Origin of the sequence: Microbispora sp. H10949, assembly GCF_014161435.1 — a bacterium.
GTDB classification, from domain to species: domain Bacteria; phylum Actinomycetota; class Actinomycetes; order Streptosporangiales; family Streptosporangiaceae; genus Microbispora; species Microbispora triticiradicis.
The window spans coordinates 454,103-511,226 of record NZ_JABBWZ010000001.1; the positions used below are offsets into that span (position 1 = coordinate 454,103).

The 57,124-nt window shown below is 72.7% G+C and carries 50 protein-coding genes and 1 pseudogene (1 of these 51 only partly in view); 18 read left to right on the forward strand and 33 right to left on the reverse strand.

Annotated elements, in window-relative coordinates; translation table 11 throughout:
• A protein-coding gene (locus HHX40_RS02045; RefSeq protein ID WP_182879189.1) for a helix-turn-helix domain-containing protein crosses the window boundary here: on the reverse strand, positions 1 to 218 show its 5' portion. It extends 1,075 nt beyond the left edge of the window; 218 of the gene's 1,293 nt are visible here — the first part of the coding sequence; it begins with the start codon at positions 216 to 218; the stop codon falls past the left edge of the window.
• 1,051 nt (positions 219 to 1,269) lie between these two features.
• Between HHX40_RS02045 and HHX40_RS02050 the strand changes: the two genes are divergently transcribed.
• A complete protein-coding gene (locus HHX40_RS02050) occupies positions 1,270 to 4,122 on the forward strand; it encodes an AfsR/SARP family transcriptional regulator (RefSeq protein WP_182879190.1) in 2,853 nt (950 codons plus the stop codon).
• 12 nt (positions 4,123 to 4,134) lie between these two features.
• Here HHX40_RS02050 and HHX40_RS02055 read toward each other — a convergent pair whose 3' ends face one another.
• A complete protein-coding gene (locus tag HHX40_RS02055) occupies positions 4,135 to 5,658 on the reverse strand; it encodes a PucR family transcriptional regulator (RefSeq protein ID WP_182879191.1) in 1,524 nt (507 codons plus the stop codon).
• Between the two features lie 109 nt (positions 5,659 to 5,767).
• Here HHX40_RS02055 and HHX40_RS02060 point away from each other — a divergent pair, with 109 nt between their 5' ends.
• Positions 5,768 to 8,056 (forward strand): xanthine dehydrogenase family protein molybdopterin-binding subunit, encoded by a 2,289-nt coding sequence (locus HHX40_RS02060; RefSeq protein WP_259403201.1) that lies wholly within the window; start codon positions 5,768 to 5,770, stop codon positions 8,054 to 8,056.
• Positions 8,057 to 8,093: 37 nt separating this feature from the next.
• On the opposite strand, the gene HHX40_RS02065 is transcribed toward HHX40_RS02060, so the two are convergent.
• Positions 8,094 to 8,807, reverse strand: a complete 714-nt coding sequence (locus HHX40_RS02065) for a hypothetical protein (RefSeq protein ID WP_182879192.1) — start codon at positions 8,805 to 8,807, stop codon at positions 8,094 to 8,096.
• A gap of 111 nt (positions 8,808 to 8,918) precedes the next feature.
• Positions 8,919 to 10,487 (reverse strand): SecDF P1 head subdomain-containing protein, encoded by a 1,569-nt coding sequence (locus HHX40_RS37515; protein ID WP_182879193.1) that lies wholly within the window; start codon positions 10,485 to 10,487, stop codon positions 8,919 to 8,921.
• A 267-nt stretch (positions 10,488 to 10,754) separates the two neighbouring features.
• Here HHX40_RS37515 and ald point away from each other — a divergent pair, with 267 nt between their 5' ends.
• Positions 10,755 to 11,873, forward strand: a complete 1,119-nt coding sequence (gene ald / locus HHX40_RS02075) for an alanine dehydrogenase (RefSeq protein WP_182879194.1) — start codon at positions 10,755 to 10,757, stop codon at positions 11,871 to 11,873.
• 28 nt (positions 11,874 to 11,901) lie between these two features.
• On the opposite strand, the gene HHX40_RS02080 is transcribed toward ald, so the two are convergent.
• On the reverse strand, positions 11,902 to 12,573 hold the full coding sequence (locus HHX40_RS02080; RefSeq protein WP_182879195.1) for a DUF3105 domain-containing protein: 672 nt from the start codon (positions 12,571 to 12,573) through the stop codon (positions 11,902 to 11,904).
• 105 nt (positions 12,574 to 12,678) lie between these two features.
• On the opposite strand from HHX40_RS02080, the gene HHX40_RS02085 reads away from it, so the two are divergent.
• Positions 12,679 to 13,347, forward strand: a complete 669-nt coding sequence (locus HHX40_RS02085) for a DUF305 domain-containing protein (RefSeq protein WP_182879196.1) — start codon at positions 12,679 to 12,681, stop codon at positions 13,345 to 13,347.
• 66 nt (positions 13,348 to 13,413) lie between these two features.
• Here the strand turns inward: HHX40_RS02085 and HHX40_RS02090 are convergent, their stop codons facing one another.
• The gene (locus HHX40_RS02090; RefSeq protein WP_182879197.1) at positions 13,414 to 14,262 is read right to left on the reverse strand and encodes an alpha/beta fold hydrolase; all 849 of its coding nucleotides are present in this window, start codon (positions 14,260 to 14,262) and stop codon (positions 13,414 to 13,416) included.
• Positions 14,263 to 14,365: 103 nt separating this feature from the next.
• Here HHX40_RS02090 and HHX40_RS02095 point away from each other — a divergent pair, with 103 nt between their 5' ends.
• Positions 14,366 to 15,244, forward strand: coding sequence for a helix-turn-helix domain-containing protein (locus tag HHX40_RS02095; RefSeq protein WP_310737902.1), 879 nt, complete (start codon positions 14,366 to 14,368; stop codon positions 15,242 to 15,244).
• Between the two features lie 19 nt (positions 15,245 to 15,263).
• Here the strand turns inward: HHX40_RS02095 and HHX40_RS02100 are convergent, their stop codons facing one another.
• The 3 genes from HHX40_RS02100 to HHX40_RS02110 are packed head-to-tail and all read right to left on the reverse strand — an operon-like array spanning position 15,264 to position 19,162.
• Positions 15,264 to 16,337: a threonine aldolase family protein gene (locus HHX40_RS02100; RefSeq protein ID WP_182879199.1), complete on the reverse strand. Its 1,074-nt coding sequence runs from the start codon at positions 16,335 to 16,337 to the stop codon at positions 15,264 to 15,266.
• Positions 16,338 to 16,376: 39 nt separating this feature from the next.
• On the reverse strand, positions 16,377 to 17,042 hold the full coding sequence (locus HHX40_RS02105; protein WP_182879200.1) for an SDR family oxidoreductase: 666 nt from the start codon (positions 17,040 to 17,042) through the stop codon (positions 16,377 to 16,379).
• A gap of 23 nt (positions 17,043 to 17,065) precedes the next feature.
• Positions 17,066 to 19,162: a DUF6421 family protein gene (locus HHX40_RS02110; RefSeq protein WP_182879201.1), complete on the reverse strand. Its 2,097-nt coding sequence runs from the start codon at positions 19,160 to 19,162 to the stop codon at positions 17,066 to 17,068.
• Between the two features lie 174 nt (positions 19,163 to 19,336).
• Here HHX40_RS02110 and HHX40_RS02115 point away from each other — a divergent pair, with 174 nt between their 5' ends.
• The gene (locus HHX40_RS02115) at positions 19,337 to 20,047 is read left to right on the forward strand and encodes a hypothetical protein (RefSeq protein ID WP_182879202.1); all 711 of its coding nucleotides are present in this window, start codon (positions 19,337 to 19,339) and stop codon (positions 20,045 to 20,047) included.
• On the opposite strand, the gene HHX40_RS02120 is transcribed toward HHX40_RS02115, so the two are convergent.
• Together HHX40_RS02120 and HHX40_RS02125 are read right to left on the reverse strand one after the other, a co-directional pair.
• Positions 19,987 to 20,649, reverse strand: a complete 663-nt coding sequence (locus HHX40_RS02120) for a response regulator (protein WP_138461286.1) — start codon at positions 20,647 to 20,649, stop codon at positions 19,987 to 19,989. The genes HHX40_RS02115 and HHX40_RS02120 overlap by 61 nt on opposite strands.
• Positions 20,646 to 21,830, reverse strand: coding sequence for a sensor histidine kinase (locus HHX40_RS02125; protein ID WP_182877203.1), 1,185 nt, complete (start codon positions 21,828 to 21,830; stop codon positions 20,646 to 20,648). The genes HHX40_RS02120 and HHX40_RS02125 overlap by 4 nt, the downstream gene beginning before the upstream one ends.
• Positions 21,831 to 22,025: 195 nt before the next feature.
• Between HHX40_RS02125 and HHX40_RS02130 the strand changes: the two genes are divergently transcribed.
• On the forward strand, positions 22,026 to 23,642 hold the full coding sequence (locus HHX40_RS02130) for a zinc ribbon domain-containing protein (RefSeq protein WP_182879203.1): 1,617 nt from the start codon (positions 22,026 to 22,028) through the stop codon (positions 23,640 to 23,642).
• A 28-nt stretch (positions 23,643 to 23,670) separates the two neighbouring features.
• Positions 23,671 to 25,647, forward strand: coding sequence for a serine/threonine-protein kinase (locus HHX40_RS35560; RefSeq protein WP_259403202.1), 1,977 nt, complete (start codon positions 23,671 to 23,673; stop codon positions 25,645 to 25,647).
• Positions 25,648 to 25,695: 48 nt separating this feature from the next.
• Here HHX40_RS35560 and HHX40_RS02140 read toward each other — a convergent pair whose 3' ends face one another.
• From HHX40_RS02140 to HHX40_RS02155, 4 genes are all read right to left on the reverse strand, one after another.
• The gene (locus HHX40_RS02140) at positions 25,696 to 26,451 is read right to left on the reverse strand and encodes an adenosylcobinamide amidohydrolase (RefSeq protein WP_396787654.1); all 756 of its coding nucleotides are present in this window, start codon (positions 26,449 to 26,451) and stop codon (positions 25,696 to 25,698) included.
• A complete protein-coding gene (locus HHX40_RS02145) occupies positions 26,448 to 27,284 on the reverse strand; it encodes an ABC transporter ATP-binding protein (RefSeq protein WP_310737903.1) in 837 nt (278 codons plus the stop codon). The genes HHX40_RS02140 and HHX40_RS02145 overlap by 4 nt, the downstream gene beginning before the upstream one ends.
• A complete protein-coding gene (locus tag HHX40_RS02150) occupies positions 27,281 to 28,309 on the reverse strand; it encodes a FecCD family ABC transporter permease (protein ID WP_182877200.1) in 1,029 nt (342 codons plus the stop codon). The genes HHX40_RS02145 and HHX40_RS02150 overlap by 4 nt, the downstream gene beginning before the upstream one ends.
• Before the next feature lie 86 nt (positions 28,310 to 28,395).
• Positions 28,396 to 29,358, reverse strand: a complete 963-nt coding sequence (locus tag HHX40_RS02155; protein ID WP_182879204.1) for an ABC transporter substrate-binding protein — start codon at positions 29,356 to 29,358, stop codon at positions 28,396 to 28,398.
• 540 nt (positions 29,359 to 29,898) lie between these two features.
• Between HHX40_RS02155 and HHX40_RS02160 the strand changes: the two genes are divergently transcribed.
• Entirely contained in the window at positions 29,899 to 31,257 is a 1,359-nt protein-coding gene (locus HHX40_RS02160) for an acyltransferase (protein ID WP_310737904.1), read from the forward strand.
• 24 nt (positions 31,258 to 31,281) lie between these two features.
• Here HHX40_RS02160 and HHX40_RS02165 read toward each other — a convergent pair whose 3' ends face one another.
• Entirely contained in the window at positions 31,282 to 32,688 is a 1,407-nt protein-coding gene (locus tag HHX40_RS02165; protein WP_182879205.1) for a PepSY-associated TM helix domain-containing protein, read from the reverse strand.
• A 355-nt stretch (positions 32,689 to 33,043) separates the two neighbouring features.
• Positions 33,044 to 33,613, reverse strand: coding sequence for a hypothetical protein (locus tag HHX40_RS02170; protein WP_182879206.1), 570 nt, complete (start codon positions 33,611 to 33,613; stop codon positions 33,044 to 33,046).
• Positions 33,614 to 33,897: 284 nt separating this feature from the next.
• Here HHX40_RS02170 and HHX40_RS02175 point away from each other — a divergent pair, with 284 nt between their 5' ends.
• Entirely contained in the window at positions 33,898 to 34,479 is a 582-nt protein-coding gene (locus tag HHX40_RS02175; RefSeq protein ID WP_111700035.1) for a histidine phosphatase family protein, read from the forward strand.
• A gap of 44 nt (positions 34,480 to 34,523) precedes the next feature.
• On the opposite strand, the gene HHX40_RS02180 is transcribed toward HHX40_RS02175, so the two are convergent.
• The 3 genes from HHX40_RS02180 to HHX40_RS02190 all read right to left on the reverse strand — a co-directional run bounded on the left by HHX40_RS02180 (position 34,524) and on the right by HHX40_RS02190 (position 35,955).
• Entirely contained in the window at positions 34,524 to 34,799 is a 276-nt protein-coding gene (locus HHX40_RS02180) for a hypothetical protein (protein WP_111700034.1), read from the reverse strand.
• 100 nt (positions 34,800 to 34,899) lie between these two features.
• Positions 34,900 to 35,133 (reverse strand): DUF397 domain-containing protein, encoded by a 234-nt coding sequence (locus HHX40_RS02185; protein ID WP_111700033.1) that lies wholly within the window; start codon positions 35,131 to 35,133, stop codon positions 34,900 to 34,902.
• Positions 35,134 to 35,955: a helix-turn-helix domain-containing protein gene (locus HHX40_RS02190; RefSeq protein WP_208759029.1), complete on the reverse strand. Its 822-nt coding sequence runs from the start codon at positions 35,953 to 35,955 to the stop codon at positions 35,134 to 35,136.
• Between the two features lie 199 nt (positions 35,956 to 36,154).
• On the opposite strand from HHX40_RS02190, the gene HHX40_RS02195 reads away from it, so the two are divergent.
• Together HHX40_RS02195 and HHX40_RS02200 are read left to right on the forward strand one after the other, a co-directional pair.
• Positions 36,155 to 36,664: an ATP-binding protein gene (locus HHX40_RS02195; RefSeq protein WP_310737905.1), complete on the forward strand. Its 510-nt coding sequence runs from the start codon at positions 36,155 to 36,157 to the stop codon at positions 36,662 to 36,664.
• Positions 36,665 to 37,037: 373 nt separating this feature from the next.
• A complete protein-coding gene (locus HHX40_RS02200; protein ID WP_182879207.1) occupies positions 37,038 to 39,422 on the forward strand; it encodes a helicase-associated domain-containing protein in 2,385 nt (794 codons plus the stop codon).
• Between the two features lie 19 nt (positions 39,423 to 39,441).
• Here HHX40_RS02200 and HHX40_RS02205 read toward each other — a convergent pair whose 3' ends face one another.
• Positions 39,442 to 40,692: an ArgE/DapE family deacylase gene (locus HHX40_RS02205; RefSeq protein WP_182879208.1), complete on the reverse strand. Its 1,251-nt coding sequence runs from the start codon at positions 40,690 to 40,692 to the stop codon at positions 39,442 to 39,444.
• A gap of 106 nt (positions 40,693 to 40,798) precedes the next feature.
• On the opposite strand from HHX40_RS02205, the gene HHX40_RS02210 reads away from it, so the two are divergent.
• Positions 40,799 to 41,884 carry an endonuclease/exonuclease/phosphatase family protein gene (locus HHX40_RS02210; RefSeq protein WP_182879209.1) on the forward strand — a complete coding sequence of 362 codons (1,086 nt, stop codon included), beginning with the start codon at positions 40,799 to 40,801 and terminating at the stop codon, positions 41,882 to 41,884.
• 40 nt (positions 41,885 to 41,924) lie between these two features.
• On the opposite strand, the gene HHX40_RS02215 is transcribed toward HHX40_RS02210, so the two are convergent.
• Positions 41,925 to 42,572: an NADPH-dependent F420 reductase gene (locus tag HHX40_RS02215; protein ID WP_220498536.1), complete on the reverse strand. Its 648-nt coding sequence runs from the start codon at positions 42,570 to 42,572 to the stop codon at positions 41,925 to 41,927.
• 112 nt (positions 42,573 to 42,684) lie between these two features.
• Between HHX40_RS02215 and HHX40_RS02220 the strand changes: the two genes are divergently transcribed.
• Positions 42,685 to 43,080 (forward strand): winged helix-turn-helix transcriptional regulator, encoded by a 396-nt coding sequence (locus HHX40_RS02220; protein ID WP_182879211.1) that lies wholly within the window; start codon positions 42,685 to 42,687, stop codon positions 43,078 to 43,080.
• Between the two features lie 3 nt (positions 43,081 to 43,083).
• On the opposite strand, the gene HHX40_RS02225 is transcribed toward HHX40_RS02220, so the two are convergent.
• Positions 43,084 to 43,632, reverse strand: a complete 549-nt coding sequence (locus HHX40_RS02225) for a DUF1349 domain-containing protein (protein ID WP_182879212.1) — start codon at positions 43,630 to 43,632, stop codon at positions 43,084 to 43,086.
• Positions 43,633 to 43,982: 350 nt separating this feature from the next.
• On the opposite strand from HHX40_RS02225, the gene HHX40_RS02230 reads away from it, so the two are divergent.
• Together HHX40_RS02230 and HHX40_RS02235 are read left to right on the forward strand one after the other, a co-directional pair.
• A complete protein-coding gene (locus HHX40_RS02230) occupies positions 43,983 to 44,564 on the forward strand; it encodes a hypothetical protein (RefSeq protein ID WP_182877189.1) in 582 nt (193 codons plus the stop codon).
• Positions 44,565 to 44,626: 62 nt separating this feature from the next.
• A complete protein-coding gene (locus tag HHX40_RS02235; RefSeq protein WP_111700027.1) occupies positions 44,627 to 44,947 on the forward strand; it encodes a GroES family chaperonin in 321 nt (106 codons plus the stop codon).
• Between the two features lie 44 nt (positions 44,948 to 44,991).
• On the opposite strand, the gene HHX40_RS02240 is transcribed toward HHX40_RS02235, so the two are convergent.
• From HHX40_RS02240 to HHX40_RS02255, 4 genes are read right to left on the reverse strand one after another with little or no spacing between them, the layout of a single operon-like run.
• A complete protein-coding gene (locus HHX40_RS02240; RefSeq protein WP_310737906.1) occupies positions 44,992 to 46,698 on the reverse strand; it encodes a SulP family inorganic anion transporter in 1,707 nt (568 codons plus the stop codon).
• An 11-nt stretch (positions 46,699 to 46,709) separates the two neighbouring features.
• Complete coding sequence (locus tag HHX40_RS02245; RefSeq protein WP_182879214.1) at positions 46,710 to 47,039, reverse strand: ArsR/SmtB family transcription factor; 330 nt, start codon at positions 47,037 to 47,039, stop codon at positions 46,710 to 46,712.
• On the reverse strand, positions 47,039 to 47,242 hold the full coding sequence (locus HHX40_RS02250; RefSeq protein ID WP_182877187.1) for a hypothetical protein: 204 nt from the start codon (positions 47,240 to 47,242) through the stop codon (positions 47,039 to 47,041). Before HHX40_RS02250 ends, HHX40_RS02245 begins: the two co-directional genes overlap by 1 nt.
• The gene (locus HHX40_RS02255) at positions 47,239 to 47,457 is read right to left on the reverse strand and encodes a DUF3073 family protein (RefSeq protein ID WP_396699289.1); all 219 of its coding nucleotides are present in this window, start codon (positions 47,455 to 47,457) and stop codon (positions 47,239 to 47,241) included. The genes HHX40_RS02250 and HHX40_RS02255 overlap by 4 nt, the downstream gene beginning before the upstream one ends.
• Positions 47,458 to 47,648: 191 nt before the next feature.
• On the opposite strand from HHX40_RS02255, the gene HHX40_RS02260 reads away from it, so the two are divergent.
• Positions 47,649 to 48,827: a M20 metallopeptidase family protein gene (locus tag HHX40_RS02260; protein WP_182879215.1), complete on the forward strand. Its 1,179-nt coding sequence runs from the start codon at positions 47,649 to 47,651 to the stop codon at positions 48,825 to 48,827.
• A 68-nt stretch (positions 48,828 to 48,895) separates the two neighbouring features.
• Here HHX40_RS02260 and HHX40_RS02265 read toward each other — a convergent pair whose 3' ends face one another.
• The 6 genes and pseudogenes from HHX40_RS02265 to HHX40_RS38085 form a co-directional block, all read right to left on the reverse strand.
• Positions 48,896 to 49,312, reverse strand: coding sequence for a TIGR02611 family protein (locus HHX40_RS02265; protein ID WP_310737907.1), 417 nt, complete (start codon positions 49,310 to 49,312; stop codon positions 48,896 to 48,898).
• A 58-nt stretch (positions 49,313 to 49,370) separates the two neighbouring features.
• Positions 49,371 to 50,576 (reverse strand): acetate kinase, encoded by a 1,206-nt coding sequence (locus tag HHX40_RS02270; protein WP_310737908.1) that lies wholly within the window; start codon positions 50,574 to 50,576, stop codon positions 49,371 to 49,373.
• A gap of 25 nt (positions 50,577 to 50,601) precedes the next feature.
• Positions 50,602 to 52,659, reverse strand: a complete 2,058-nt coding sequence (gene pta / locus HHX40_RS02275; protein ID WP_182879216.1) for a phosphate acetyltransferase — start codon at positions 52,657 to 52,659, stop codon at positions 50,602 to 50,604.
• A 509-nt stretch (positions 52,660 to 53,168) separates the two neighbouring features.
• Positions 53,169 to 53,453 carry a hypothetical protein gene (locus HHX40_RS02280; protein ID WP_182879217.1) on the reverse strand — a complete coding sequence of 95 codons (285 nt, stop codon included), beginning with the start codon at positions 53,451 to 53,453 and terminating at the stop codon, positions 53,169 to 53,171.
• 101 nt (positions 53,454 to 53,554) lie between these two features.
• Positions 53,555 to 54,334: a phosphotransferase gene (locus HHX40_RS02285; protein WP_220498537.1), complete on the reverse strand. Its 780-nt coding sequence runs from the start codon at positions 54,332 to 54,334 to the stop codon at positions 53,555 to 53,557.
• Between the two features lie 130 nt (positions 54,335 to 54,464).
• Positions 54,465 to 54,752: pseudogene (locus tag HHX40_RS38085) on the reverse strand (cellulose binding domain-containing protein); the annotation flags it as partial.
• Between HHX40_RS38085 and HHX40_RS38090 the strand changes: the two are divergent.
• Complete coding sequence (locus HHX40_RS38090; protein WP_396787657.1) at positions 54,706 to 54,957, forward strand: hypothetical protein; 252 nt, start codon at positions 54,706 to 54,708, stop codon at positions 54,955 to 54,957. The pseudogene HHX40_RS38085 and the gene HHX40_RS38090 sit on opposite strands and share 47 nt — an antisense overlap.
• Positions 54,958 to 57,124: the final 2,167 nt, after the last annotated feature.

The window sequence follows — 57,124 nt, forward strand, 5'->3', positions numbered from 1 at the left end:
ATCTGCTCGGCCGTGACGCCGTTGACGAGGTAGGTCAGCGAGCAGTCCAGCTTCTGCGCGAGTAGTTCCAGGACCGCGGGGGTGGGGGTACGCTTGCCGCTTTCGATCAGTGATACATAACTATCGGAAAGCTCGGGATGCGCCAACTGCGCTTGCGAGAGCCCGCGCTGACGGCGAATCGCCTTGATGCGCTGTCCGACCAGATCTTGCGCCGCCATTGGCAACTCCTGCAATATTGTAGGCCCGGCAGTCTGAGCTGATGGGAGATCCACCGTGCGCCGCCTTGCCCTACCCGTTCTTACCATCATCATTTCCGCCATACTGGCCGTTGGTGGCGATGTTACGCCAGCGAGTGCCTCCCCGTCTCCTATGCTGACGAAAAATACACTCATGTTGGACTGCTGCTGATCGAAGCCGCCTGGTAGCCGTGCTAGGACGCCGGAGATGAAGATCAATAACCGCCCGGCGTCCATGCAGCCACCCTGACGCCCCGGTGCCCGCAATGGAAATCGCGACCACAGCCACTCCATCGCATCCGGGGAATTATTCGCGCCGCACTCGGCTTGAGAAGTCAACCCGGAGCACCCCTTATCGATCCCCTCTGTGCGAGAATCAATTCACAGGGGAGGAGAGAAATCTCGGCAACCATTTCAGCGAGTGCCGGTATCGAATCAGCGGAATATTCACGAGCCCAGCTTCCATTTCTCTGGTCGATGCGAATAGAAGCGATTTCTCTCTCGGTCGTGGCGACGGCAAGCGCGACATGCGCCTCCCAGGCCGCCTCCGCAGCCCTGGACCCATCGCGTCGTGGCCCGAGCGAAGCGCCCTACAGCGGCCTTAGCCCCCGTAGCGACACAAAAGCTATCAAACCGTCGCTTGCGCGGGCTCATCATACGCTTCCGCCAAGCGCCGCCTCGCGGACACGGAGCGCATGTCGTCCCGCCCGGGACCAGGACCACGCCATCTTCATATCTAGACGGAATCTAGATATGTGCTGGCATATTTGTAGTTCTGCCAAACTGGGGGAGCAAGGTCCGTCACGAGGGCGAACACGGGGATGACTTCGTAATTCGTAGTAGCGGAGGAACGTCGGGGGTGCGATGAGGTGCGGTCATGGACTTCCCATGCCCGGGGCCTTCAACTACTCCTGACAGGCTTCCACAGAACGCGTCTGGTCCGTCACGGCTTGGAGTCCGACGACGTATGGATAACGCGAAAGAGCACGGAACGTCGCAAGGCTCACCGTATCGCCTGCAACTGCTTGGGCCTGTGGCGGCCTGGTGTGAGGGCCGGACCGTCGACCTCGGGCCGCCGCTGCAGCGTGCGGCCCTGTGTGTCCTCGCCGCCCGTGCGGGGCGGATCGTCACGAAGGACACGCTCATCGGCGGACTCTGGGGGGATCGACCGCCGAACACCGCCGAACAGAGCGTCTACACCTACATCGCCGGTCTGCGGCGGGTACTGGAGAGGGCGCCGGGCCGGCGTGGCCCCTACACCACGCTGATCTCCCGCTCGCGGGGCTATGTGCTGGAGCGTGGGGCGGTGGAGGCGGACGTCGGCGACTTCGAACGCCACCTGGCCGAGGCCCGGCGGCTCCAGGCCACGGAGGATCCGCGTGGCGTCCTGCGGACGTTGGACGCCGCCTCGGACTGCTGGTCGGGGCCCGCCCTCTGCGGCGTCCCCGGCCCCTTCGCCGAGGGCGAGCGAATCCGGCTGGAGGAGTTGCGCCTGACGGCTTTGGAGGACCGGGCCGGCGCGCTGCTCGATCTGGAACTTCACCAGGAGGCCGTGGGGGCCCTCACCGAACTGGTCACGGAGGCTCCCCTGCGGGAGCGGTCCCGTGACCTGCTCATGCTGGCGCTCTATCGATCGGGCAGGCAGGCCGACGCGCTCGACACCTACCTGGACATCAAGCAGTTACTCGCCGAGCGGCTCGGGCTGGACCCCGGCGAGGCCCTGCGCGAGCGGTACGAGCTGATCCTGCGGGCCGACCCCTCCCTGGACCCGGCGCAGAGCGAGACGACCACTGTCGGCGTGCAGCCTCGTCCTCCGCGTCAGCTTCCGCGCGCGGCCACCGGCTTCGTGGGCCGGGTCGAGGAGCTGGTTCGCCTGCGATCTCTGCTCACCCCCTGGGATGGCGGGTTCCCACAGGCCGTGGTCGCGATCACCGGCGCCCCCGGAACGGGCAAGTCCGCCTTGGCCGTGCATGCCGCGCACACCGCGGCCCACGCGTTCCCCGACGGCCAGCTCTACGTGAACCTCCTGGGAGCGACGCCAGGCGTGGAGTGTCTGGAGCCGATCGGCGTGCTGGGCAGGCTCCTGCGTGCCCTCGGGCTGGAGGGCAAGGCCGTGCCGTCCGAGGAGGACGAGGCCGCGGCGGTGCTGCGCGACCGGCTGGACGGCCGCAGGACCCTCATCGTGCTCGACGACGCGGCCGGGCCGGAGCAGGTCCGCTCCCTGCTGGGCCTGCCGTCGGGCAACACCGTGCTCATCACGAGCCGGGAGTCCTTCGCCGTGGCCGACGACTGCGTGCGGATCGTCCTCCGTAGGATGCGGCGATCCGAGGGAGTCACCGTACTGTCGAAGCTCGTCGGGGCGGAGCGGATCTCGGGGGATCCGGCCGCCGCATCCCATCTGGTCGAACTGTGCGGCGGGCTGCCGCTCGCCCTGCGCCTGGCCGCCGCCCGGTTGGGCGAGCGACCGGACTGGAGCGTGCGGGACCTCGGGGGGAGGCTGGAGGACCGGCGGCGCACGCTGCACGAGCTGGAGTCGGGCCAGATCGCCGTGCGGTCCAGTCTGGAGCTGAGCTACGAAGGGCTCGCCCGCGGCGGCGCGCTCGATCGGCTGGCCGCGCGGACGCTGTGTCATCTCGGCGTCCTGCACGTGGCGAGCGTGACCGCCGACGTGGTGGCCGCCCTCGTCGGCGAGCCCGCCGACGCCGCCGAACGCGCCCTCGACCGTCTCGTGCGGGCACATCTGCTGGAGAGCAGCGAAGCCGGTCGCTACCAGCCGCACGACCTCGTGAGGCTGTTCACGATCGAACTCGCGGACACCCGCCTCACGCCACAGGCGCGCAAGGACGCGCTCTTGCGGGCGCTCGGCTTCTACGGCGCGACCTCACGTCACGCCAGCACCCTGCTCGATCCCCACCGCGTGCACCTTCCCTGGCCCGATGTGCCGCAGCGCCCACTGGCGCTGGATACCTCCGCCAAGGCCAGAGCCTGGCTGGGCAAGGAGCTGGCACATGTCATCTCCACCGCCTCTCAGGCGATGGCGAGCGAGGACGACGAGATCACCCGCCTCGGAGCCTACGTAGGGTTGGCTCTCTCCTGGCAGCTCATCCGTGAGGCGCGTTACAGAGAGCAACTCGAACTGAGCCGTCAGACGCTCCTCGTCGGGAGACGTGCGGATGATCTGGACATTCAGGCTCTCGCACACGGCCAGATCGCCGGAGCGCTCGGGAACCTCGGACAGCTGGATGAGGCTGTACCGCATCAGGAGACCGAGCTCGAACTGCGACGCACACTGCGCGACCGGTTCGGCGAGATGCGTGCCCTGGGTAACCTGAGCGTGGCGCAGATCGAGATCGGGCGGTACGCGGAAGCTTTAGAGAGCGCCGAAGTGCAGAACGCCATCGCCCAGGAGATCGGTTCCGCGGTGGGAGAGCGGCACTCCCTGCTCATGGCGGGGAGCGCACGCCGAGGTCTGGGCGACACTGCCGCGGCGATGAGCCTGCTCGAACAGGCACTCGGACTCGCTCGAGTCGCCGGGGACCGGCATCACGAGTCCATAAGCCTTCTTTTCCTCGCCGAGCTGTGTCTGGACCAGGGCGATCCGTCGACCGCCAGGGACTACCTGGAACGCGGCCTCCGCCTCTCCCACGAGAGCGGCCAGCGAGGACGTGAAGGCCATCTGCTCGGCAGGCTGGCGAAGGCGCATCGCCTGCTCGGTGAGCCCGAACCGGCACTGCGCTGTGCCCTGAGGTCGCTGGCCATCGGGCAGCGATCCGGGGACGAGCAGCTACGCCGTCAGGCGGAGGACGAGCTTCGCGAGATCGGGGAGGCGTTCCCCGGGGTGGAGGTCCCGCCGCCGCGCTCCGCGGAGGAGGCGCTGAGCCGCTGACCGCGGCGGGGGCTACCCGGCGCGCAGGGCGAGGAAGAGGTCGACGCGGTCGGCCATCGACGACAGGTCCCTGCCGGTCAGCTCCTCGACCCGCCTGATCCGGTAACGCACCGTGTTGACGTGAACGTGCAGGCGCTCGGCGCAGGCGTTCCACGAACCGGTGCAGTCGAGGAACGCGCCGAGCGTGCGCACCAGCTCGGCGCCGTGCCGCCGGTCGTAGTCGAACAGCGGCCCGAGCAGCCGCTCGGCGAAGGACGACCGCACCTCGCCCGGCGTGGTCGCCAGCAGCAGCGCGTGCGTGTAGATCTCGTCGCCGGTGACGACTCCCCCGCCGCGCGCCGCGGCCAGCCGCCGGGCGTGGCCCGCCTCCTCCACCCCGCCTCGGATGGCCTGCGGGCCGGTCAGCGCCCCGCTCACCCCCACCGACACGGTGAGCGCCGGCAGCCCGGCCGCGATCACCGCCGCCCGGTCGCGCAGCCGCTCCGCGAGGGCGTCGCGGTCGTCGCCGTACGCGTCGCCGCGCAGCGGGACCAGCGTCACCGACGCGTCCGCCCCGGCCACCGCCACCACCCGCCGGTCCAGCAGCTCCTCTACTACCTGGCCGCCCAGCAGGGCGGGGTCGGGGCCGTCGGTCGCCCCGCGCCGGCTCGCCGCCGCGGCGACCAGCGCGTACGGCTCCGCCGGGTCGACGCCGCAGGTCCGCAGCCGCGCCGACAGCTCCGTCGGCTCCCCTCCCGAGCAGGCCAGGGCGATCAGCTGTTCGGCCAGCCGCCGTTCCACCCGCCGGCCCGCCTCGGCCCGGGTGCGCTCCAGCGCGACGCAGGCCGCCAGTTCGAAGCCGATCTCCGCGTCGACCTCGCCCCGGCACACGAGGGCCCAGCCGGCGGCCCGGTGCGCGCGGTCCACGGCGAACAGCGTGAACCGCCCGCCGCGGTCCACCACCACGGGCAGGCGGACGGCGGCGAGGTAGTCGCGGGCCAGCCGTACGGCCTGGTCCTCGGGCAGGGCGCCCGCGACGACGGAACCGCAGGCGGACACCACGGCGGCCGTGACGCCGAGCTCGGTCTCCACGAGCGCGAACAGCTCCCCCAGCCCCGCTCCCTCGGCCACCGCCGCCACGATCCTGCGGTGCCGCCCGAGAGCGCCGCGCAGGTCACCGGCCTGCACGGCGGCGACGCGCCGGCCCACGAAGTCGGTGACGGCGCCGAACGACACCTCGACGGGCACCTCCAGCAGCGGCAGGCCGTGCTCGCGGCAGGCCGCCACCAGGTCGTCGGGCACCATGCCGAGCCGCGCGTCGCCCGCGCCGATAGCGGCCACCCCCGCCTCCGCGAGGGCGGCCACGAACCGCGCGGAGTCGCCGGGAGACCGCCGCCACATGAGCCCGGTCAGCACCAGCTCGCCTCCCGACAGGTAGCGCCGGGGGTCGGGCAGGTCGGTGATGAGCACCCCGCCGATCTCACGGTCCGGCGTCTCGTCGCCCGTCAGCAGGACGAGCCGCAGCTCCGGGGCGGAGAGCAGATCACGAAGCAGCACGACCGACAGCCTATTTGGAGGTATGTACAAGCATCGACCCCGTCCGCCGTCCCGTTTCCCATGACCACGCCGATAGGCCGGGGCCCGGTCCGGTTGCTGTACTACGAGCATGACGCGGCCGATGACGACGGACACCCAGCGCCCCTCGGGGCCGGGTTCGGGGCTCGGCGAGAGCGTGCCGCGCCCGGACGGCAGGCTGAAGGTGAGCGGGGAGTTCGCCTACTCCTCGGATCTGTGGCTGGAGGGCATGCTCTGGGGCGCCACCCTGCGCAGCCCGCACCCGTCGGCGTGGATCCGCTCGGTCGACGTCGGCCCCGCCCTCGCGATGCCCGGCGTGTTCGCCGTGCTGACCCACGAGGACGTCCCCGGTGAGAGGTTCTACGGGCTGGAGCACCGGGACCAGCCGGTGCTGGCGATCGACCAGGTCCGCTACCAGGGCGAGCCTGTGGCGATCGTGGCCGCCGACCATCCGGAGACCGCACGCCGGGCCGCCGCCGCGATCGTCGTGGACTACGAGGTGCGGCCGTCCGTCGTCGACCCCCGCCGCGCCGCCTTCGACCCGTCCTGCCCGGCCGTCCACCCCGGGGGCAACGTCGTACGGCACCAGCCGGTCAGGGTGGGGAGCACCTTCGAGGCCGAGGTGGTCGTCACCGGCGAGTACGAGGTCGGCATGCAGGACCAGGCCTTCCTCGGTCCGGAGTCGGGACTGGCCGTGCCCGCCGAGGACGGCGGTGTGGACCTGTTCGTCGCCACACAGTGGCTGCACGTCGACCAGGGTCAGGTGGCTCCGTGCCTGGGCCTGCCGGCGGATAGGGTGCGCCTGACGCTCGCCGGGGTCGGCGGCGCGTTCGGCGCGAGAGAGGACCTGTCGATGCAGGTCCACGCCTCGATGCTGGCGCTGCGGACCGGCCGCCCCGTCAAGATGGTGTACGGCCGCGAGGAGTCGTTCTTCGGCCACGTCCACCGGCATCCCGCCCGGATGAGGTACGAGCACGGCGCGACCGCCGACGGGCGGCTCGTCTACGTGCGGGCCGAGATCCTGCTCGACGGCGGGGCCTACTGCTCGTCCACGCCCGCCGTGGTCGGCAACGCCGCCTCCCTCGGCGTCGGGCCGTACGAGGTGGACAACGTCTGGATCGACGCGTACGGCGTCTACACGAACAACCCGCCCTGCGGCGCGATGCGCGGGTTCGGGGCGGTGCAGGCCTGTTACGCGTACGAGTCGCAGATGGACCGGCTCGCGGCGGCCTGCGGGCTGTCCCCGGTGGAGATCCGGGTCCGCAACTCGGTGTCGCAGGGATCGCGGCTGGCCACCGGGCAGCTGATCGACAGCCCCGCGCCGCTCGCGGAGATGCTCGCCGAACTGGCCGCGATGCCGCTGCCCGCCGAGCCGCCGCCCGCCGGCCCGGACGGCGCGGGGGCGGACGGCGCCGGGCCCGACCTGCGCCTGCTGCCGGGCGGTGTGGCCCAGGCGACGCGCGGCGAAGGCGTGCGGCGGGGCGTGGGCTACGGCGTCGGCATCAAGAACATCTGCTTCTCCGAGGGCTTCGACGACTACTCGACGGCGCGGGTGCGGGTCGAGCTCGCCGGTGACGAGCCGCACGTGCTCGTGCACACCGCCGCCGCCGAGGTGGGGCAGGGCCTCGTCACCGTGCAGGCCCAGATCGCCCGTACGGAGCTGGGCATCGAGCGGGTCACCGTCGCCCCGGCGGACACCGCGGTCGGCTCGGCCGGGTCGTCCTCGGCGTCCCGCCAGTCGTACGTCACGGGCGGGGCCGTCCGGGCCGCCTGCGTGGCGGTGCGGGAACGCCTCGGCGCGCTGCGCGCGGCGCATCCCGGGCTGTCGCTCTCTGAGGTGCTGGAGCGGTCCGGGCCGGTGGAGGAGACCCGGGAGTTCCGCCACCGGCCGACCTTCCCGATGGACCCGGTCACCGGCCAGGGGAACTCCCACACCCAGCTCGCGCTGTGCGTGCATCGCGCGGTGGTCGACGTCGACGTGGATCTCGGCCTGGTCAGGGTCGTCGAACTGGCCGCCGTGCAGGACGTGGGGAAGATCCTCAACCCGCTCGCCCTCGAAGGGCAGATCCACGGCGGCTCGGCGCAGGGGCTGGGGCTCGCGCTGATGGAGGAGATCCAGGTCAGCGAGGGCAGGGTGCTCAACCCCTCGTTCACCGACTACCTGATCCCCACCATCCTCGACATGCCGCCGATGCGGCTGTCGATCCTGGAGAACCCCGACCCGCACGCGCCGTACGGGCTGCGCGGGGCGGGCGAGCCGCCCACGCTGTCGTCGACCCCGGCCGTGGCCGCCGCCGTCAGGGCCGCGACGGGCCTGGATCTCTCCCGGGTGCCGATCCGGCCCGAGGACATCGCCCTCGTGCCGGCCTCCCGGCCCTGAGGACCGGCCGGCTCGCCGGCTCGGTCCGCTCGCGGGCTCAGTCGGCGATGTAGCCGATGGAGGTCACCTCGTAGCCGCGGGCCTTCGAGCCGCCCAGCCGCATGAACATCGCGCCGCCCTCGTAGGAGTAGGCGCAGCTGTAGCCCTTCGAGTCGCGGTTGCAGCCCTGGAAGATGTAGGCCACGCCCTTGGGGTCGAACCTGTTCCGGAAGAGCGTGGTGACGGCCCTGTTCGTGGCGGCCTCCAGACCCCGGTAGCGGTCGCCCGTGCGCCACGCCTTGAAGAGGTGGGTGGCCGCGGCGGACGGCTTGACGAGGTGCCGGGACTCGTACACCTTCACGACCTTCGAGCCCGAGACGACCATCAGGATGCCGTCGAGCCCGCCCGGGACGTTCACGCTGGTGTGGACGAACCGGCAGTCGCGCCCTCCGGTGCAGCCCGCGAACCTGTCCGGGGCCCGGAAGGGGTAGGCGAAGATCGTGGAGACCGCGCCGGCGGTGGCGACCCGGGAGGCCGCGTGGCGGTCCCGGCGCAGCCACGCGCCGAAGAGTTTCTTGGCGACCGTCGCGGGCGCGGGCCTGAGCCCCATGGACGCCGCCTGTGCGGCGGACGGGGCCGGGGCCTGCGCAGTGGAGTGCGCGGCGGAGTGCGCAGTGGAGTGCGCGGAGTGCGCGAGCGCCGGAGCGGCGGGGAGAAGCAACGCGGCGGCGACGGCCGGACCGGCCACGCCTCGCAACCATGGTGCTGACACGCTCCGCACGCTACCGGGCTCTGCTTGCACCCCGATTGCCCGCGGCTTGCACGCCCGCCGGACAGCCCCGGCGGGCGTTCCCGTCGCGCCGTATGCCTGACGGGGCGAGGGTCAGACCATGTCGTCGGGGTCGCAGGCGACGCCGTCGTGGTCGACGTCGACGTACCAGTCGTACTCGGGGTGACGGCCCTTCGTGTACGGCCCGGCGCCGTGGGCCTTCGCCTCCTTGCACGAGGCGTACCGGCCGCCGTTCCCTCCGCCCGCGCCCGCCGAGGTGAGAGCGGCCTGCGTGGCACCGGGCTGCGCGGCGCCGGTGCGGGAGCCGGAGCTGATCGTGCCCTGCCCGCCGTTCTGCTGGGAGACGCCGGGCGGGGTCGAGCCGGGCTGAGGGGCGTTCTGGTTGGTGCCGGACTGGTCGAGGCCCGGCTGGGTCCCACCCGGCTGGGTCCCACCCGGCTGGGTTCCGCCCGGTTGCGTGCCACCCGGCTGGGTTCCACCGGGTTGGGTTCCACCCGGCTGAGTCCCGCCTGGCTGAGTTCCGCCCTGCTGGGTTCCGTCCGGCTGGCCGGCGCCGGGCGTGGGGTTCTGCTGCTGGCCCGCGGGGGCCGATCCTCCGGTCAGCAACCCGATGATCGCGTCGGCCTGCGCCTTGTCGAAGCCCGCGATGCCGAGGCTGTCCTGCGTGATCTCCTGGGCGACGCGGGGCGCCGCGACGACCTTCTCGCCCACCACGACCGCGAGTTGCTGCTTGACGGTGTCCCGGGTGAGCTGGGCGATCTCCTCCCGGCTCGACGGCGACAGCACGAGCCGGACCGAATAGGTGCCGTCGTTGTCGGGCACCTCCTCGATCTTCTGCACGGTCTTGACCGTGACGCCCGGGTCGAGCAGGTAGCAGGTGGTTCCCTTGTCGTCCGGGATCGCGTCGGTCCCCTCGCAGGGCGCTGGCCGCACCCCGGTGACCGGGGCGAAGTGCACGGGGGTGGTCAACGTGTGGACAGGCGTCTGCTTGAGCGGGGGCGCGTCCGGATTGCGGGTCATCAGGACCGCGACCGCCCCGAGGACGCCGGACATCACGACCACCGTCACGAGCGCCGCCACGAGGGCGATCGTCGTCCCCCTCGCCGCGCGCGGCTCCGACGGCCCCTCCGGAGCCGCGGGGCCGGCGGGTGCGTCGAGGGGCACATCGGCCGGAGCCTCCTCGACCACCTCGACCACGACGTCGGACGGAACGGGAGGAAGGTCGGCGAGCACTTCGACGGGAACGCCGGGAGGAACGTCGAGGGGGACGCCCGGAGGAACGTCGGCGAACACGCCGGGGGGCAGGTCGTCCGGCCCAGCGGCGCCGGGATGCCCGGGCGCGCCGAGCCCCGCGGGTACCTCCGCGTCGCGGAAGCCGTCGTCGGGGAGGCCCGCGACCCCGTACGGGTCATCGGTCACGCGGGGACCGTACGGGTCGCCGCCCACGCCGGGAACGGCGCCGATCACCTCGGTCTGCCCGAACCCGTCCGGCGGGATCTCCTGCGGGCCGTACGGGTCGCCGGCCGCACCCGGTCCGTCTCCGGGCACGCCGTACTCCGCGGCGTGGCTGCCGCCGGGCGGGCCGTACGGTGCGGCGTGCCTGCCGCCGGGCCGGCCGTACGTCCCGGCGGGCACACCGCCGGCGTCGTCCGGGCCTGCCACGCTCTGCAACGGTGCCGTCTCAGTCCCCGGGGTCGGTCCGCCGGGCCGCGGACCGGGTTCCTCGTCTCCCGGCACGGGCGCGTTCTGCATCCCCACCTCGATCCCTGACATCGCTCGCAGAGCCTACCGACCTATGCCAACGGTAGGTAACCGGGCGACCATATGCGGTTCAGTGGCTTCCAATCCTGACCATTTGTCATGAATGCCAGCCAAATTGTTGCTCGTTGCCCGCTGCCAGGGCAAACACGGGGAGCAGACAGTGAGAACATGAAGGTGGGAGTGCCCCGAGAGATCAAGACCCATGAGTATCGCGTCGCGCTCACCCCTGCCGGGGCCAACGAGTTCGTCCGCAAAGGCCACCAGGTCGTCGTGGAGCAGGACGCCGGACGGGGGTCGGCGATCCCCGACGAGGACTTCGCCGCCGCGGGGGCGGTGATCCTCGACTCCGCCGACGAGGTGTGGGCGGAGAGCGACCTGATCCTGAAGGTCAAGGAGCCCGAACCGGACGAGTACCACCGGATGCGCGCGGGCCAGGTGCTGTTCACCTATCTCCACCTCGCCGCATCGGAGCCGTGCACCCGGGCCATGCTGGAGTCGGGCGTCACCGGCATCGCGTACGAGACCGTGCAGCAGCCCGACCGCACGCTGCCGCTGCTCGCGCCGATGTCGGAGGTCGCCGGGCGGCTGGCTCCCCAGGTGGGCGCCTACCACCTCATGCGGCAGGGCGGCGGGCGGGGGGTGCTGATGAGCGGCGTCCCCGGCACCTATCCGGCCAAGGTCGTGGTGATCGGCGCGGGGGTGTCCGGCATGAACGCCGCCGCCGTCGCCGTCGGCATGCGGGCCCAGGTGCTGCTGCTCGACCGAGACGTCGACCGGTTGCGCCAGGCAGACCTGGTCTTCCGGGGCGACTGCCAGACCGTCGCGTCCAACGCGTACGAGGTCGAGCGGGCGGTGGTGGACGCCGATCTGGTGATCGGCGCGGTGCTCGTGCCGGGCGCGAAGGCGCCGACCCTGGTGAGCAACGATCTCGTGGCCCGGATGAAGCCGGGGTCGGTGCTCGTCGACATCTCCGTCGACCAGGGCGGCTGTTTCGAGGACACCCGGCCGACCACGCACGCCGACCCGGTCTACCGGGTGCACGGTTCGGTGTTCTACTGCGTGGCCAACATGCCCGGGGCGGTGCCGCACACCTCGACGTACGCGCTGACCAACGTGACGCTTCCGTACGCGCTGTCGATCGCCGACCTGGGCTGGCGCGGGGCGCTGACCGCCGACCCCGCGCTCGCCCTCGGCCTGAGCACCCATCAGGGCCACCTCGCGAGCCGCCCGGTGGCCGAGGCCCACGGGCTCGAAGCCGTGCCCGTGGACCGCCTGCTGGTTCCCTGAGTCCCTCCAGGAGGGGCTACTACCCCGGTCAGGGGGACGCGCTGGGCATCGGCTCCTGGCTGGTCTCCGCCTGCGGCGGCGGGAGCGGCTGCTCGGAGGTGGTGCCGACGCCGCCCGTGCAGGACGCGCCGTACTCGGGGGTGTAGGTCGGGTTCTGCTTGTACTTCTTCACGAACTCCGGCAGGCGGGGGTCCTCAGCACCGTCGAGGGTGATCTGGTGGTCCCACGAGGAGGCGACGACCTTGGCCGGCAGGTTCGGGTACGGGCTCAGCAGCATGTAGTCGGCCGAGGCGATGGTCTTCAGCTTGTCGACCTCCGCCTTCGGCAGGTCCGGACGGTACGTGATCCACACCGCGCCGTGCTCCAGCGAGTGGACGCCGTGCTCGTTGTGGATGGGCTTGTCGTAGATGCCGCAGTTCTGCCAGTAGTAGTTGTGCTGGCCGCCGACGGGTGGGTTCTCCTTGTAGTCCACCTTCGCCCAGGAGTGGTCGGAGCCCTTGTAGTTGAAGGACTTGACCGCGCCGAGCGACTTGCCCGAACGGTCCTTCACCACCCAGACGGCGACAAGAGCGACCAGGACCACGATGACGAGGCCGCCTATGCCCCACATGAGAAGCGCGGCGCGCCGCTCCTTGCGCTTCTGGTCGGCGCGCATGCGGGCGAGGTGCTCACGCCTCGCCTGCGCCTTCTCCTTGGTCATCGCTCCTCCAAGCACTGATCACTGACGCCCCCGCTGGGTATGGAGAATAGTGGCTATACCTACCACTTCGGGTAGATCTTGTTTCGCGGCGGTACCCTGTGGGCGATGAGCACTGACCTCGACGCCTCGGTGGAGACCGCCTCCCCGCCCCGGCGCTCCTTCCCCGTCCTCGGGCTGATCGCCGTACTGCTCGCGGCGGCGGTGCTCGTGGTGTTCTTCACCAGGCAGGGAACGCCCTCGGACTCCTCCCCCGAGGCGGGGTTCGCGCGGGACATGGGGGTCCACCACGCCCAGGCGGTCGAGATGTCCTTCGCCCTCCGCGACAAGACCTCCGACCAGGCGCTGCGCGGCCTGGCGTACGACATCATCACGACGCAGAGCACGCAACGTGGAATTTTCATGGGCTGGCTGCAGCAGTGGGGGCTGGACCAGAGTGCGAGCCGCCCCCCGATGGCCTGGATGTCCGGGCACGGCCACGGCGGCGGGGCCGCCACCGCCATGGCGCCCGGCGGGACCATGCCCGGCATGGCCACTCCCGCCGAGATGGACAGGCTGAAGGCGGCCACCGGCAAGGACGCCGAGATCCTCTTCCTCCAGCTCATGATCCGCCATCACCAGGGCGGGGTGGAGATGGCCGAGGGCCTGCTCCGGCTCTCGTCGCGGGAGGAGGTGCGGGCCTTCGCCCAGCACATCGTCGACAGCCAGAACGCCGAGATCCGCACGATGAAGGAGTTCCTGGCCGCCCGCGGCGCCCAGCCCCTCCCCGCACCGTGACCCTCCCCGCGCCGTGACCCTCCCCGGCCGGCCCGCCGTCGGCTGGGGGTGACGGCGGCCGGGCCCTCAGCCCCTCCCGGCGTGGATCGCCGTGAAGGCCAGCAGGGGGCCGGCGGTCCTCGCCGGATCCTCGAGTATGGGCGAGTGCCCGAGACCGGGCAGCAACTCGACCTTCGCGCCCGGAACCGTCCGGTAGCCGGCGGCGGACGAGGATCGCCACCTGCGGTCGTCCTCGCCGAAGATCACCAAAAGCGGCTTGCCGAGGGCCGTCAGCCGCTCCGGGAGCGCCTGTTCCTCCAGGTAGGCGCGGGTGCCCACCATCGTCGCGGTGAGCGTGTGGTAGGTCATCATGCGTACCTCGTCCAGAAGCTCCTGTGGGATCCGATAGCCCGCGCGGCTGAAACCGGTGCTCGCGAACCGGCGGATCTGCTCGTCGGCCGGCGGCCACTGCGACGGTGCGATCGCGGCGGACTCGGATGCGATGAAGGCGGCCATGCCGGGTCCGGTGTTGATGAGCACGAGCGCGATCACCAGGTCGGGGCGTTGCTCGGCGAGAGCGGTGGCGACCGCGCCGCCGCTGGAATGACCGACCACGATCGCGCGCTCGACGCCGAGCCGGTCCAGTACCACGCCGGCCCGGCGTCCCTGGTCCGGGGTCGCGTAGCTCGGGCCGGCCGGTTTGGCCGACCGCCCGTGCCCGAGCAGGTCGATCCGGATGACGCGATGCGAGCAGGTCAGCAGCGGAACCAGGGAGTCCCACGAGCGGGCCGAGGAGGCGGACCCGTGGATCAGCAGGAGTGCCGGGGCGTCGCGGGGGCCGTCCTGGCACACGTGGATGTCGCCGTCGTCCAGGGACAGCGTCGAACTTTCGGTGGTCTCGGCTTCCGCACGCCGATCGCCTTCGGAAACAGTCATGCGCCCACTGTCGCCGCCGGTGCGCGCGGGCGTCTTGGACGAATGTTCCCCTCGGTCGTTCCCTCCGGTCGGTCCGCGCGGCGCTCGGCATAGCCTGGCGGTCGTGTCGGCTTTCGTGCACGGTGAGACGGTGTGGGACGTCGCCTGTCCGCGGGGGCCCGGCCGGATGGCCGGTGTCGCCATGGCCGGGTTCCGCGTCGGCGACCTGGACGCGCTCCGGATGGTCCCGCACCCGGCCGTGACGCTGCTGCTGGAATTCGGCGCCGGTTCGCCCGTCGTGGACTACGCCGCCGGGCGGCAGCAGCGCGGAAGCCTCGTCGCGGGGCCCGGGCTCGGCTCCGGAGGCGCGGCCTGGGCACGGGGGGAGAACGTCGAGTGCGTGCAGGTACGCCTGTCCCCGGTCATCGCACGCGCGATTCTGGGCGTCTCCCCCGCCGACCTCGACGGCGCCGTGGTGGCCCTCGACGACCTGTGGGGCCGGGAGGCGTCGCGGATCCGTGAGCGGCTGGCCGACGTCTCCTCCTGGGAGGATCGCTTCGCGTTGACCGGCGCGCTGCTCGCCCGCCGGCACGAGGCGGGGCCGCCGGTGGACCCTGAGGTGGCCTGGGCCTGGCGCCGGATCGCCGGAGGTCGCGGCCTGGTCCGGGTCGACCGGCTGGCCGCCGAGCTCGGCTGGAGCCGTAAGCGCCTGTGGTCCCGATTCCACGCACAGATCGGCCTGCCGCCCAAGCGCGCCGCGAAGCTGGTCCGCTTCGATCACGCCGCCCACCGCCTGGTCGCGGGCGGCAGCGCGGCCCGGGTCGCGGTGGAGGCCGGCTACGCCGACCAGTCCCATCTGCATCGAGACGTCATGGAGTTCATCGGGGTGACCCCGGCGAACGTGGCGGGCGAGCCGTTCCTGGCGGTCGACGACATCGCCTGGCCCAGCCGGGAGGCTCCCGCCAGACCGGATCTCCCGTCGGCCGGCAGTCCAGGTCCCTGATCCCGGGGAGAGGCACTCCCTAGGCGCGCAGTTCCTCGGCGAGCGCGGCGGCGAAGGCGTCCACGTCTGCCTCGGTGGTGTCGAAGGCGCACATCCACCGCACCTCGATCATCCCCCCGCCGATCTGCTCGTCCCAGTTGTAGAACTGGAACCGCTTGCGCAGCCGGTCGGCCACGTCCGCGGGCAGGATCGCGAAGACCCCGTTGGCCTCGACCGGCCGCGGCACGGTCACGCCGGGCAGGTCCCGTACGGCCGCGGCGAGCCGCCGGGCCATCGCGTTGGCCTGCCGCGCGTTGCGCAGCCACAGATCGCCCGCGAGCAGCGCCTCGAACTGCACCGACACGAACCGCATCTTGGAAGCCAGCTGCATGCCGGTCTTCCGCAGGTACGGCAGGCCCCTGGTCGCCGACGGGTTGAGCACGACGACGGCCTCGCCCAGCATCAGCCCGATCTTGGTGCCGCCGAACGACAGCACGTCGACGCCCGCGTCCGTGGTCAGGGCGCGCAGCGGCACGTCCAGGGCGGCGGCGGCGTTGGTGAGCCGCGAGCCGTCGAGGTGGACGCCCAGGCCGAGCTCGTGCGCGTGGTCGCAGAGCGCCCTGATCTCGTCGGGCGTGTAGACGGTGCCCACCTCGGTCGCGTTCGAGATCGTCACGGCTCGGGGCTGGGCCCGGTGCACGTCGCCGAAGCCCCACGCCTGCCGGTCGAGGAGATCGGGCGTCAGCTTCCCGTCCGGGGTGGGCACTGTCAGCAGCTTGAACCCGCCGACGACCTCCGGGGCGCCGCCCTCGTCGTTGTTGACGTGGGCGGTCTCCGGGCAGATCACCGCCTCCCAGTGCGCGCACATCGACCGCAGCGACACCACGTTGGCCGCCGTGCCGTTGAAGACCGGGAACGCCTCGGCCTGCTCGCCGAAGTGGCGGCGGAAGACGCCCTGCAGCGCCTCGGTGTAGACGTCGTCGCCGTAGGAGACCTGGTGCCCCTCGTTGGCGAGGGCGATCGCCTCCAGGATCTCCGGATGCACTCCCGCGTAGTTGTCGCTCGCGAAGGTGCGGATCGCCGGGTCGTGCCGCCGTACGGCATCGGTTGTCACGAAATCTCTCCCCACAACACTCAGCGGAACAGCGCCGGGTCAGCCGACCGGATCGGGCGTGAGGTCGATCCGCCGACCGTTGACCTCCGCCGCGTCCTGGTCCCACAGGGCCTCGACGGCCGCCGCGAGGTCCTGCACGTCCGTGAAGGTACGGTACGGCTTCTCCGGGTTCGCGGCCCGCATCTCGTCGTGCACCAGCGCGGTGACGACGAGGACCACGGCCGCGGCGGAGGTGCCGGTGAACGCGTCGGCGAGCGACAGCGTCCACGCCTCGGCGGCGGCCTTGGCGGCGGCGTAGGCCGCGCCGCCCTTCACGGGCTTGCGCGCCGCCCGGGCCGACACGATCACGAAGCGGCCGTCCCCGCTCGCCCGCAGCAGCGGCTCGAACTCCAGCGACACGTTCTGCAGGGTCCTGATCAGCAGGTCGTGCAGCAGGTCCCAGTCGTCGAGCGAGGTCTCGGCGAAGGTCTTCGACCCGCGCCAGCCGCCGACCAGGTGGACGACGCCGTCCACCCGGCCGTGCTCGGCGCGCACCCGCTCGGCCAGGCCGCGTACGGCGTCCCGGTCGAGCAGGTCGACGGCCAGAGCCCCGTCCGCCCCGGTCTTGTCCACGGCGACGACGGTGTCGCCCCGGCCGGCGAGCCGCCCGACGACGGCGCGCCCGGCCGGGCCGCCCGCCCCGGTGACCACGATCACCCTGCTCATCGCACGTTCCTCCAGGTCCGCGCTCACGCCCGGATGCCCCGGGTCGACTCCACCACGTCGGTGAGCTTACGGCGCAGCGCCTCGTAGAACATGCTCAGAGGGAACTCGTCGGGCAGCACGGCGTCGACCATGGCCTTCTGCTCGGCGGGCAGCGCCTCCGCGCCCCGCTGCCACACCGAGGCCGGGTCGGGCTCGACGTACGCGGACACGAGCCGGTGCGCGGCCAGCCAGTGGGCGCGCTTGGACCGGTCGATGCCGTCCCGGTAGAGCTTCTCCACCTCGGCGCGCAGGTCGGCGACGCCGTCCGCGACCCGCGGCCAGTCGACCGAGAGCCGGTTGTCGGTCCACCGGACGACGCCCTGCCGGTGCAGGTAGGCGAACAGCAGCTGGCCGCCGAGCCCGTCGTAGTTGCGCACCCGCTCACCGGTGATCGGGAACCGGAACAGCCGGTCGAACAGGATGGCGTACTGCACGTACCGCGCGTGCGGCACGCCCGCGGCCTCCAGCTTCACGGCCTCGCCGTACGCCGTGAGGTCGCAGCGCAGCTCCTCCAGGCTGTAGAGCCAGTACGGCATGCGCTGCTTGATCATGAACGGGTCGAACGGCAGGTCGCCGTGGCTGTGCGTGCGGTCGTGGACGAGGTCCCAGAGCACGAACGTGTCCTGGGCGAGATCCTGCGAGGCGAGCAGCCGGGCGGCGTCCGGCGGCAGTTCCAGCTTGAGCGTGGCGGCGGCCGCCTCGCTGACCCGGCGGAACCGGGCCGCCTCGCGGTCGCAGAAGATGCCGCCCCAGGTGAAGCGCGGCGGCGTCTGCCGCACCGCGACGGTCTCGGGGAACAGCACGGCCGAGTTGGTGTCGTATCCGGAGGTGAAGCCCTCGAACGCGATCGGCACGAACATCGGGTTGTCGTAGCCGTTCCGCTCCAGGTCGGCCAGCCACGCCGGCCACACGACCCGGATCCAGACCGCCTCGACGTTCCGGTTGAGGTTGCCGTTCTGGGTGTACATCGGGAAGACGACCAGGTGCTCCAGGCCGTCGGTCCGCTGGGTGTCGGGGTGGAAGGCGTTCAGCGAGTCGAGGAAGTCGGGCACGCCCAGCCCGGCCGCCACCCACGCGCGGAAGTCCTTCATCACGGCGTCGAGATACTCGCCGTCGTGCGGGAAGTGCGGCGCGAGCCGCGCGACGCCGTCGACGATCTCGCTGATGCACGCCACGGCCTCGTCGTGGTCGCCGGTGACCGAGCCGTCCTTGGCCTGCAGCGGGCGCAGCCGCTCCACGGCGGCCGCGAGCGCGGCGAACCCGGCCGCGACCTCCTCGTGCCGCGCGTCGCGCGCCGCGGCTCCGGACGCCTCGGGCACCCGGGCGGCCCAGGTCACGAGGTTGCCCCACAGCTTCTCGTGGTCGTAGTCGCGGATCGAGTCGTCGCCGAACAGGTCGGAGTCGGCCAGCACGACCACCCGGCCCCTGCCGTGCCGTACGGCGACGGCGAGCGGGGCTCCCGCGGGGTCGGCCGACGCGGAGGCGGCGAACAGCACGGTCGCCCCGGCGGGGACGCCGAGCGTCCCGGCGCGGTAGAAGCAGGCCCGCCGGACCTCCGCCAGCAGATCCTGGGCCACGCCGCCGGGCTCGGTCACGGCCTGCGCGGAGGGGACGCCGAGGACCCAGGTGGCCACGGTGTTGTGGCAGTTGCCGGGGTCCTGCACGGTCGCGTGCTCGGCCGTGACCCCGAAGCGGGCGAGCAGGGCGCCGAGGTTGCTGCCGTACTTGTCCTGCTCGTGCTCGGCCAGCACGATCAGCCCGCCGCCGCCCGCGACGTACGCCTCGACGGCGTCGATCTCCGCGTCGGCGAAGACCGGGCTGCCGGAGCCGGTCGTGCGCTCCCAGCGGGCGTCGGAGGGGTGCGCCACCACGAAGACGTCGCACCCGTCCAGTACGGCCGGGGTGACGGGACCTTCGGTGTGCGCACGGACCGTGTGGCCGAGCCGCCGCAGCGTCCCGGCGGCCTCCGCGTAGCTGTTGTCGTCGGGATGGGCGGGATTGATGGCCTCGGCGACCTCCCGCCGGATGGTCCAGGCCTCGCTGTGCGCCTCGTCGAACAGGACCGACGGGAAAGCCTTCATGAAAAATCTCCCGTAGTGTGAGCCGTCTTCCGGAAAATATACACATACCTCGCCTGAAGGCGATAAGTAGCCCCAGCGGATGAGGACGCATCATCCGGGCGGCGGACGAGTCCGCCGCGTTCCGTCACCTACGGTCCCCGGCTGTAGGAAGACGGACCCGAAGGGGAAAGATCGATGTTCAAACTGTCCGACTCGGTGGCCTTCCGGCGAAGCGTCACCGGAGTCCTGCTGTTCGTGGCGCCACTGCTGCAGTTCGTCGCGCTCCTGGTCGACCCCGGCACGTGGGGCGACGACCGCGAGATGGTCAGCTACGGCGCCAACCCGGCGCTGGCCCAGCTGGAGTCGGCGCTCTACCACTGGAGCTGGATGCTCGTCCCGATCGCGGCCTTCGGCCTGCTGCACCTGGTGCGCAAGAAGTCCGTCGTCTTCGGGCACATCGCGGGCGGAATGACGATCATCGGGTACATGAGCGTCTCGGCCCTGCTCCTCATGGACCCCGTGGAGTGGTGGTTCGGGCAGCACTACCCGGTCGAGCAGGGCGAGAAGATGTTCAACGAGGTGTTCGACATCCCCGGCGTCGTCTTCGGCTTCACGCTGCCGTGGATCTACTTCGGCATGGTCGGGCTGCCGCTGCTCCTGCTGGCCGTCTCGCGCACCGGGTTCGTCCACTGGTGGGTGCCGGCCGTGGTCGCCGTGGGCTACCTCGGCGCGGTGGCGGTGCCCTACAGCCCGGCGACGATCCCGTTCTGGGGCGCCCCCGTCATCGCGATGGGTTACCTCGGCCTCAAGGTGCTCAAGATGACGAACGCCCAGTGGCGGTCGTACTACCCGAGCGCCGACCCCGGCGTCACCACGCCCGACTCGTACGCGAACACGACCGCCTGAGCGCGGTCGCGCAGGTTCAGCTTCATGAGCACGCGGGCGACGTGGGTCTTGACCGTGGCCTCGCCGACGAAGAGCTCCTTGGCGATCTCGGCGTTGGTGTGGCCGCGGGCGAGCATCCGCAGCACCTCCAGCTCACGCGGGGTGAGCTCGGCGAGCTGCGGGGGCCGCACCGGCTCGTGCCGGCCGGCGAACGACGCGATCACCCGCGTCGTGACCGCGGGGTCGAGCAGTCCGTCCCCCGCGGCGACCACCCGGATCGCCTCCACGAGCTGCTCGGGCGGCGACACCTTCAGCAGGAAGCCGCTGGTGCCCGCCCGCAGCGCGGCGTACAGGTTCTCGTCGGTGTCGAACGTGGTCAGCATGATGACCTTGGGCGGATGGGGCGAGTCGAGCACCCGCCTGGCCGCGGCGAGGCCGTCCATGCGCGGCATGGAGATGTCCATCAGCACGATGTCCGGCCGCACCCGGGTCGCCAGGGCGACGGCCTCGGCGCCGTCGGCGGCCTCACCCACGATCTCCATGCCGGGCTCGCTCTCGACGACCATGCGCAGCCCCGCCCGGATCATGGCCTGGTCGTCCGCGAGGACGATGCGGATCGTCAACTCGCCGCCTCGCTCATCGGCGCCGCCTGCGCGATCGGCAGCGTCGCGCGGACGCGGAAGCCGCCCTCCGGCCGCGGCCCCGCCTCCAGGCGGCCGCCGAACAGCTCGGCCCGCTCCCGCATGCCGATGAGTCCGTTGCCCGTGGACAGCGCCGTCGCGGCCCGCCCGCCGTTGTCGGCGATCTCCAGCTCCAGCCGGTCGGGACGGTAGGCGACGACGATGCGGGCGTCGGCCTCGCCGGCGTACTTGACCGCGTTGGTGAGGGCCTCCTGGACGATGCGGTACGCCGACAGGTCGAGACCGGGCGCGAGCCGTACGGGGTCGCCCTCGGTCTCCAGCGTGACGCGCAGGCCGGAGGACGCGACCGTCGAGATCAGGTTGGGCACCATGTCGAGCCCCGGCTGGGGCAGCGCCTCGTCCTGCGGCATCCGCAGCGCGCCGAGCATGATCCGCAGCTCCTCCACCGCGTCGCGGCCCGCCTGCTCGATGCCGGAGAGGATGGCCGCCTCTGGGCCGGGGCCGTCCTCCCGCGCCACGCCCATCCTGCGCCGCAGCGCCCCGGCCTGCATGACCATCATGCTCACGCTGTGGGCCACCACGTCGTGCAGTTCCCTGGCGATGCGGTTCCGTTCGGCGGCGACGGCCTCGGCGGCCCGCCGCTCCCGTTCCATCTCCAGGCGCGCCGCCCGATCGGCCATCCGGTGCGCGCGCAGGAGATAGCCGCGCAGGGCCAGGCCCGTGGCGTACGCCGAGCCGAACATCACGGTGAGGAAGATGACCTCCTCGAACGGCAGGAACCGGTGGTCGACGGCGCCCGAGTCGAAGATCAGGATGCCCGCCAGCCCCCAGGGCCCGCCGTGCCGCACCGGCAGGTGGGCGCCGATCGTGTGGAAGACGATGAGCAGCGCGGCGAGCTGCCAGACGGGGCACTGCTCGTAGCCCTGCCGGTGCCACACGTACTGCGCGAGGATCATCAGGATGAAGACCGTCACCGGCGACCTGCGGCGGTACCAGACCAGCACGCCGGTGACCACCGCCTGCCCGACCCACCACAGCTCGGGTGTCTCGGCCGCGCCGTAGCTCCCGGCGACCGTGAACGCCTCAAGGGTGCCCAGCGCCATGATGGCCAGGCCGATCAGCAGATCGACGCGGGGGACCGAGCGAAGGGGGGAAACGCGCATGACGCGCAGCGTAACTCTTATCCGGCATAACGCGCATCAGTCGAATCTGCCCAGCAATCGCCCTGCAAGTGGTTGTCAAGTGACTGACTGATCATTGCCCTGTATCAAGTGGATGTCAGTCACGGTGCTCAGCTTGTCGAGCACCGTCCGCACTGAGACGCTTTAACCGATCCGAGAAGGCCGAGGAGACGCAGAATGCCCCGCCTGCACTCTCTTGTCGCGGGGCTGGGCGCGTTAGCCGTGCTCGCGGCGCCCATGCTCCACCCACACCCGAGCGGCTCCACCGACCGCGTGACCCCGGGTGCCGTACGCGTCGAGTCGTCCTCCACCGTGTCCATCACACTGCTGGACGACCGCGGCGTGATCAAGCAGATCGCCCGGAAGTACGACGTGGACCTCGACGGAGGCAGCGGCTTCACCATCACGCCCGACGGGGTGGTCGTGACCGCCACCCAGGTCGTGCAGTCGGCCCAGGACCCCCGGGTGTACGCCGCGAACCGGGTGTTCGCCGAATACTTCAAGGTCAAGGTGCCGGCGGACTTCAAACGGCACACGCTCGACGATCCCGACCTCGACCGGCGGCTCCAGGGGTGCTACCCGCCCCAGGAGAGCGACTCGACCTGCATCGCGACGGTCACCACGAACGTCACCGTCTACCCCTACCTCGACCCGCCGACCGGAGGGCTGCCCGCGCAGATCCTCACGACCGGGACCTCCCCGGCCGCCCCGGCCGTGCTCAAGGTCACCAAGGGCGGCGAGAAGCAGTCTCTGCCCACGGCGCCCCTGGGCACCACGATCGCCGGCAACATCGCGTCGCTCGACGTGATGACGCTGACCGGCAGGCCGTCGGCCAAGCTGCCGCCCAAGCTCGACACCGCGCACCTCGACCCGCCGGGCAGCCGGACCTTCAAGGACGACGAGCGCGCCAAGCTCGCCGGGCTCCTCGCCGAGGGCGCGCCCGGCGCGGCCCTCATCGACGACGGCAAGAGCGAGGTCGTCGGGCTGCTCGCCGGAGGCGGCGACGTCCCGCTGACCATCACGCCCGCCGACGAGATCCGCACCGCGCTCGTCGGCGTCGGGATCACCCCCCGCCGCGGCCCGGTCGACGTGGTGTACGAGAACGCGCTCGCCTCCTACCACAACAAGCTCTACTCGAACGCGGCGCCGGTGCTGGAGCAGGTGCTCAAACTCCGGCCCGACCACGCCGTCGCGGCCGACCACCTGCGGGTCGCCAAGGCCAAGGCGGGCACGGCGGAGGACTCGGGCGCCAAGCGGCCGGCCCGTCCGGTGCAGGCGGAGCAGCCCAAGTCGTCCGTGTCGCCACTGGTCTGGGCGGCGGGCGGCGTCGTGGTCCTGGTCCTGCTCGTCGTGGGCGTCGTGCTGCTGCGGCGCAGGAGCGCCGCCGGTCACGCCGCTCCCGAACCCCAGGACCTCGCCCACGCCGACGCCCACCATGACGCCTATCCCGTCAGTCACCCGGGCGGCGGGCCGGCGGGCGAGGCCGGTGACGCCGGCCCCTCCTGGCCGCCGTACGCCGTCACCAGGGTCTTCGGAGCCGAGGCCGCCCGGTCGCCCGAGGTCATGCGGCCGGCGCCCTCGGGCGGGCCGGCGGCCCAGACGCCGGTGGACTCGTCGCCGCCCGGCGGGCACTCCCACCCCCCGGACCCGTCGCCGCCGCAGGGGCGGTCGTACCCGCCGGACCTCTCGCCGCCACGGGGACAGGCGCAGCTGAAGTTCTGCACGCAGTGCGGCATGCGACTGGGCCAGGGACATCGTTTCTGCGGCTTCTGCGGGAACCCGGTCGACCAGTGATCCGAAGAACGTTCAGGGGGGAATCCGCATGACGGAGGGGCCGGTGATGCCTCCGCTCATCGGGCGGCGACTCGGCGACTACACGGTCGAGGCGGTCGTCGGGCGCGGGGGGATGGCCACGGTCTACCGTGCGCGGGACCAGCGGCTCGGGCGGGCCGTGGCGTTGAAGGTGCTCGCGCCGCAGCTCGCCCAGGACGACCGCTTCCGCGACCGGTTCGTACGGGAGTCGCGGCTGGTGGCGAGCATCGACCACCCCAACATCATCCCCGTGTACGAGGCCGGCGAGCGCGACGAGCTGCTGTTCATCGCGATGCGGTACGTCGAGGGCTACGACATGCGCAAGCTGGTGCAGTCGGAGGGGCCGCTGCCGGTCGGGCGGGCCAATCCGCTGTTCGCGCAGATCGCCTCCGCGCTGGACGCGGCGCACGCCAACGGCCTGGTGCACCGGGACGTGAAGCCGGCCAACATCCTGGTCACCCGGTCCGAGCACGTCTACCTCACCGACTTCGGGCTGACCAAGAGCTCGTCGGCCGAGGCCGGGCTGACCAGCCACGGGCACTTCATGGGCACCCCGCGTTACGTCGCTCCCGAGCAGATCCGCGGCCTGCCGGTGGACGGGCGCAGCGACCTCTACGCCTTCGCCTGCGTCGTCTACGAGGCGCTCGCCGGGCAGCCGCCGTTCCAGCGGGACACCGAACTCGCCCTGCTCTACGCCCACGTCTCGCACGATCCGCCGCCGCTCACGCCGTACCGGCCGGACCTGCCGCACGCGGTGAACGCCGTGCTGACGCGGGCGCTCGCCAAGGCGCCGGAGGACCGGTACGCGACCTGCCTGGCGTTCGTGTCGGCCCTGCGTGACGCGATCAGCGGCGGAGCGGGCGGCCCGGCGGAGGGGGCCTCCTCCTACCCGCCGGTCTCCTATCCCGGCGGGTCCCATCCCGCCCAGTCCCAGCCGGCCCAGTCCCAGCCGGCCCAGTCCCAGTCGGCAGGGTCGTATCCCCCGGCGTCGTCCTCGGTCCCGCCGTCGTCCGTACCGCCGGTCTCCCGGCCCTCCGCGGGGCAGCCGGCCTCATACCCCGGCGCCCAGCACGGCTCGTATCCCGCCACCCACCCGGGCACGCACCCCGGCCCGGGCTCGTACCCCGGCGGCCAGGCCGGATCGCACCCTGGATCCCACCCTGGATCCAACCCTGGATCCAACCCTGGATCTCAGCCCGGTTCGCATCAGGGGTCGTATCCTCCGGGGTCGCGTCCCCCCGGCGCGCAGTCCGCGGCCTCGCATCACGGCTCACCCCACGGCTCACATCACGGGTCGTATCCCCCTGGGTCGTCCCACACGCAGGCCACGGTCGCGGCGGGGACGGGGAGGCCGCCGGCCCGGCGCAAACTCCCTCTCGGACCGCTGATCGGCGGCCTGGCGGTCCTGACGGCCATCGCCGTCGCCGCCACGCTGCTGCTCACCAGGGGCGGGGACACCGCCGCGACGTGGAACACCTACCCGGGCAGCACCGCCGCGCCGTTCACCATGGCCTACCCCTCGACCTGGGGCGAGGCCAGGACCAACGCCGACCAGTGGATGATCGCCTCCCCCGCCCGCGACGAGTTCGACGCGCTGTTCGCGGTGCCGGGCAACACCGACTGGTCGAGGGTGAACCCGATCATCACGGGTCAGCCGGATCGCGCCAGAGGGGTGTTCGCCCAGGTCAGCAATACCTTGAGCCTCTCCGACTCGCCGATGGAGCTCCAGGAGAGCCTGCAGACGGCCTTCCCCGGCACGGTCGCCTACACCGGCGTCCCGTCCCCCACGACGGTCGGGGCCAAGCCGGCGTTCCAGATCGAGGGCGTGCTGAGCGACCCCCAGCAGGGCGGCCGGCTCGACTTCTACGCCTACCTCGTGCGGCAGGGCGACACCGGCACCGCGGTGCTGATCACGTTCTTCTGTCCGACCGGCAAATGCGACCGCGGCCTGATCGACCACATGGTGAACACCGTCACGTTCAAGTAGCGGCCGCCCTCACAGACCGCCCTCACAGACCGCCCTCACAGACCGCCTTCACACAGCGGCGCGTTCCGCCCAGTCGCGGGCGCCGTCGAGGACGGCCCGGTGGACCGCCCGGGCGATCCGCGCGCCCCAGACGGAGCGCGGGCCGCCGAACGGCTCCGCCGGGCCCTCCCGCCGTACGGCCACGCAGACCGCGTCCGACGCCGTCCCTGTGCAGGGGAAACCCGCCTCCAGCAGCGCCTGGGTCTTGGCCTCGGTAACCGTCATGACGGCGTTGACCAGGGCCGCGTCGGAAAAGGCCACGGGCGCCGCCACCAGGATGTTGACCGTCCCCGGGCGTGGCAGGCACGCCGCCGCGTCCCCCGGGCCGGGGGTCTCCCGGGTCGCCTCCCGCCCGCGCTCCGGGGCATGTCCTGGGGGCCTCCGCCCGGGCTGTGGCACGGCCGGCAGGCCGGGGTCGGGCACGCCCTCGGGTGACGCCGCCCAGGTGGGCACGCCCAGGCCGACCGTGGCGGCGGCCTCCGCTCCGCCGTCGGCCGCCACGCGGAACCGCTCGACCGGTGCCGCCGTCATCATGCCGACGCCGGGGCCCGCAGGGCCGAGCGAGGCCATGTGCTCCACCGGGTCCATGCGCGCGTAGCCGCTCGCGACCTGCGCGTTCAGCACCCACTCCCGGGGGCCGATCCCGCCGCCCAGCATCGCCGAGGAGATCATCCGCCAGCCCGGCCCGAACCGCCACAGCAGCGTGCCGAGACGCGCGCCGTCCTCGGCGCGGTGGGTCAGCGACGGCCGCGGCAGGCCGGTCACCTCTCGTCCCCGGCGGGGATCGGTGCAGGCAGCGGCGGGCGCACCAGGTGGACGAGCGGCCGCCCGTCGGCTCCGGGCTCCACCCGGACGCGGGCGCCGAAGTGCTCGGTCAGCAGCGGCTCGGCCAGCACCCGCCCGGGCGGGCCCGCCGCGACCGCGCGGCCCGCGGCGAGCAGCACCAGACTGTCGGCGTACTGCCCGGCGAGGCTGAGGTCGTGCAACGTCGTCACGACGGTCAGGCGGTCGGCCAGGCGCAGCCGGTCGACGAGTTCGAGCACCTGCTGCTGGTGCCCCAGGTCGAGGGCGGTGGTCGGCTCGTCCAGCAGCAGCACCGGCGCCTGCTGCACCAGCGCGCGGGCGAGCACGACCCGCTGCCGCTCGCCGCCCGACAGGTGCCCGAGCGGCCGGGTCGCGAAGCCGTCCAGGTCGAGCCGCTCCAGCACCGACCGCGTCACCTCGCGGTCCCGGGCGCTCTCGCTGCCCAGATAGGAGATGTACGGGGTGCGGCCGAGCGACGCGTAGTCGTACACGGTCATGTCGGGCGGCAGCGCCGGGCTCTGCGGGGCGTAGGCCACCAGCCGGGCCCGCCGGCGCGGGCGCAGGCCGTCCACGGCCGCGCCGTTCACGAGCACCTCGCCCTGACGCTCCACCAGCCCGGCGACGGCCCGCAGGAGCGTCGACTTGCCCGCGCCGTTGGGGCCGATGACCGCCAGCCACTCCCCCGGCGCGGCCGACAGGGTGACGTCCGCGAGCACCGGCCGCCCGCCCAGCGTGACGCCCAGCCCGCGCGCCTCCACCGCCGGGACGCCGGGGCCGGCGGCGTCGCCGCTCACGTCTCCACCCGCCGGGTCATCCGCAGGACGGCGACGAAGAAGGGCGCCCCGACGAACGCGGTGACCACCCCGATGGGCAGTTCCGCCGGGGCGAGCACCGTACGCGCGATGGTGTCGGCCAGCACGAGGAACGCCGCCCCGCCGAGGAACGACAGCGGCAGCACGACGCGGTAGGACCACCCGGCGAGCCGCCGGACGACGTGCGGCACCACGATCCCGACGAAGGCGATCAATCCGCTGACGGCCACCGCGGACGCGGTGGCGAGCGAGGCGGCCAGCAGCACGGTGAATCGCACGCGCGTCGCGTGCAGGCCGAGGCTGACCGCCTCCTCGTCGCCGACCGACAGCACGTCGAGCAGCCGCCCGTGCAGCAGGACGACCACCGTCGACACCACCGCGTACGGCGCGATCATGCGGAGCTGCTCCCACCCGCCGCCGACGTCGCCGAGGATCCAGGAGTAGATGCGCTGCAGCTCGTCGACCTTGAGCTGCTGCACGAAGGTCTGGATGGCGGTGAGGAACGAGGTGACCGCGACCCCGGCGAGCACGAGCGTCGCGGTGCCGCCTCCCCGGCCCGCCGTGTGTCCCAGCGCGTACGCGAGGACGACCCCGCCGACGGCCCCCGCGAAGGCGGCGACCGGCACGGCCGCCACCCCCGCGTCGCCGCCCAGGAAGACCACGACGAGCGTCACCGTGAGCCCGGCCCCGGCCGCCGCGCCGAGCAGGTACGGGTCGGCCAGCGGGTTGCGGAAGACACCCTGGTAGCCCGCCCCCGCGAGGGCGAGCAGGCCGCCCACGACGGCGGCCAGCAGCACCCTGGGCACCCGGAGCTGGAAGACGATGCCCTCCTCGTTCGGCTGCAGGCCGGAGTGCAGGGACACCAGCGGCAGCCGGTCGAGCAGGGCCAGCGCGATGGCGCGGGGCGAGATGACCGCCGCGCCCGCCGCCAGGCCGGCGATCAGGCTGACCAGCAGCACGACGCACACGACGAGCAGCGCCCGGCGTGACCGGCCCGCCGCCGTCACCCCGTCACCCGGACCCGCCGCGGCACCGCTCTCACCGCGATCCCGGGAGCGTGCGCGTCACCGGGGGCCTGCGCGTCACCACCGGCTCAGCCCGCCGCCTTCTGGACGGCGTCGCTGACGACCTGGGCGAGGTCGGCGACGCGCGGTCCCCAGCGGGAGGCGACGTCGTCGTCGAGCTCCACCACGCGGTCCCGCTTCAGGGCGGCCAGGCCGGACCAGCCCGGCCGCTTGGCCAGCGCGGCGGCGTTCTGACCACAGCACTTGGTGTCGCCGAGGAAGATCAGGTCGGGGTCGGCCTTGGCCACGAACTCCGCCGACAGCTTGGGGTAGCCGCCGGCCGCGTCGGGGGCCTCGTCGGCGATGTTCTTCAGCCCGAACAGGCTGTAGACCTGCCCGATGAACGTGCTCGACGTGGCCGCGTACGGCGTGGTGTCCAGTTCGTGGTAGTAGGTCAGGCCCTTGCCCTTGGGCGCCGCCGCGACGAGCGCGTCGATCTTCTGCTTGACGCCGCCGGCCACCTCCTCGGCCTTGTCCACGTTGCCGGTGGCCGCGCCGAGGTCCCTGATCTGGTCGTAGGTGTCCTCCAGCTTGGTCGCGGCGGGCTCAAGCAGCACCGGGACGCCGACCTTCCCCAGGCCGGCGACCACGCCCTCCAGGTCGTTGGCGAGCACGACGAGATCGGGCTTGGCGGCGGCGATCGCCTCGACGTTGGGCTTGAAGCCCGACAGCGACGTCTTCGGCGCCTCGAGCGGGTAGTTCGACTGGTCGTCCACCGCGCCCACCTGGCCGCCCGCGCCGATCGCGAACAGGATCTCGGTGGCCGTCGGGGACAGCGACACGATGTGCTCGGGCCGCTTGGCGATGGTCACCGCGCCGTTGCCCGCCTGGATGGTGACGGGGAAGGCGCCGCCCGAGGCGGCGGGGTTCGAAGCGGCGGGGTTCGAGGCGGCGGGGGACGCGGAAGTGGCGGAGCCGTCGCTCTGGCCGCAGCCGGCCAGTCCGAGCACGCCCAGCACCACACCCGCGACGGCCGTACGCAGGGGCCTCACGAGGGTCCTCCAAGGGGGGAAAGCCGGGAAATCGAGAGACCCGCGGGATAGGACGGATCACCCTTTTCCACGAGGGTTGACGGCGTCGGCGCGCAACGCAGGCGACCTGGCTCGTCCCCGGGGGCGGGGAACCACAGTTGCGGGACAGCGCCGGGTTCGCACCGGACTTCGCTGCGCTGCGCGCGTCGGACGCAACGGTACCAACCCGCCTCGCGGCGCCGTCATCCTCCCCCGGCCGCCGAGGTCCGCCCGCCTGCCCGTACGCCGGGGTGGTAGGGCAGGCCCCACCCCGATGGTGGGGGCTCGCCCATGATCGGGAGTAGTGGCTCCGTCGCTGCGCCGGACGGCGGCCGGGCGGGACCCTGGAGCGGCCGGGCGGTTCCCGGCAGAAGCTCCTGACGGACTGTCTCCCCCACTCCTCCTCAGTCCGCGGGCCGGCGCCGGAGCGCGCGGTCGCGGCCGGTCCCCGCTCCGGCCGGGCCCGTGACGGACGACCGGCGTCCGGCAACCGACGATCGACACACCGAAGGCGGCTCCCCCGTGTCCCTGACCATGCTTCCCCCCGCCCCCGCGCGGGCCCCGGCCGCCCCCGGGCCCCGGGACCGCTTCATCGACATCCTGCGCGTCTTCGGGATGGTCCTCGTGGTCGTCCAGCACTGGGCGATGCCGGTCCTGTCGTACGCCGGAGGACGGCTGACCACGGGCAACGCCCTGGCGGCGGCTCCGTTCGTCACCTGGATCTCCCAGGTGATGCCGCTGGTCTTCTTCGCCGGGGGCGCGGCCAACGCGATAAGCTTCCGGTCCGCGGCGCGCCGCGCCGGCCTGTCGGACACGCGCGAGACGGGCCGGGAGCGGTCGACGCGGCGGCCGACCGCGGAGAAGCGGACGGCGCGGGAGTGGACGGCGCGGCGGGTGCGCCGCCTGGCCTGGCCGGTGGCGCCGCTCGCGGCCGTCTGGCTGCCGCTCCCCCACCTCCTGACGGCGCTCGGCGTGCCCCCGCAGCCGGTCGAGGTGGCCGCGCGGACCGTCGGCCAGTTGCTGTGGTTCCTCGCCGTCTACCTGCTCGCGGTGGTGGCCACCCCCTGCCTGCTGCGCGTACGGGCCGGGGTCGCGCTGCCCGTGCTGGCGGGCGGCGCGGTGCTGACGGACGTGGTCCGCTTCTCGGGGCTGGAGGCCGCCGGCTATCTCAACGTCGCGTTCGTGTGGCTGGCCGTCCACCAGGTCGGCTTCCGGTACGCCGACGGCGGCCTGGAGTGGCTGCGGGGACGCCGCGCGGCGGCGCTCGCGGTGGCCGGGTTCGCGATGGTGGCGGCCCTCGTGGCGGCCGGGCCGTACCCGGCCAGCATGATCGGGATGCCCGGCGCGATCTCGAACATGGCCCCGCCGAGCGCGTGCCTGCTCGCGCTCTTCGCCGGCCAGCTCGGCCTGGCGATGCTGCTGCGCCCCGCCCTGAACGCGCTGGCGCGCCGGCCCCGCGCCGAGGCGGTGCTCACCGCGCTCGCGCCCCGCATGATGACCGTCTACCTGTGGCACATGACGGCGCTCGTCGCCGTCGCCGGGCTCGCGACCATCGGGTTCGGGCCGAGTGCTCCTCTCCCCGGCCTGGCGGCCTGGTGGAGCGGCGCCCCACTGTGGCCGGCCGCCCTCGCGCCGGTCCTGCTCGGGCTCACCGCCCTGTTCGGCCGGTGGGAGGAGCCGGCGGGAGCCGCCACCGGCCGGCACATGGCGGTCGCCGCCCCGCTCGTCGGCGGCGCGCTGCTCACCCTCACGGTCACCGGCTTCGCCCCGGGGCCGGCGCCGGTGATCGCGTCGATCGCCCTGGTCGGGGGCCTGTGCCTGGTCAGCCGGAGGGCACGCCTCGCGGGGCCGGTCCACCGCTCGGGTGAACCGGCCCGATGAGACGCCGTACGACGCCTTCGGGCGTCAGCCCGCCCGCCTGGCGCGGAGCCCGAGCAGGACGTCGATCACCAGGAACACGGCCAGGGAGATGCCCATCAGGGGCAGGTAGTAGCCGGCCACGGCGGTGAGCAGGGCCAGCGGTGCCAGGAGCCCCCAGTGCAGGCCCCGCAGGCCGCCCCGGGGGTGGGGCCGGCCGAAGCCGCGGGTCGGGCGGCGGCGCCACCACATGCGGTAGCCCAGCACGATCAGCGTGATGAGCCCGGCGGCGATCGCGGCCAGGACGATCTGGTTGGCCAGGCCGAAGAGCAGCCCCATGTGCGCGTCGATGCCCCACTCGGTGAGCTTCGCGGCCAGCGGGTAGTCCGCGAACCGCAGCTCGCCCACGAACCGCCCGGTCGCCGGGTCGAACGCCAGCTGGTCCAGGCGCGTGGGGACGGTCTTGCGGATCTCCTTGACCACGTACGCGTCCCCGGGCTCGCCCGGCAGGACGACCTCCAGCGGGCCGGACAGCCGCCAGCTCGCCGCCGCCCGCGTGATCTGGTCGATTCCCACATCCTGGGTGCCGCCGGCCGGGCCGCCGCTCGCGGCGTGCCCCGAGTGCCCGGCGTGCCCCGCGTGCGCACCGAGATCGGTGTCGATCGTGGGAGTCTCCCAGCCGAACGCCGTACGCAGCCCGGCGATGTTGTCCCCGGCGTACTTCGACCAGGTCAGCCCGGTGACGGACAGGAACAGCAGGCCCAGCAGCGCCCACAGGCCCACCGAGCCGTGCCAGGACAGCGTGCGGCGCGACCCGGTCGCGGCGCGGTCCGGGGTGAACAGGCCGCGCAGGCGGCGGCCGTCGCGGCGGCGCCGGGTCAGCCACAGCGCGAGCCCGCCGAGGGCGACCACCCACAGCCAGCTGGCGGCCAGCTCGCTGTAGATCCGGCCGGGCTCACCGAGGTGCAGGCGGCGATGCAGGTCGGAGATCCAGGCGCGCACGGGCAGCGCCCCGGAGCCGCCGTAGCTCTCCAGGGTGCCGCGCACCTGACCGGTCCCGGGGTCGACGAAGACCGCCATCCGGGTGCTCTCCGGCAGGCCCGGCACGTCCAGCAGCACCCGGGTGGTCAGGCCGGGCTCGGCCGCGGGACGCACCGCGGCGACCTTCCCCTCGGGCAGCGCCCGGCGGGCCGCGGCGACCTGCTCGCCGAGGGGGACGGTGACCTGGCTGACGGGCGCGGTCAGCTCGTGCCGGTAGACGACGTTCTCGATCTGGAAGGAGGCGGCGTACAGCAGGCCCGTGGCGGCCGCGACGAGCAGGAAGGGGGCGATGAGGATCCCGGCGTAGAAGTGCAGGCGGACCACGAGCGGGCGCAGCGCCGCCCAGGTCGCGCTTCTGCCGCGAGGAGGGCGTGGGGGATCGACGACGGGATGGACGTCGGCGGTCGAGGTCATGGGGGGTCTCTCCGTTCGGCCGTGAGCGCGCGCCCGCGGGCACGCCTCACCAGGGCAGGGGGGAAGTGTCCGGCGGGCGCCGCCCTCCACGAGCGGGAACCCCGGTGGACGCGTCGCGCGGCGGAGCGGGCCGGAGCGGAGCTCCGGCCGGCGGCTCCAGGCCCTGCGAGAGCGTTCCGAGCCCGCGAGGCGTCACCGCGGGTGGGCGGCGGCGCGGCGAGGCGTCACCCGGGCCACGCGCGGCGGGGCGTTCGTGCCGGACACGAGCCGCGGCCGCGCGGGGCGCGGTCCAGGCGGCTGGGAACGGGCGTGCGGCATGGCGACAGCCGCCGCCCCCGGAGGGGGCGAGCCCGGATCAGAGAACGGAGAAGACGGGAGGCGGACCACGCCGGGCGACGACCACGGCGAAGTCGGCTCGGCGCGGGAGCGGAAGGGAGAACCGCCCCAGGACGCCCGCGGGGAGCGGGGCGACGCCGGCCGGCGGGCCCGCGAGGACGACGGCCATCGCCCACAGCCGGCGCACGGGCGTGACGGCCAGGTGCACGATCACGTCCAGCGCCGACTCGCCGCGTTCGAGGGCCCAGGCGGACAGGACCGCCGTCGCGGCGTGGATCAGCAGCATGCCCAGCCCGGTGCCGTGCTCCCCCGTCCACCTGGGCGGCGACTCGTGCGCGGCGCCGAGGGTGAACAGGTGGTGCAGGCCGTACTGCGCGGCGAAGCACGCGCCCAGCAGGACGTCCATGCCACGCCGGCGGCCCGCGAGCAGGAACGCGCCCAGCCAGGTCAGCGCCAGCGCGGCGACGAGGGCGCCCGCACGCACGGGAGCGCCTCCGGCCAGTACGTGCAGCGCGGCCGAGACCAGCACGCACGCCACCGCGAACACCGCGGCGCGTAAGGCGCGCAGGGGCGACCGGCCGGCAGACACGGCGCAATCCTGGCAGAGCGCGGACGTCGCCACCATCCTTGACTTGTTTGGATCCGCTCGGCTATGTCTGTCCGTTTCCCGCCGCCCAGCGCGGACGCGCCCATCGCCTGTGACACCGGAGCCCACGTCCGGCACCACGCGTGAAAGGTTCACGCGTGAGCCGTCGCAGGCGAGAAGGTCGTATGCACGTGCATCGGCCGCGGCGGCCTCGGACCCGGCGGCCCCACCTTTCGGCGGGGGGGCGGTGCGCTCGGCCTGCGCCGCATCGGCAAGAGTGGGAGCCCATGAACGTCATCCTGCTGAGACACGGCGAGACCGAGTGGAGCAAGGCCGGGCGGCACACGGGCCGCACCGACGTCCCGCTCACCCCGCACGGCGAGGAGCAGGCGCGCGCCCTGTCCCGCCTGGTGGCGGGCCGGTCGTTCGCCCAGGTCCTCGTCAGCCCCGCCCGCCGGGCCAGGCGTACGGCCGAACTGGCCGGCGCCGGGTCGTACGAGGTCGACCCGGACCTGTGGGAGTGGGACTACGGCGGCTACGAGGGCGTGACCACCGCCGCCATCCGGGAGTCGCACCCAGGCTGGTACGTCTGGCGGGACGGCGTCGTCCCGGGTGACGAGGGCCACCCGGGCGAGACCGTGGAGCGCGTCGGGGAGCGGGCGGACAAGGTCCTGGCCCGGATCCGCTCCACGGACGGCGACGTGCTGGTCGTCGCGCACGCGCACATCCTGCGCGTGCTCGCGGCCCGTTGGCTCGGCCTGCCGCCCGCCCACGGCAGGTACCTCCGCCTCGACACCGGGACGTACTCGGTGCTGGGCCACGAGCACGGCGACGAGCCGGTCCTGCTCCGCTGGAACGCCCCCGCCTGAGCCGGCCCGGTCAGCCCTGAATCAGCTTCGAATCAGCTCTGAGATCAGCTCTGCGCGACCGGCTGAGGCTGCGGCCCTCGGCCGGTCAGCCACTCAAGGACCTTGCGGTGGCCGTGGCGGGCGTCCTCGAAGTGCCCCCACCGCCAGTATCTGGGCTGCTCCCGCACCCCGGTGACCCACGTCCGGTACGCGACCGCCCTGGGCCGCCCGTCCTGCGGGTCGGCCGGGGAGGCGACGCCGTAGGTGCGGATAACCACGCGGCCGCCGGGTGCGAAGAGCACGTCGTCGGCCACCGGGTAAAGAGTCATCTGCTCCAGCACGAGGTCCCCCTTGTGATTCTCCTGGGGTCCAATGTGCCGGATCCTTGTTACGGCGCCCGCCTTGTGGTGTTACGCCCGCGAGAAGCGAGTGAACAGAGGATTACACCAGAAGGCCGTCGAACTCGCCGTCCTTGACCCCGAGCACCAGGGCCCGGATCTCGTCCCGCGTGTAGATGAGGGCCGGCCCCTCGGGATAACGCGAGTTCCGTACGGCCACACTGCCGTCGGGAAGCTCGGCCAGTTCCACGCAGTTGCCGGTCGAGTTGCTGTGGGCGCTCTTCCGCCAGGTGACCCCGGAGAGGTCGGTTGCGGGCATCCCGTTATATGTCTGCATTCATGTCTCTCTGAGAAGATCGCCGAGGATCTCGGCAGTGCCGCCGGGCGTGGTGCTCTCCACGCACAGCTGCTCCATGGCCGTGAGGTAGGGATCGATGTCCTCACGTTTGTCCAGGTAGAGCGCACCCCAGAGCTGCTCGACGTAGACCACGTCCGAAAGATCGGACTCCGGGAAGCGGAGGATGGTGAACGCGCCTCCCTCAGCCGCGTGCATCCCGTAGCGAAGGGGCATCACCTGCAGGGTGATGTTGGGCAGCGTGGACACCTCCAGCAGGTGCTGGAGCTGTTCCCGCATCGTCGCACTCCCTCCGATGGGCCGCCTGAGCGCGGCCTCGTCGATGACGGCCCACAGCCGGGGGCCGTCCTTGCGCGTGAGCCTCTCCTGCCGCTGGAGCCGCAGGTTGACGCGTTGATCGAGCGTGTCCTCCGTGGCGTCCGGATGACCGAGCTGGATCACCGACCGGGCGTACTTCGCCGTCTGCAGCAGGCCGGGCACGAACTGCACCTCGTAGGTGCGGATCACGCTGGAGGCCTCCTCCAGGCCGACGTAGGTGACGAACCAGTTCGGCAGCACCTCGCCGTACTTGTGCCACCAGCCGGGCGTGTTCGCCTCGCGGACCATCTCCAGCAGGCCACGCCGTTCGTCGTCGTCGTGGACGCCGTACAGCGTGAGCAGGTCTTCGACGTCACGTGTCTTGAACCCGACCCTGCCGAGCTCCATCCGGCTGATCTTCGACTCCGAGGCACGGATGTGGAAGCCGGCGACCTCACGGGTCAGTCCGCGCTCCTCCCGCAGGCGTCGAAGGCTCGCGCCGAGCATGATTCGCCGAACGGTGGAACCGGATCCGGGCGGATCTATGGACACGTGCTATTCCTCCGCTTTGTGGACTGGTTCACAGTCTGTCAAAGATCGCCCCCTTCGTCCCAGTGGTGTCGGGGGTAACGGTAGCGCCTGCACAACGCGCTTGCACGTGCATTCGCTCTTGCACATGCACGGGAGTGTCCCTCATCATGATCTCGTGCAGTCCACGAACCTGACTCGTGGCCAGATTCACTGGTCGGCGCTCGACTGGTGGCCGCCTATCGGCTGGTGGCCGGAGCCCGCACGCGGCCTCCTCCAGCCCGGTTCGGCGAGCGCCAGTGCCACATTCGTCCTCCCGCCCCGCGCGGAGTCGGTCCACTCGGCACGGAGCTTCGCGGCCGGGACGCTCTCGGGCTGGGGGATGACCGACCTGCTCGACGGGATGGAGCTGGTCGTCTCCGAACTGGCCACCAACGCGCTGCGACACGGCATGACGCTCGCCTGCGACCGCCCGAGGGAGGTCATCCGCTTGTCGCTGATCCGCCGGGGACCGCACGTGGCGTGCGCGATCACCGACCCCGGGTCGAACGCGCCGGTGCTGCGGGACCCCTCCCCTTTCGAGCCGGGCGGGCTGGGGCTGCACATCGTGGAGTCGCTGAGCGCGTGCTGGGGCTGGTGCCCCCTCGTCCCACAGGGCAAGGCGGTATGGGCCGTGCTCGCGGCCTGAGCCCCGGCCCGGAGCCGGGAAGACGGACGGAAGGCGGCGCGCCCTCCGAAAACCTAACTCCGTCGTTAGATCTTGCTGTCGCCGATCGCGGTCCGCCGGCCGAAGAGCGCTCCCGTGCAGCCCGGAATGCATGGGAGCGCCCTCCGGCCGGCGGCCCGGATTCCCCGGAACACTCCCGAAGCGTGGGCGTGGCGGGCGATGATGTGCAGACATCGGGCCGGACCGGCCCAACAGCACGCCCGTTTCCAACTGATCGGCGGAGACATATCGTGATCCCGGAATTCGTGAGCGCGATCTGTCCACCGGTGCGCGGACCCCGCCGAGGCTGTGATCTGCACTACGGTGTCTGCCTGGGACTCCCGAGAGATCAACGATGGACGATCACATAATCGGCTGGCTGACCAGTCTTGACGAAGACAGGCTCGCCCGTGTCCTGGCCAACCGGCCGGACGCGATCGCACCGCCGTGGCCCCGGCGCATGGACGCCCTCGCGCACCGGCTGACCGACACCTTCGCCGTCATGGAGGTCATGCGCGGCCTCCCCCTGCCCCCGCTCGAACTCCTGCAGGCGTGCCTGGTCGTCGGGGGCCACCCGACGGAGGACGAACTGGCCCGCTTCCTCGGGGTGAGCACCTCCGAGGTCATCCCCTGGCTCGATCACCTCTACGACCACGCCGTCGCCTGGCCGGGCGCGGACGGGCGGATCACCCTGGCCCAGGCCGTGGCCCGCTGGTGGACCGCGCCCTGCGGCCTGGGCGAGCCGCTCGGGGCGTACCTCGACTCCTGGAAGCTCAGCACCGAGGCGCTGCGCCGGGTGTGCCGGATGCTCGACCTGCCCGGGCACGGCGGCAGGCGCCAGGTGGTCGCGCGGATCACGGCGCTGCTCGGCGACTCCGAGCGCCTGGGGGCGCTCCTCGACGACGCCCCGGACGGCACACTCGGCATGCTCGACGACTTCGCCTGGGACGGGCCCGTGCGCAGCGTCGACGGCGACCGGTTCGTCACCCCCGGCACTCCGGAGAAATGGGCGCTCGACCGGGGGCTGCTCTTCCGCACCCAGTGGAACCTGGCCGGGATGCCCCGCGAGGTGGCGCTGGCCCTGCGCGGGCCCGACTACCGCGGGCCGTTCACGCCGTACCCGCCCGACCTGGCCACGTCCGGCGCCGACGCCGGCGCGGTCGAGCACGCGATGTGCCTGGCCGCGCCGCGGGTGCTCGACCGGGCGGCGGCGTTGCTGGAGAACATCGACAAGACGACGCTGCCGCTGCTGAAGAACGGCGGGGTCGGCGTGCGGGAGATCAAGCGGCTGGCCAGGGAGATCGGCTGCGTGGAGGACGAGACCCGGCTGCTGCTGGAGGTCTGCGCCGTCGCCCGGCTGATCGCCGTCGACGACGAGGCCGGCGGGCTGACGGTGACGTCGGGGTTCGACGCGTGGCGGCTGGAGGAGGCCCCCGCACGGCTGTGCGTCCTGCTCGCGGGCTGGTGGCGCATGGAGCGCTCGTCGCTGCGCCGGGTGGACGGCCGTCAGCCCGCCGCGCTCGGCGACGACCCGGCCGGCGAGACGATCGCCCGGATCCGGTGGGCCCTGTTCGCCGCGCTCGCCGAGATCCCCGAGGGCAGGGCCTTCGCGACGCTCCGTGAGCTCGTGCAGCGGGTGCACTGGCGGGCCCCGCTGCTCGACCGGGAACTGCTCGCCGACTGCGCCGCGGCCGTCCTCGACGAGGCCCGCCTGCTCGGGCTCGCCGCGTGCGACACGCTCACCGGCCTCGGCCGGGCGCTGGCCCCGCTGGCCGCCGTGGCCGGGAACGAGAGCCACGAGTGCGTGCCGGAGGTCGAGCACGATCCCGGGCTCGCCGGGGTCGCCACCCACGCCATGGCGAGCGCCCAGCGGACCGCGCTGTTCGGCGCCGACCTCACCGCCGTGGTGACCGGCCCGCCGTCGGTCGAGCTCGCCGCGCTGCTCGACCGCGCGGCCGACCGGGAGTCGCAGGGCACGGCGTCGGTGTGGCGCTTCGGCCCCGCGAGCGTACGGCGGGCCCTCGACGCCGGCGACACCGCGGAGACGCTCATCGCCGGCCTGACGGAGGCCGGGACGCTCCCGCAGCCCCTGACGTACCTGATCCGGGACGTGGCGCGGCGCCACGGCGAGGTCACCGTGTCGTCCGTCGGCTGCATCATCCAGGGCTCCGACCCCGCGTTGCTCGCGGAGATCGCCGCGCACCGGAAACTGGGCAGGCTGGGCCTGCGGCTGCTGGCGCCGACCGTCCTCGCGGGCGCGGCGCCCGCCAAGGCCACGCTGGCCGCCCTGCGCGAGGCGGGGTACGCCCCCGTGCCGGTGGACGACACCGGCGAGATCACGGTCAGGCGGGAGCCGCAGGGCGGGCGGCTCATCCTCCTGCCCGGTGGGCGGGTCGCCGAGCTCGATCCCCCCGCGCACCTCCTGGAACCCCCGCCCGACCCGCGCGAGCACGCCCGGCGGCTGATCGTCAGCGGCGGGCCGTCGGCCGGCGAGGCGCGGGCCCGCCAGACGTGGGCGGTCATCGGGCGGATGGCGACGCGGCTGCCCGCGGCCCAGCAGTCGCTGCTGGGCTTCGTGGTGGACCGCGACGTCCGGGCGCTCATCACACTCGCCGACGGGGTCACCGCCACGGTCAGCCACGGCGAGCTGCGCAGCGGCGTGCTCGACGCCTGGTGCGAGGAGGCCGGCGACTACCTGGAGTTCCCCCTGAACGAGATCGCCTCCGTCGTCAACGCCTGACGACCCGGCCGCCGCCTGCTCAGCGCACGCCGCATCGGCGCAGGGCGAGCAGCGCCAGGGCGCGGGTGACGTCGCGGACCTCCCGCAGGTCCACCTGCTCGCGCGGGGCGTGCGCGAAGCGGACGTCGCCCGGGCCGTAGTGCAGGGTCGGCACGCCCGCCGCCGCGTAGAGACGCAGGTCGCTCCCGTACGGCGCGGCCGTCCGGGACGGCGCGGCGCCGGTCGCGTCGGCGACGGCCACGGCCGTCTCCTCCGCCAGCGGATGCCCATCGGGCAGCCGCCCGCTGGCGAACTGCCCCCCGGGCCAGGTGACGCGCACGGGATTGTCCCGCAGCCAGGGGTCGTCGAGGCCGGCGAGCGTCGCCTCCAGGGCCGCCCGCGCCTCGGCGGGGTCCTCGCCGAGGCGCACGCCCAGCCGTCCCTCGGCCACGAGCAGGTCGGGCACCGTGCTCGCCCAGTCACCGGCCCGCACGGTGCCGATCTCGATCGGGTACGGCACCGGGTTGCCGCCGAACAGCGCGTCGCGGTCCCGGTTCCGCTCCCGCTCCAGCTCCCGCACGGCCCGCAGGACCGGCCAGAACGCCTCGACGGCGTTGACGCCCTCGTAGCGGGTGGCGCCGTGCGCCGCCCGTCCGGCGACCTCCAGGCGGAAGGTGAGCGCCCCGGCGGTGGCGGTGATCAGCGCGCCGCTCGTCGGCTCGGTGATCACGGCCGCCTCGCCGGTGTGCCCCCTGGCCAGGGTGGCGAAGGCGCCCAGACCGCCGTCCTCCTCGCTGACGACGCAGTGGACGGCCAGCGGGCGCGCGAGCCGTACCCCGGCCCGGCGCAGCGCGCGGACGACGGCGAGGTTGGCGGCGAGACCGGCCTTCATGTCGCAGGCGCCCCGGCCGTGCAGGGTGGTCGCGGTGAGGCGGGCGCCGAATGGGTCCTGCCCCTCCCACTTGCCCGGGTCGCCGATCGGCACGACGTCGGCGTGCCCCTGCAGGATCAGGGCGGGCACGCCCTCGCCCTCGGTGACGCCGACGACGCCGTACCCCTCGGCGCGCTCCGCCTCCGTCCCCGGGAAGCCCTCGCGGGAGCGGAGATCGTCGAGGTCGAGCTTCCACATGTCGACGTCGAGGCCCCATTCGGCCAGCATGCGGGCACACCTGTCCTGCAGGTCCGACTCGGCGTCGCTGCCGGTGACGCTCGGCACCCGGACCAGATCGGCCAGCAGGCCCACGGTCTCGGCCTCGTCGATCGCGTCCAGGACCCTCGCTTCGACATTCATGCCGAAAATGTACGGCCTGCCCGCCACGGTGTGGACACCTGAGGAGCGAGGTGTCCGGCGCGTAGGGTGGATCATCACTCCGAGCGGCTTGGCGAAGGGGCCGAGGATGACGAAGCGGACCGCCGGTGGCGGGGCGGGCTGCCGGAACCTCCTGCGCGGCCTGCTCGCCTGGCTCGTGGTCGCGCCGTTCGCGCTGTGGGCCCTGCTGCGGCTGGTGCCGGGCGACGTCCACTTCCGCTGGGTGCAACTCGTCGCGTTCACGCCGTACGCCGCCCTCGCCTCGGTCGTCGCGCCGGTGGTCGCGCTGCTCGCGCGGCGCCGGGCCGCGCTGGTCGCGGGCGTGGCGGTCACCGCCGTGCTCGTGGCCTGCGTGCTGCCCCGTGCTCTCTCCGATCCGAACAGCGCTCTCCCCAATCCGAACGGTGCGCTGCCCGGCCCGGATCGGGCCGGGTCCGGCACGGCCGTGCGGGCGGCGGGCGGGCAGGCCGCGCGCGGGCCGGTCCTGCGGCTGCTGTCGGCCAACCTGCTGAAGGGCTCGGTGCCGCCCGCCGCGCTGGTCGATCTCGTGCGGGCGCTGCGCCCGGACGTGCTCACCGTGCAGGAACTGACCCCGGAGGCCCTGGAGGGCCTGCGGGGCGCGGGCCTGACCCGGCTCCTGCCGTACGGGGACGAGCGGGCGCGGGAGGGCTCGGGCGGGTCCGGGCTGTTCACCCGGTTCCCCCTGCGCCCGGAGACGCTCACCGGCCCCGGCGACTCCCGGCAGGCGCAGGGCGGCGTCGAGGTGCCCGGCGCGGAGCCGGTCGGCGTCGTGTCCGTGCACCCGTGCGCACCGCGCTACGTGTCCCGGTTCACCTGCTGGGCCGACGTGCTCGCCGCGCTTCCCGAGCCCGGTGAGCAGGTGCGGATCCTCTCCGGGGACTTCAACGCGACGCTGGACCACAGCCGGGTCCGGCGCCTGCTCGACGCGGGCTACCGGGACGCGGCCGACGCGACCGGCGACGGCCTGGCCGGGACCTGGCCGTACCGGCAGTGGGACTTCAGGGGTCTGCCGGTGCCGCCCGTGACGATCGACCACGTCCTGGTGGACCCGCGCGTCACCGTGCGGGCGTTCGGCGTCCACCGGCTGCCGGTGACCGACCACCGCGCGATCTTCGCCGAACTGGTCCTGCCCCCGCGGCGATCAGGCGAATGAGCCTCTCTCCGGGCGGCCTGGCGACCGGCGGCCCGGCAGATCAGGAGGCTTCCACCTCCGCAGGCGCCGGGAAGACGTGCCTCGGCTCGTCTCCCGAGCGCCACACGCCGATCGCGAACGCCGCGGCCGCCTCGATGTGGACGGCGCGGGACAGTCCTCCGCAACGTATGGGCGTGCACCCCATCGACCTGATCAGTGTGGCCGTCCGGTCGAGGCTCCCCGGATCGTCACCGCAGAACGGAACGGCCAGCGGGACGCCTTCGAACACCGGCCGCGGCAGCGTCCAGATGCTGTCGTGGCACAGATTGAACGCCTTCACCACATGGGCGCCCGGCGCGGCCTCCCTCATCAGCCGGGCGACCGAGGTCGTGCCGCCCGTCGACAGCGTCAGCCCGTCGTCGCCCGGCTCGACGGGATTCGAGCAGTCGACGACCGTCCGCCCGGTGAGGACGGCGGCGAGCCCGTTCGCCAGCCGCGGCGCCGCATCCGCGGGAACCGCCGCGAGGACGAGTTCGCCATAGACCGCCGCGTCGGCGAGGGTTCCGTCCGTCACGGCGCCGATGCGGGCCGCCGTCCGGGCCGCCGCAGCCCGGTCACGTCCGCCGACGAGCACGTCGTGCCCCGCGCGGACCCAGGCGCCGCCCAGTGCCGTGGCCATTCGGCCCGTGCCGAGGATGCCGATGCGCATGGTGCGTCTCCGTTCCGAGGTGAGCCAGGTGACCTGGCTGGTCGACGGACCACGACGGTAGGCGGGGCGATGGACACCACACGGTGTCCTTCGGACCGGGCAGGATGGCGCCATGCACGAGATCCACGACGAGCGCGCCTACACCTCCGACTGCCGGGCCCGCCTCGCCTTCGAGGTGCTCGCGAACCGCTGGGACAGCGTCGTGGTCTACACGCTCGGCGAGGCCGGTCCGCTGCGGCCACGGCAGCTGCGCGCCCGGATCGGCGGGATCTCGCCCAAGGTCCTCAACGACGCGCTACGGCGCCTGGAGTACAACGGCCTGGTCGACCGCCTGACCTACGCCGAGGCGCCGCCCCGCGTCGACTACGCGCTGACCGATGCGGGCACGGCGCTGCTCGCCCCCATGCGCGCGATGGGCATGTGGGCCGTGCGCTACGGAGGCGCCGTCCTCGACGCCCAGGACCGGCACACGACCCGGGGCCGGGAACCCCGTCTCGCCGGCGCGTGACTCCTACGTCAGCGACACCCGGGTGAAGCGGGTCTCGAACCCATCGCCGCTCGGAGCTGCGCACATGACCCCGGCGAGGGCGGGCGTCTTCGGCGGGAAGTAGGCGAGGCGCAGCATGTGCTCCGGCTCCGCGCCGTTCACGCCGTACCGGACCGTCACGGCGTCGCCCGCGCGCTCGAAGTCGAACGTCGCGGAGACGAGGCCGGCGGGCGCGGGCGTGACGGACCAGTCGGAGAAGCCGCGCGTGACGACCACGCTGAGCTGGTGACCGCCGTCGACGAACTCGACCCCCGCCTTGATCCAGTTCTCCTCGTCGATCCGCAGCACCGCCCCGGCCTGGTCGTACTGCTCCGCGTAGTCCGCGTCGAACGTCACCGTCAGCCGGAGGTCGCCGGCCACCTCCCGGCCGAACATGTGCGCCGTGTCGAACGAGTACCCGTAATGCGTCTTCTGCCACAGGTCGGTCCGGGCGCCGGCGACGGCCCGCAGCCCCTCTCCGTTCCCCGACCATTCGGCGGGCTCGTTGACCCAGGTGAATCCCTCGAACGCCATGACGCCCCCTTGCCTTCGCTTTGCCGGAATCTGCCTATGAGAGCGCTCTCAGGGCCTCCCGGTCAAGGACGATCTACCAAGCAGTGACTCCGTTTTGTCCTATTTACTATCTCTTTCCATATACTCGTGCCTCACATCACGTTTGACGCTTTTGCAAGCCCTACCCCTCGCGTGACTCGTATCGCCCCTCCCCCAGGGGCCGCGCGCCCGATCGGCACTCGCACCCCGTCCCGGGGCTGCGTCGCGCTGCCCGGACGCGCGTACGGGGACCCGGCCCCCGGCCGGGAGCCCTCCACGACGTGCGGCCCTCCCCCGGAGGACCGCGCCGCGAGCGACCCGAAAGGAACTCCATGCACAAGCGAGCCCGTCAGGCGGTCACCGCGGCCCTGGCCGGAACCACCCTTCTCCTCGGCACGGCCACCACGGCCGCCCAGGCCGCGGTGACGCCTCAGGCTCCGCCCACCGCCTCGCTCTCCCCCGCCGACGCGCCCCGCCCGGTCCTGGACCCGGTCGCCATCGGCGCCGCGCTCAACGCGGCCCTCCGCGCGGCCGCCGCGGACGCGAAGCGGATCGCCGCCCTTCCCTCCGGCAAGGCGACCGCCACGTCCTTCTGGGACGCCTCCACCGCCTCAGGCAAGCGCATGCGGTACGCGACGCTCGCCAGCCCCTACTGGCCCCTGGGCACGAAAGTGAAGATCACGTACAGGGGGAAGAGCGCGGTCGGGGTGGTCGAGGACTTCGGCCCGGCCGAGTGGGCCGTCGCACAGCACGACATCCCCGCGATCGTCGACCTCTCCGAGAAGATGATGGCCGACCTGACGGGCGTCGCCTCCAACACCGTCCATGTGCGCTTCCAGGTGCTGAAGTGGGGTAAGGGCCGCGTCTACCGCCACTCGGGGACCGGCTACGACCTGGCCATGGGCCGCTCGTGAGCGCCTGACCCTCGTCCGCCTCCGATGACGGCCCCCGGGCGGCCTCCGCGTACACTGCGAGGGTGCCTGACCCGAAGTTCGAGATCCAGATGCTCCACGACCGCGTGATGGTCAGGGTCGAGCGGGAGTCCGAGGAACGGCGCAGCACCTCGGGCATCGTCATCCCGGCCACGGTCAAGATGGCCAACCGGCTGGTGTGGGGCGAGGTGTGCGGCGCGGGAGTCGGCGCGCGCACGGTCAAGACCGGCGACAAGGTCCTGTTCAACCCCGAGGACCAGTACGAGGTCGAGGTGCAGGGCCAGCTCTACCTGGTGCTGCGCGAGCGGGACCTGCACGCCGTGGCGACGCAGCAGACCGACCACGGCACCGGCCTCTACCTCTGACCCGTCGTGCGCCGCACCACCGGGTCCGCCGCCGCACTCGCCCGTCAGGCCCCACCGCCGAGATCCGCCGTGGTGGCCACGCGGCCGGTCTCCGCGGTGGCCGGGAGGAGCCCGTGGTCGTGCAGAAGGCCGCGGGCGTGAGCGATGGCGGTGGGGGTGTCGGGGAAGATCAGACCGTCGCGCCGAAGGTGACCGGCGATGCCGAGGGCGGCCAGGACCTGGCCGTGTCCGGGTTTCACGCCGGAGATCAGGACGGTGATACCCCGGCGTTCCATGCGGACGATGGCGTGGCCGAGGATCTGGGCGCCGGTCGCGTCCAGGGCGGTGATCCGCGACATCCGCAGGATGACCACGCGGACGTCCGCGACTTCGGACAGTTCGAGCAGAAAGCGGTGGGCGGCGGCGAAGAACAGCGGCCCGTCGAACCGGTAGGCGACGATGTGCTCGCTCAGCAGCCGCCGCTCCTCGGCGCTGTGGTCACCGGCGTCGAGCGGGACCTGGTCGAGGCGGGAGGTCCGGGCGACCGCGCGGAGCGCGAGCACGACGGCCAGGCCGAGACCGACGGCCACCGCGGTGACGAGGTCGAACACGACGGTCACGACGAAGGTCAGGATGAGCACGACGGCGTCGCCGCGGGTCGAGCGGGCCAGCGCGCGCAGGGAGCCGACCTCGACCATGCGGACGGTGGTGGCCAGCAGCACCCCCGCGAGCGCCGCGAGCGGGATCCGGCCGACCAGAGGGCCGGCGGCCAGCACGATCCCGGCGAGGACGGCGGCGTGGGTGAGCGCCGCCAGCCGGGACCGGGCCCCCGCGCGCACGTTCACCGCGGTACGGGCGATCGCGGCGGTCGCCGGCACGCCGCCGAGAAGGGGCGCCGCGAGGTTGGCGATGCCCTGCCCGAACAGCTCCCGGTCGGGGTCGTGTCTCTCGCCGACGCTCATCGCGTCGGCGACGGTGGCGCACAGCAGGCTCTCCAGCGCCGCCAGCGCCGCCACGGCGAGCGCGGACGGCAGGAGAGTTCCCACCATGCCGGGATCGAGGAAACCGAGCGACGGGGCGGGCAGCCCGGCCGGCAGTGCCCCGATCCGGGCGACGTCGAGCGAGAACGCCTGAGCGGCCAGCGTCGCGGCCGCGACGCCGAGGAGGGAGAACGGGACACCCGGCCGCAGCCGGGCGCCGCCCAGCATCACCGCGGCCACCGCCAGCGCCATGAGCGGCGCCGCCCAGGTCGGATGGGCCGCGAAGTGCGCCACGGCTCCGGCCGCGACCTGCCACACTTTCCCGCCGTCTCCGGCTGTCACGCCGAGCGCGGCGGGGACCTGCTGCAGCGCGATGACCACGGCGATCCCGGCGGTGAAGCCCTCGACGACCGAGGTCGGCAGGAACTGGGCGAACCGTCCCGCGCGCAGCGCGGCCAGGGCCAGGAGGACCAGCCCGGCCATCAGGCCGACCATCAGCACTCCGCCGGAGCCGTAGGCGTGCACGATGGGGACGAGGACGACGGTCATGGCGCCGGTCGGGCCGGACACCTGCAGGTTGCTGCCGCCGAACACGGCCGCGAGCGCTCCGGCGACGATGGCGGTCACCAGGCCGGCCTGGGCGCCGAGCCCGGAGGAGACGCCGAACGCCAGCGCCAGCGGCAGGGCCACCACCGCGACGATCAGCCCGGCCACCAGGTCCCGGCCGGGTGAGCGGCGCGCGGCGGTCCAGTCCGACCGTCCGGGCAGCAGGTCCGCTAACCGGCGCGGCACTTCCCGGAGGCTCACCTCGTCTGGTCCAGCTCGGCGAGGAGCTCGTACTGGTCGGCCAGCAGCTCCGTGAGGATGCGGCGGGCCGCGCGCATCATCTCCGACACGTCCGCACCGGCCAGCTCGTAGACCACGGTCGTCCCGTCGCGGCGCGCGGTGACCAGCCCCGCCCGGCGCAGCACCGCCAGCTGCTGCGACAGGTTCGGCGCCTCCACCTCGATCGCGGCCAGCAGTTCCCGGACCTGCCTGGGTCCCTCACACAACAGTTCCAGCACCCGGATGCGCAGCGGATGGCCGAGCGTCTTGAACAGCTCGGCCTTGGCCTGGTAGAGCGGGACCGGCATCACCCGGCCTCGCCCTCGACGACGGGCCCGTCCGCCGGTTCGGGTGTGACGACGACTCCGTGGGCGGCGCCCAGCCGTTCCAGTTCCTCCGCCTCCGAGGCGTGCGTCTGCACGCCGAAGTGATCGCCGTCCCGTTGTGCCGCCGCCAGTGCCCGGCGCGTCGCGGCCAGCCGCTGCCGGAGACTCTCCTCGAAGGAACTCACGCGCGCGGCTCACCTTCACGGTCCAGGTCCGCCTGGCCCGCGCCGTCGCCGGCCTCCGTACGTGCGGGTGCGGCAGGCGTCGCGTCGACGCCCAGCTCCCGCCGCAGGGACTCCAGATCGCCGCCACCGCTGTACTTCAAAGCACGAGCGACCTTCACCTGCTTGGCCTTGGCCCGGCCACGCCCCACAGCCATCGCCTCCTCGTCGGCGGACACTGTTGCCATTATAGGGAATTAAGAAACTCTGCAACTACGGGGGGCGGCCAGGTGCGCTCGCAACTGTCGCGACGACGGGCAGACGCGTCGCACGCCCCGTCGCGCAACCCGTCGCGCAACCCCTGCCTGGACCACCCGGCCGCGCTCTAATGTGATGGCGACATCGACCCTTCTCGCGCGATCGGCGGCCCATGACCCTTCAGGACGATCTCGTCGAACTTCGCCGTGCTCTGCACCGGGAGCCCGAGATCGGGCTCGACCTGCCCCGGACCCAGGAGAGGGTGCTCGCGGCGCTCGACGGCCTTCCGCTGGAGATCACGACCGGGGAGCGGCTCACCTCGGTGACCGCGGTGCTGCGGGGTTCGCGGCCGGGGCCGGCCGTGCTGCTGCGCGCCGACATGGACGCGCTGCCGGTGCACGAGAAGACGGACCTGCCGTACCGCTCGCGCGTCGACGGCCGCATGCACGCCTGCGGGCACGACCTGCACACGGCGATGCTCGTGGGGGCGGCCCGCCTGCTCTCCGACCGGCGCTCCGACCTCGAAGGGGACGTGGTGCTCATGTTCCAGCCCGGCGAGGAGGGCGAGGAGGGCGCCAAGCTCATGATCGAGGAGGGGGTGCTCGACGCGGCGGGCGACAGGCCGGTCGCGGCGTACGGCATGCACGTCTTCTCGACCACGATCCCCCGCGGCCTGTTCCTGACCAAGGGCGGGCCCGTGCTCGCCGCGGCCGACACGCTGACCGTGACCGTGCGCGGCAGGGGCGGGCACGGCTCCGCCCCGCATCGCGCCCTCGATCCGATCCCCGCGGCCTGCGAGATCGTGACAGCCCTGCAGACCCACGTGACCCGGACGTACGACGTGTTCGACCCGGTCGTGGTGACGGTGGGGAGCTTCCACGCCGGCACCACCGACAACGTGATCCCGGACGAGGCACGCTTCGAGGTCACGGTGAGGACGTTCTCGCCCGCCACGCGGGACCGGGTCAGGGAGGGCCTCGTACGGCTGGCCCGCGGCATCGGCGAGGCGCACGGGCTCACCGTCGACTGCGTCTTCGGCATCGGCTATCCGGTCACGGTCAACGACGACACCGAGGCCGAGTTCGCCGCGCGGACGGTGCGGGAGGCGCTCGGCGAGGACCGGTACTTCCCGCTCCCCACCCCCGCGACCGGCTCGGAGGACTTCTCGTACGTGCTGGAGCAGGTGCCGGGGGCCTTCCTCGTGGTCGGCGCCTGCCCGCCCGGACGGGACCTCGCCACCGCCCCGTCGAACCACTCGGCGGAGGCGGAGTTCGACGACGCCATCCTGGCCGACGGCGCCGCGCTGCTGGCCGAACTGGCGATCCGGAGGCTGGCCCGGGCCACCGTCTGACCGTCGCCCGCGGGCCGGCCGGCTCGCGGGCACGGCTCAGGTTCGCACGGCTCAGGTCGGCATGCGGGTCAGCTCAGCAGCTCGCGGGCCTTCTGGATCAGGTCGACGCCCAGGGTCAGCCGTATCGACACCCAGACGATCACGGCCGCGCAGGCGAGGGTCAGCGCGCCCGCCACGATGCGGACGAACCAGTTCTGCCGCTTGAGCCAGTCCGTCGCCCGCCTGACCCAGTGCTTGGCGAACTCCAGCACCCGGCTCGCCCAGGCGAACTCGGTGGCCAGCACGGCGAGGCCGGTGAAGACCACCAGCCAGCCCGGCCCCGGGAACGGCACCATGATCAGCCCGCCGACGACGAGGGCGGTCCCGATCACCCCGATGACGATCCGCAGCGTCAGCCGGCCCGCCGGAGTCGCGCGCACCCGGTCCAGCAGGCCCCGCGACTCCCCCTCTTCCTCACCCGTCCGACTGCTCTCAGCCGTAGCCACACGGCTCACCCCCATTGCCCACGATAGCCAGCCGGGCCCTTGGCCACGGTCACCGACGTCACCCCTCTTCGAGGCAGGCCGCGGTCTGCTCGGCGATCTCCAGTTCCTCGTTGGTCGGCACCACCAGCACCGTCACCTCGGCGCCCTCCGGAGAGATCACCCTGGCCTCCGCCGACTCGGCGGCGTTGCGGGCGGGATCGACCTCGATGCCGAGCCGCGTGAGACCGGCCGTCGCCAGCGCGCGGACCCGCGCGCTGTTCTCCCCCACGCCGCCGGTGAACACGACCGCGTCGACGTGGCCGAGCGCCGCGTAGTAGGCGCCGACGTAGGCGCGCACCCGGTAGCCGTACACGTCGAGCGCGAGCCGGGCGTCCTCGTCGCCCGCGTCGGCCAGCCGCCAGACCTCCCGCATGTCGTTGGCGCCGCACATGCCGAGCAGGCCGCTCTCCTTGTTCAGCGCCGTGTCGACGTCGCCGAGCCCCATCCCCGCGACCCGGGCGAGGTAGGCGGGCAGCGCCGGGTCCACGTCGCCGGATCTGGTGCCCATCACCAGGCCGGCGAGGGGGGTGATGCCCATCGACGTGTCCACGCTCCGCCCGCCCCGCACGGCCGTCGCGCTCGCGCCGTTGCCGAGGTGCAGCACGATCGAGTTCACCTCGCCGTACGGCCGTCCCAGCAGGGCCGCCGCCCGGCGCGAGACGTACGCGGTGGAGGTGCCGTGGAAGCCGTAGCGGCGCACGCCGAGCTTGCGGGTCCACTCGCGGGGCACCGCGTAGGTGTGGGCGTGTGGCGGGATCGTCCCGTGGAAGGCCGTGTCGAACACGGCGACGTGGGGCAGCCCGGGGAAGGCCCGCCGGGCGACCCGGATGCCCTCCAGGTTGGCCGGGTTGTGCAGCGGTGCCAGCGGCGCGATCTCCTCGATGGCCCGCTCGACCGCGTCGTCGATCAGGACGGGCGTGACGAACCGGCTGCCGCCGTGGACGACCCGGTGCCCGAGCGCGGTCACCCCGTCGAGCGACGGCCCGTGCTCGGCGAACGCCGCGAGCACGGCCTTCAGGCCCTCCTCGTGGTCGGCCACCCTGCGCTCGACCCGCACGCCGTCGTGGACGAGCGCGCTCTCGTCCTCGCCGATGCGCTCGACGAGCCCGCCGGCCACACCGGTGCGGGTCGCCATGTCGATCAGGCGGTACTTGATGGACGACGACCCCGTGTTGAGGACCAGGACCTGCCCGCCCACGCCGTCTCCCCGCGCCTGCGCGCTCACCGCTTCTCCTCCCGCGCCCGCGCGCTCACGGCGCCTCCTCCCGCACCTGGGCCTGGATGGCCGTGATCGCGACGGTGTTGACGATGTCGCCGACCGTCGCCCCGCGCGACAGGTCGTTGACCGGCTTGCGCAGACCCTGCAGCACCGGGCCGATCGCGACCGCGCCGGCGCTGCGCTGCACGGCCTTGTAGAGGTTGTTGCCCGTGTTGAGATCGGGCACCACGAACACCGTCGCCCGCCCGGCCACCTGACTGTCCGGCATCTTGGTGCGCGCCACGCTGGGCTCGGCCGCCGCGTCGTATTGGATCGGCCCCTCCACCGGCAGGTCCTGCCGCAGCGCGCGGACCCGCTCCGTCGCCTCCCGCACCTTGTCCACCTCGGGCCCGGCCCCGGACTCGCCGGTCGAGTACGACAGCATGGCCACGCGCGGATCGACCCCGAACCGGGCGGCGGTGGCGGCCGAGGAGATCGCGATGTCGGCGAGCTGGGCGGCCGTCGGATCGGGCACGACGGCGCAGTCGCCGTACACGAGCACCCGGTCGGCGAGGCACATGAAGAAGACGCTGGAGACGACGCCGACGCCCGGCGACGTCTTGATGATCTCGAACGACGGCCGGATCGTGTGCGCCGTGGTGTGGGCGGCGCCCGAGACCATGCCGTCGGCCAGCCCGAGGTGGACCATCATCGTGCCGAAGTAGGACACGTCGGTCACGATGTCGCGGGACTGCCCGAGGGTGATGCCCTTGTGCGCGCGCAGCCGGGCGTACTCCTCGGCGAACAGCTCGCGCAGCTCGGGGTCGAACGGGCTCACCACCCGGGCGCCGTCGACGGCCAGGCCCATCGTGTTCGCCGCCAGCCGGATCTCCCGCTCGTCGCCCAGCAGGGTCAGCTCGGCGACACCCCGGCGCAGCAGGCTGTCGGCCGCGCGCAGGATGCGCGGCTCGGCGCCCTCCGGCAGCACGATGTGCCTGCGGTCGGCGCGGGCCCGGTCCAGCAGGTCGTACTCGAACATCAGCGGGGTGATCGCGGCGGCCTTGGTGACCCGCAGGCTGCGCAGCAGGGCCGCGGCGTCGACGTGCTCGGCGAACACCCCGAGCGCCGTGTCGATCTTGCCGGGGGCGTCGGGGCTGAACCGCCCCTCGGCCTTCGACAGCTTCGTCGCGGTCTCGAACGTGCCGCCCGGGGTCGTGATGATCGGCAGCCGGATGTCCATGCCCTTCAGCAGGCGGACGACCGCGTCGGGCAGTTCGAGGCCGCCGTTCAGGATGATCGCCGACAGGGCGGGGAACGTGCGCGACTTGTGCGCGGCCAGCAGGCCCGGCACCAGCGCGGCGGCCCGGTCGGCCGGGACGACGACCGCGAGGCCCTCGGTGAGGCGCTCCAGGATGTTCGGCAGCGACATCGCGCCGATCATCAGGCCGCCCGTCTCCCGGCCCAGCTGGGCGGCGTCGCCCAGGTACAGCTCGCCGTCGCATGCGGCCATCAGGTCGCTGACCGTCGGGGCGGACAGCCGCCGCACCTCCGGCAGCACGTACGCGGGGACCCGGGCGGCGACCTCGTCCACCAGGGCGGGCGCCACCCTCGTGACGACCGTGGCCAGCTCGGTGGCGTGCCGCTCGGCGAGCTCCTTGCGCGACATCTCGACCGCCGTGGCGATCTCGTCGGGCGTGCGGTCGAGACCGGTGACCACGTTCATCACCGGCGTGCCGAGGTTCGCGGCGAGCTGGGCGTTGAACGTGAACTCGGTGGGCGCGCCCACGTCCGTGTAGTCCGTGCCGATCACCACGACCGCGTCGCACCGCCCGGCCAGCGCCCGGTAGCGGGCCAGGATCTCCCCGGCCGCGCGGTCCTCGTCGGCGTGCACGTCCTCGTAGGTGACGCCCGTGCACATGTCGTAGGACAGGCCGATCGCGAAGCGGCTCCGCGCGGTGTTGACCAGGCTGTCCTCGCGGCCCGCCCGGACCACCGGCCGGAACACGCCCACCGTGCCGACCTGGCGGGTCAGGAGCTCGATCATGCCGAGGGCGATCGTGCCCTTGTTGCTCCTCGCGTCGCCGGCCGCGACGTAAACCCCGATCGCCATCGCGCAGTCACCCCTGTGTCCGGCCACCCCTGCCTCCGGGCGGCCCGACGGCCCGCCCAGGCAAATCTACGCGACCGGCCGTACGGGCGCGGCACCCGAACGGCACATCCGTACCCCCTCTTCCCAACGGCCTCGGGAGTTCCACCTCCCCCGAGGCGTCCTCCCGTCGTGGCCTCCGGGAACAAGCCCCGGACCTCCACTTTCAGGGCCGGTCGTAGATCGAATGATCGCCAACACGGCGCCAGACCAGGAGGGGTTCGCCGTCGTCAGCGGTGCCGAACTCGAAGGTCGCTCTGCCGTCTGGAGAGGCGAAGTTCCATGTCATCGAATAGACACGCGTGTCCGTGAGCTTGTGAACATGTAGCCGAGAAGGCCAGGGGACGCGGCCTGTGTGTGCCCACTGCTCGATGGCCGGAAGGAAATGCTTGAAGACGGCTTCTCTGAAAAGCGCGTACTGCTCGGGGGAAGCCGGGCCACGTCCCGGAGAAACACAGCCGTACGCTCGAATCTCACAGGAGATCTTCTGCGCGGACCGCGTCTATCTCAGCGAAAAGGTCGTCCATCGTGGCGAAGGAGCGGGTCCGGCCCTCACGGATCTCTTCGTCGGCTTCGGCCTCCGCCGACTGCCATCCGGACGTCCAGTACCAAACTTCGTCCGAGGGCACGATGGCGGCAACACGGCGACCCTGGTCCGTCAGGTAGGCGATGGCGTGCCGCTGTGCGGCAGCGTTGATCACGTCGGGCAGATGGCCGTCGGCCTCGTTCAACGGCACCTCGAACGCGTTCTCGCTCATGTCGCGAGTGTAGGTCGTGGTCTGTGCGGGGGTCACGGGCCCCATAGTAACGTGTCGAGCACAGAGCGTGACACGCGTCTTCGCCGGTGTCCTGGGTCTGTTCAGACCGGGAGGCGGGCGAGGAGGCCGTCCAGCCCACTACGGACGGTGTCCGGGTCGCCGATGCCGAGACCGTGCGTGACCTCGTGCCATGGCCCGAGCCGGTGCCACAGCAGTGCTCGTTCGACGACCTCGGCGGCGACGTCGTACTCCGCCGCCACGGCCCTGGAGAAGACCGGAGGGGCACCGTTGAGCGCCCACGCCAGGTCGAGCGCCGCGTCGCCGACGTGCGCGTCGCTGAAGTCGATGACACCGCTCACCACGCCGTCCCGCGCGAGCACATGTCCGGGCCCGAGATCGCCGTGGACCAGAGCGGTGGCGGGCAGCGTGGCCACGGCGTCCAGTACCAACCGGGCGGCGCCTCGCCGGTCCCCCGGCAGGAGCGGTACGACACGCGTGCCGAAGTCCTCGACCATGACCGCCCGCTCCCGCAGTGCTTCTCTCGCGGGCGGGGCACCACGCCGCACGGCCTCCACGGGATCGGTCGCGTGCAGTGCGCGCAGGAACGCGCCCAGGGCGCGGCCGCCGACGGCGTCGAAGGTCCCGAGCGGCTCACCGACGATCACCTCATGCCGCACGACCAGGGGCTCCCGCCGCAGGACGTGGGGTAACGGAACGGGCAACGGTAACCGCGGCGCGAGCCACGGCATCAGGCGGGTCTCCATGAGCAGTCGCCCGGCCACCTCCGGCCTCCTGGGGCGGCGCTCCACCCACCGCTCTCCGACCAGCCGCGCCTGGCTGTCCCACCCCGTCCCGCCCCACTCCCCCGACAGTCCCCGCACCACGCCAGTAGATCAGCTCTGCCATGGCGCGCCCCACCCCTTTCCGGCCCCGAGGCCCTTGGCCGGAGCCGCCACGCGAAAGGACGGCCGTACGGGCGGGTGTCGCCCGTACGGCCGTCGTCGCGTTATCTCAGGAGGCGGTGCAGGTCAGCGTGGCCGGGACCGCGTTGGTGTTGTTCCAGCTCGCCTGGAAGCCGAACACCGCGGACGCCCCGGGGCTGAGCGAGCCGTTGTAGTTCACGTTGGTGACCGTGACGTTCGCCCCGGACTGGCTCACCGTGCCGTTCCAGAGCTGGCTGATCGTCTGCCCGTTCGCGAAGGCCCACTTCACGGTCCAGCCGCTGGTCGCCACGGTGCCGGTGTTCTTCACCGTGACCTCGCCCTGGAAGCCACCCGGCCACTGGTTGGCCACCTTGTACGTCGCCGAGCACGACTTGCCGCCCGACGGGGTCGCCGAGGGCGACTGGCTGGGCGAGGCGGACGGGGACGCACTCGGAGACGGGCTCGGGGACGGGCTGGGCGAGGGCGACGGAGACGGCGAGGGAGACGGAGACGGCGACGCGGACGGGGAGGCCGAGGGAGACGCCGACGGGGACTGCGGGGTGCCGTTCCGGTCGCCGTAGATGACGCCCCGGCCGTTGGTGCCGAGGTAGACCCGGCCGTAGATCCGGGGATCGCCGGTCAGGGCCTCGCCCATGTTGCCGTACTGGTGCTGGTCGTCGTTGATGCGCACCCAGCTCGCGCCGGTGTCGTCGGACCGGAACAGGCCGTCGACCCCGTCGACGGCGCCGGCCAGGTAGAGCGCCTGGTACGACTTGCCGGGCGCCGCCTTGCCGAAACCGACGTTGATCGAGTCGCTGACGTTCGAGAGCTTGGTGAACGAGGCGCCCGAGTTGGTGGAGTGCCACAGGCCGCCGTCCCCGGCCAGCCAGATGTCGCCCTCCTTGCCGGGCAGCGCCTTGAAGTGGACGTCGGTCGTCGGCAGGCCGGTGGCCGCGGTGGCGCTGAAGCTCGCGCCGCCGTTGGTGCTCACGTAGAACTTGCCGCCGGAGTAGGCGTAGAACTTCTGCGCGTTCACCCGGTCGGACTCGACGATCGCGTTGGCCGGGACGCCGGTGGAGGCGCTCCAGCTGTTGCCGTAACCGACGGAGTAGACGACCTGGATGCCGGGGTCGGCCGGCGACCACACGAAGCGGCTGCCGTCCGCCGCCGCGGCGACCGTGCCGCCGTTGTTGACGCCGCCCGGCTCGGTGCCCTGGAACCAGTTGGCCCCGCCGTCGGTGGAGAAGGCGACGTGGCTGTCGTTCGGCCGGTCGGAGTCGGTGAAGTTGCCGGCCCGCACCATCACGCTCGGGTTGGTCTCCGCGTAGTCGAGCGAGGTGGTCGAGGTGAAGACGGGCTGGGTGAACATCATGGACGGCACGGCGTCGAGGTTGGTGTGCCGGAAGCCGCCGATGTCGCCGAGCGCGCTGATCAGCGGGGCGCCGGTCGGCGGGCTGATCAGGTCGAGTACGGCGGTCTCCTCCAGGCCCTTCACCATCGGCTTGAGCGTGAACTGGCCGCCGGAGTCCCACTTGGTGAGGTCGGTCGTGCCGTAGATCGTCGCGCCGGTGCCGTACATCATCCGGTCGGAGTTGAACGGGTCGATCTCGACCGACTCGTTCATCCAGCCGAGCTTTGGCGTGACCTCCGGAGGCTGCGGGTTGGTCCCGAAGGTCAGCCACGGCGCGGACGAGATGTCCATCTTGTAGCGGAAGCTGCGGTTGGGGTACGACGTCCAGTCCCAGATGCGGGTCCAGGTCGCGCCGCTGTCGGTGCTCCGCCAGAAGATCGCGTCGGGCCACCAGGAGACCTGCGTGGCCACCATGATGGTCTTCGGGTTCTGCCGGTCGATGGTCAGGCCGCTGTAGCCGAAGTAGTCGTCGCCGCTGCTGGACGGGATCGGGCTGATCTGGGTCCAGGCGCCGGTGGCGGTGGCGTAGCGCCACACGTCGCCCTTGCCCCCGTCGTACGGGCCGCCGGTGTCGCTGGTGGCGATGTAGAGGTAGCCGTTGGCGGTGTCGAGCACGCCCTTGTGGGCGATGTAGCCGGTCGGCTGCCCGGCGACCCGCTCCCACGAGGTGCCGCCGTTGGTGGTCCGGTAGACCGTGTTGCTCTTGTCGGCCACGCCGACGTAGATGGTCTGGGTGGCGTTGCCCGAGGTGCCGGTCCGCTTGTCGAAGGTCACCCAGACGACGCCCTGGTTGTCACCGTTGTACGCGTCTCCGGGGCTGGCGACGTAGTTGCCGACGTTGGGGAAGTTGGTCACCTTGGCCCAGGTGGCACCGGAGTCGGTGCTGCGCCAGAGGCCGTTGCCGCTGGGCGCGCCGAAGTACAGGACGCTGTTCTTGTTCGGGTCCACCGCGAGGCGCTCGCCCATGCCGCGTCCGGGCATGTTGCCGCCCAGCTTGAACGGCAGCGGGCTGACCTGCCAGGAGGCGCCCTTGTTCGACGAGCGGATGATCGCGCCGTTGTTGGGGTCCCAGCTGTTGGTGTACATGCCGACGGCGGCGTACACCTTGTTGGCGTCCACCGGGTCGGGGGTGATGCTGACGACCCCGTTGTAGCCCCAGTTCGACTGGCCGACCCAGTCGAGCAGCGGCGTCCAGGTCTGGCTGGACTGCTCCCACCGGTACGCGCCGCCGATGTCGGTGCGGGCGTAGATGAGGTCCTTCTGGACCGGGCTGAACACGATGCCGGGAACGAAGCCGCCCCCGGCGATCTGCACGTTCTTGAACGTGTACGGATCGG

Coding starts and splice junctions, on each gene's coding strand:
- HHX40_RS02060 (WP_259403201.1), top strand. CDS start 5,768: ATGACGCGGCCGATGACGACGGACACCCAGCGCCCCTCGGGGCCGGGT.
- ald (WP_182879194.1), top strand. CDS start 10,755: ATGAAGGTGGGAGTGCCCCGAGAGATCAAGACCCATGAGTATCGCGTC.
- HHX40_RS02080 (WP_182879195.1), bottom strand. CDS start 12,573: ATGACCAAGGAGAAGGCGCAGGCGAGGCGTGAGCACCTCGCCCGCATG.
- HHX40_RS02085 (WP_182879196.1), top strand. CDS start 12,679: ATGAGCACTGACCTCGACGCCTCGGTGGAGACCGCCTCCCCGCCCCGG.
- HHX40_RS02090 (WP_182879197.1), bottom strand. CDS start 14,262: ATGACTGTTTCCGAAGGCGATCGGCGTGCGGAAGCCGAGACCACCGAA.
- HHX40_RS02105 (WP_182879200.1), bottom strand. CDS start 17,042: ATGAGCAGGGTGATCGTGGTCACCGGGGCGGGCGGCCCGGCCGGGCGC.
- HHX40_RS02110 (WP_182879201.1), bottom strand. CDS start 19,162: ATGAAGGCTTTCCCGTCGGTCCTGTTCGACGAGGCGCACAGCGAGGCC.
- HHX40_RS02115 (WP_182879202.1), top strand. CDS start 19,337: ATGTTCAAACTGTCCGACTCGGTGGCCTTCCGGCGAAGCGTCACCGGA.
- HHX40_RS02125 (WP_182877203.1), bottom strand. CDS start 21,830: ATGCGCGTTTCCCCCCTTCGCTCGGTCCCCCGCGTCGATCTGCTGATC.
- HHX40_RS02130 (WP_182879203.1), top strand. CDS start 22,026: ATGCCCCGCCTGCACTCTCTTGTCGCGGGGCTGGGCGCGTTAGCCGTG.
- HHX40_RS35560 (WP_259403202.1), top strand. CDS start 23,671: ATGACGGAGGGGCCGGTGATGCCTCCGCTCATCGGGCGGCGACTCGGC.
- HHX40_RS02165 (WP_182879205.1), bottom strand. CDS start 32,688: ATGACCTCGACCGCCGACGTCCATCCCGTCGTCGATCCCCCACGCCCT.
- HHX40_RS02175 (WP_111700035.1), top strand. CDS start 33,898: ATGAACGTCATCCTGCTGAGACACGGCGAGACCGAGTGGAGCAAGGCC.
- HHX40_RS02185 (WP_111700033.1), bottom strand. CDS start 35,133: ATGCAGACATATAACGGGATGCCCGCAACCGACCTCTCCGGGGTCACC.
- HHX40_RS02190 (WP_208759029.1), bottom strand. CDS start 35,955: ATGCTCGGCGCGAGCCTTCGACGCCTGCGGGAGGAGCGCGGACTGACC.
- HHX40_RS02200 (WP_182879207.1), top strand. CDS start 37,038: ATGGACGATCACATAATCGGCTGGCTGACCAGTCTTGACGAAGACAGG.
- HHX40_RS02205 (WP_182879208.1), bottom strand. CDS start 40,692: ATGAATGTCGAAGCGAGGGTCCTGGACGCGATCGACGAGGCCGAGACC.
- HHX40_RS02210 (WP_182879209.1), top strand. CDS start 40,799: ATGACGAAGCGGACCGCCGGTGGCGGGGCGGGCTGCCGGAACCTCCTG.
- HHX40_RS02215 (WP_220498536.1), bottom strand. CDS start 42,572: ATGCGCATCGGCATCCTCGGCACGGGCCGAATGGCCACGGCACTGGGC.
- HHX40_RS02220 (WP_182879211.1), top strand. CDS start 42,685: ATGCACGAGATCCACGACGAGCGCGCCTACACCTCCGACTGCCGGGCC.
- HHX40_RS02225 (WP_182879212.1), bottom strand. CDS start 43,632: ATGGCGTTCGAGGGATTCACCTGGGTCAACGAGCCCGCCGAATGGTCG.
- HHX40_RS02230 (WP_182877189.1), top strand. CDS start 43,983: ATGCACAAGCGAGCCCGTCAGGCGGTCACCGCGGCCCTGGCCGGAACC.
- HHX40_RS02245 (WP_182879214.1), bottom strand. CDS start 47,039: ATGCCGGTCCCGCTCTACCAGGCCAAGGCCGAGCTGTTCAAGACGCTC.
- HHX40_RS02260 (WP_182879215.1), top strand. CDS start 47,649: ATGACCCTTCAGGACGATCTCGTCGAACTTCGCCGTGCTCTGCACCGG.
- pta (WP_182879216.1), bottom strand. CDS start 52,659: ATGGCGATCGGGGTTTACGTCGCGGCCGGCGACGCGAGGAGCAACAAG.
- HHX40_RS02280 (WP_182879217.1), bottom strand. CDS start 53,453: ATGAGCGAGAACGCGTTCGAGGTGCCGTTGAACGAGGCCGACGGCCAT.